Below are 43350 nucleotides of genomic sequence, written 5' to 3'. Positions count from 1 at the left end.
TCGCCCGCCCCGCCGTCGCCCGCCGGCCCACCCGCGCGGACGACCCCCCGCCCCGCCTCCCGCCCGCCCCGTTGTCCGCCCCCCCCGGTGTGTCGGCCAACTCCGGTGCTTTCGAAGCGAGTTCATGATCGTTCCGGCCGGCGATGGTGCCGGTCCCGTTCGGATGGGTCATCTCCGCACGCCCCCTGGGTGAGTGGTTCGCCGGGCTGAAACGCAACCCGCCGTGTCAAAATTGCACGACCGGTCGTACTATTTATCAAATCGGCGAAGCCTGTCAAGGCCCGAAGGCGCGCGCGACAGCGGGATAATCGACGCCGGTCGGCCGAGCAGGCGGCGGGCCGACCCGAGGGCCGGACCGGTCGAGCCGGCGGAGACAGGAGTGGTCATGAGCACGTCCGCGACCGACGGGCGGGTCCGCAAGGGCGATCGCACCCGGCAGGCGATCGTCCACCGCGCCGCCGACATCGCCTCGATGGAGGGCCTGGAGGGACTGTCCATCGGCCGACTGGCGAACGACCTGGAGATCAGCAAGAGCGGGGTGTTCGCCCACTTCGGTTCCAAGGAGGAACTGCAACTCGCCGCGATCGGCGCGGCGGTCGAGGTCTATGTGGACCACGTGGTGACCCCGGCGATGGAGGGGCCCGCCGGCCTGGTCCGGCTGTGGCGGCTGACCGAGCGCTGGATCGCCTACTCGCGCGACCGGGTCTTCCCCGGCGGCTGCTTCTTCTTCAACACCGCCGCCGAGTTCGACGCCCGCCCGGGCCGGGTCCGCGACGCACTGGCCGGCGCCTGGAGCGGCTGGCGGGCGCTGCTGACCGCCGAGGCCGAGGCGGCGAAAACCGGGGGCGAGGCCCATCCGGACCTGGATGTGGCCCAACTCGTCTTCGAGATCATCGCGTTCCTGGAAGCCGCCAACGGCATCAGCGTCCTGCACGACGACGAGAGCGCCTACACCCGGGCCGGCACCGCCATCCACGCCCGCCTGCTGACGGCCGCCACCGCCCCGGACGCGCTGCGGGCGCCGCCGACGCACTAGACGGGCCGGCCCGCGCCCGGTCGGAGCTCAGTCCGCCGCCAACCCCGCGTACCTCCGGCAGGCCGCCCGGTCGTCCGGCAGGTCGCGCGCCCGCAGCAGCTCGCGGAAGTTGAGCCACTTCCAGGTGTCCACATCCAGTTCGGCCAGGGTCTCCACGACCCGGCGCCGCGCCGCCGGTAAGTCGGCGAAGGCCGGTGCGGGCACACCCGGCGCCTCCGCGCCGAAGGCCAGGCGCAGCGCCGCGTCCGTGATGGCGAAGGCCGAGGGACCGGAGGTGCGGGACAGCCCTGCCAGGACCGATTCCAGTACGTCGACCGGGAGTTCGCCGGCTTCGAGGGCGACCAGGCTGCTCGACGCGTACGCCCGCAGGTCCCCGTCGAAGAACCCCATCGGGACCGCCTCGTCGTCGGCCGGCGGGTCCACCGTGCAGGCGGCGAGTTCGGCGATCACCTCGAGGTCGGCCGCGCCGAGGCGGGCCAGTGCGATCGCCGCCGCCCAGCGGGCCAGGGGTTCGTCGGTGCCCTGGTGGTACGCCCGCAGCGGGGCGATCTGGGCCGCGTCGCCGAGCAGGCCGATCGCCACGATCGCGTTCGCCGCGACACCCGGTACCGGTTCGGTCGCGGGCAGGTCGCGCAGCCGGGGCAGGATCCGCGGCGCCTCCTCGGGAAACCAGCCGACCGCGTAGGCCGCCGCCGCCCGCAGTCGCGGATCCGGGTCGGTCAGCACACCGCACAGCGTCGGCACACCGGCACGCACCGCGTCGTACGCGCGCAGTTCGTACTCGGCCTCCCGACACGACCGCTCGAAGTCGAAGGTGTCGCGCCGCCGCTCCCGGGCGCGCCGCTCGGCCTGCCCGTCGGCCTCCGCGATCCAAGGGTCGAACCTCCGCCGAGCCCCCTCCGCGCCCTCGGCGCGCGCCCGGCCCACCGCCGCGCGCCAGGCGGCGATCGCCACCCCGTCGGGGAGGTGTACCTCGTCGAAGCCGATCGCCAACGCCGCGAGCAGGTGCACCAGTTCGGCCCGATCGGGAGTACCCGGATCGGCGACGAGCGCGAGCAGGAACGGTACGGCGTGCGCCGTCGCCTCGTACCGGCTGCCCTGATGAAAGATGTTGCCGTAGAGCGCGTCGAGCGCCCGTCCCCGCTCCTCCACGTCCGCCGAGCGCAACGCGCGCAGCTGGTCGGGCACGTCCTCGGCCGAGCCGTACGCGTGTCCCGAACCCGCCCAGTCGATCCCGTCCAGCCCGGCCAGAGGCCCCCACTCCACCATGGTCGACAATCCTTCCCTCTTCGGCGCGTGGCGTCGACGGTCGGAAGCGATCAACCTTATTGGACTGACCATTACAAAACCTGCTAGCGTGCTCCGCATGGCCCGACCACGGAAGTTCGACGAGGAGCAGGCGGTCCAGGCCGCGCTCGACGCGTTCTGGCGAGCGGGCTACGAGGCCACCTCGACGCAGGACCTGTGCGACGCGACCGGACTCGGCCGCAGCAGCATCTACAACACGTTCAGCAGCAAGCGCGATCTGTTCCTGCGCGCGCTGCGGCGCTACATCGAGCACATGACGAGCGTCCAGGTCGCGAACCTGGAGAGCGATCGTCCCGTGCACGACAAGATCCGCGACCTGCTGACCTCGATCGTGGTCGACGAGACGGACACCCCCGGCGACCGGCGCGGCTGCCTGGTGGTCAACACCGCGATCGAACTGTCCGGCCGCGATGTCGAGGTGACCGCGCTGCTCGAACGCGACTACCGCCGCCGGCACGCGGCGATCAGGGCCGCGATCGACGCCGGACGGCTCGACGGCGACATCGACCGGGACAAGGACGCCGACGCCCTCGCGCACGCCGTGATCGGCGCGGTGTCGGGAATCCGACTCGCCGCCCGCAGCGGGGTCGACCGTGCGGGCCTGACGGCGATCGCGGAGACGACACTCGCGGCGCTGTAGCGACCCGCGCACGCCGAGCCGCGCACGCCGAGCCCGACACGGCACCCACCGCACCCGGGACCTCGCTCACGCACGCCCTCGTTTTGAACTACGCATTCCAAAACACGAACGCACACCGCACCACCGACTCGGGAGTACCCCCATGCCCCTGGCCGTCTACATCCTCGGACTCGGCATATTCGCGCAAGGCACCTCGGAGTTCATGCTCTCCGGACTGCTGGAGACAATGGCCGCCGACCTCGGCGTCTCCATCCCCGAGGCCGGGCTGCTGATCTCGGCCTTCGCCGTCGGCATGGTCGTCGGCGCGCCCCTGCTCGCCGTACTCACCCTGCACTGGCCCCGGCGTACCGCCCTGATCGCCTTCCAGGCCGTGTTCGTCCTGGGCCACGTGGTCGGCGCGCTCGCCCCCGGCTACTGGACGGTGCTCGCCACCCGCGTGGTCAGCGCCATCGCCTACGCCGGCTTCTGGGCGGTGGCGGCCGTCACCGCGATCGGTCTGGTCGCCCCGAACGCGCGAGCCAAGGCGATGGCGGTGGTCGCGGGCGGATTGTCCCTGGCCACCGTGGTCGGCCTCCCGCTCGGCACCATGATCGGCAACTGGGCCGGCTGGCGCGCGGCCTTTTGGGCGGTCGCCGCGCTCACCGCGCTGAGCACGGCCGCGGTGTACGCGGTCCTGCCCGGCGGGCACACCGCGAACGAGGCGCCGCGCTCGGTCCGGACCGAACTGCGCTCCATGCGCCGGCCGCGACTGTGGGTCGCCTACACCACGACGGCGGCCGGTTTCGGCGCCGTGGTCGCGGTGTTCGGCTACCTCGGCACGATGCTGACCAACACCACCGGGATCGGCGAGGCGTGGGTGCCGCTGGTGTTGTCCTGGTACGGGGTGGGCGCGGTGGTCGGGATCACGGTCGGCGGACGGCTGGCGGACGAGCACCCGTTCGGCACCCTGTACGGCAGCCTCGGCACGGTCGTGGTCGTGTCCCTGCTGCTCGCGCTGACCGCGCGCAACGTGCCGGCCACCCTCGTCCTGGTCTTCCTGCTCGGCGTGGGCGGCTTCGCGGCCAACCCGGCCGTCAACGCCCGGGTGTTCGCCATCGCGTCCGACGCCCCCACCCTCGCCGGTGCGACCAACACGGCGGCGTTCAACGTCGGCATCACCGTCGGCCCACTGCTCGGTGGCCGGGTGATCGCGGCCGGCTTCGACTACGCCGCCGTGGCGTGGGTCGGCGTCGCCCTGGGCCTGATCGCGCTGGCGAGCGCCTGGACGGACTCCCGCATGCACGGGCGTACATCCGCGCACGCCGCCCATCCGGCCGCCGAGCACTCGGCCCCCGAAGCGACCCGGGTGCCCGCCTGAGCAGCGCCCGGCGGTGGCCGCGTCGTGTCGACCTCGTGGCCGACGGTGACCACCCCGCCGCACCCTGCGACATTTGCCGCCCCATGCGCCTGACACAGCATCAGTTCCCTTGATTTTTCCGACCTCCGGGGCTGCCGGACGACTTGCCGAGGGGTCTAATCTGATCCCCTGCTTCAATGGTCCGTTTTCGGTCGAACGGGTAGAAATCACCCGTCTAGGACAGGACGGTTCGCCATGGTCTCCACCGACCCCGCAAGACCCTCCTCGCCCGAACCGCCCCTGCGTCGCGCAGCCGGCGAGAAGGGCCTCAAGACCGGCGCGCTGGGCCTCGCGTCCAGCGTCGTGATCGGGCTCGCCTCCACCGCACCGGCCTACAGCCTGGCCGCCACCCTCGGCATCATCGTCGCGGGCGTCGGCCTGCAATCGCCGATCGTGATGGTCCTGGCCTTCGTCCCGATGTTCCTGATCGCCTACGGCTACAAGGAACTCAACGAGGACAACCCCGACTGCGGCACCACCTTCACCTGGGGATCACGCACGTTCGGCCCGATGACCGGCTGGATGGGCGGTTGGGCCATCATCGTCGCGGACGTCATCGTGATGGCCAACCTCGCGCAGATCGCCGGCCAGTACGGCTTCCAGCTGGTCGGCGCCTACGGCCTGGCCGAGGACACGTTCTGGACCACCTTCGCGGGCGTCGTCTGGATCATCCTGATGACCTGGATCTGCTACGTCGGCATCGAACTGTCCGCCAACCTGCAGAAGGTACTGCTGACCATCGAGATCGTGGTCCTGGTCGCCCTCGGCCTCACCGCGCTCTGGAAGGTCTACCTCGGCAACGCCCCCGACGGCTCGGTTCACATCGCGGGGTCCTGGTTCAACCCGTTCGAGATCGACTCCGTCGACGCGCTGACGAAGGGCGTCCTGGCCGCGGTGTTCATCTACTGGGGCTGGGACACGGCCGTGTCGATCAACGAGGAGACCGCGGACTCCGCGCGCACCCCCGGCCGGGCCGCGGTGATCTCGACCGTCCTGCTCCTGCTGATCTACGTCCTGATCAGCACCTCGGCGCTGTCCTTCGCGGGCGCCGGCGACACCGGCAGCGGTCTGGCCAACCCGGACAACTCCGGAGACGTACTGTCCGGCCTCGGTTCGAGCGTCTTCGGCAGTGTCGGATTCGGCTGGTTCATGGCCAAGCTGCTGGTGTTCATGGTGCTGACCTCGTCGGCGGCGTCCACCCAGACCACCATCCTGCCGACCGCGCGCACCGCGCTGTCGATGGCCGCGCACCGGGCCATCCCGGAGAAGTTCGCGCGCGTGCACACCCGCAACCTGGTGCCGACCTGGTCCACGGTCGGCATGGGGATCGCGTCGGTGGCCTTCTACGTGGTGATCACCCGGGTCAGCACGAACGTACTGACCGACTCGATCGGTTCGATCGGCCTGGCCATCGCGTTCTATTACGGCATCACCGGCTTCGCCTGCGTCTGGTACCACCGACGCGTGCTCACCCGCAGCCGGCGCGACCTGATCACCAAGGGCATCATGCCGGGGCTCGGCGGCGTACTGCTGGCGTACTTCTTCATCGACGCCTGCTACGTCTACTCGGACAAGGACTACGGCACGACGTACTGGACCCTGCCGTTCGCGCCGCACTGGCAGCTCGGCGGAGTGTTCCTGACCGGGATCGGCGCGCTGTTGCTGGGCGCGGTGCTCATGCTCGGGTACCGGTTCGTCGCGCCGTCGTTCTTCCGCGGCGAGACACTGCCGCGCGCGGTGGCTTCGAGGGACGCCGTGGTCGAGTGGGTGGGGTCTCCGGGGTCTCCGGGGTCTCCGGGATCTCCGGGGCCTGCGGGGCCTGCGGGCTCGGCGGGGCCTGCGACAAACGAGGGGTCCACGGGATCCACCGCGCTCTGACCCGCGTGGGTGGGCCCACTCCGCTCGGTGGGCCCACCGCGCCATCGGTCAGTGTTCGCGGAACTGCTCCAGGAGGCGACGGTCGCGCTTGGTCGGGCGGCCCGTGCCACGGTCGCGCCGGGGAACCATCAGGATCTCGTCCCGAGGCGGACGCGGCGGGCTGTTGTCGGTCAGGCACTCGGCGGCCACCGGCGGTCCGACCCGCTTGCGCACGATGCGCTTGACCACGACGATCCGCTCGTAGCCGTCCACGCGCACCCGCACCTCGTCCCCGACCTTGACGGTCTGCGCGGGCTTGACCCTGTCCCCGTTGACCCGCACGTGCCCGGCCTTGCAGGCCGCGGCGGCAAGCGAGCGGGTCTTGGTCAGCCGCACCGACCAGATCCAACTGTCGACCCGAACGGCCGTCGCCTCGTCTGTTGCCATGCCCCGACTCTAACCCGGCAGGTTCGGTTCGCCCCACCTCCGCACACCGGGCTGCACCCCGGCCGGTTCGGGTGTCCGCACGGTCGTCGCGGCGCCCCGCCGGGCGGGACCCTCGGGGGATACCCGTGCGTCCCCGAGGAGTCGGCGTGTTCCCGAATACGATCCACCTGCCCGGCAATCCCACCGCCGTGACCCGTCGTCGCTGTTGCGTACTGGCCGTGACGCTGGCCGGGTCCGCCGCGGTCGCCACCACGCCCGCCGCCGCTGCCACCGGTTCGCCGCGGGCCCGGACCGGCGGTGCGCGACTGCGCCGGGAGGCGGAGTGGCTGCTGCGCGAGGGGGGCTACGTCAATGTCGCGATCCTGCTCCGGGACGGGTCCGAGCGGATCGAGGCGAGTGCCGGACCCGGCGAGGCGCGTACCGGGCAACCGATGCCGCACGGCGGCGCGTTGCGGGCCGGCAGTGCCACCAAGGCGTTCGTGGCCACCGTCGTCCTGCAACTGGTCGCCGAGCGACGATTGTCGCTCACCGACGCGGTGGACCGGTGGTTGCCGGGCGTGGTGGCCGGCAACGGCAACGACGGTCGCCGGGTGAGCGTGCACAACCTGCTGCGACACACCAGTGGGCTGCACAACTACTCCATCGAACTCGGGGACACCGCCGCCGACTTCGAACGACTGCGGTTCCGCCACACGGGGCCGGCCGAACTCGTCGCCGCCGCGCTGCGCTTCCCCCCGAGCTTCCCGCCCGCCGCGCCCGACGACCCGGCGCCGAACTGGGAGTACTCGAACACCAATTACATCCTGGCCGGAATGATCATCGAGCGGGTCACCGGCCGACACTGGGCCGAGGAGGTGCGTGCCCGCGTACTTCGCCCGCTGGGCCTCACCGGCACCCGCGCCCCCGGCGACGACCCGACCCTGCCCGCGCCGTACGCCCACTCGTACCACCGCTTCCCGGACCGCGACGAGTGGGTGGACACGACCGTACGCACCATGTCCTGGGCCGACGCCGCCGGCGAACTGGTGACCACCCACGCCGACTTGGAGCGCTTCTTCACCGCGCTGCTGCGCGGCCGACTGCTCCCGCCGGCGCAACTCGCGCTGATGCGCGAGACCGTGCCGATGCCGCCCGACTTCGAGCAGGTGATGCCGGGTGTCCGGTGCGGTCTGGGCCTGATGCGCCAACCGCTGCCGTGCGGCGGGTATCGCTGGGGCCACGGCGGGGACGTCGAGGGCTCCAAGATCCGCATGGGCGTCACCGAGCACGGCCGGCGCGGCGTGGTGATCGTGGCCAACGGCACCTACACGGACGACGAACACGGCCTGCGCGCCGAGGTGGCCGTGCAACAACTCACCGACCGCCTGCTCTGCCCCGAAGGGAGCGCGCCACGATGACCGCGCCGAACCGGATCCACGGAAGCCTGTTACGCCCGGCGGCCCTGGCCCTGGGCATCGCCCTGACCCTGACGGCGGCCGGCCCGGGCGCGGCGACGGCGAGCGCCGACACCCGTGCCTCCCGTCTCCAACGTGATGCCGACGCGGTCCACGCGGCCGGCGCGATCGGCGTCACCGTGCACTACACGGCTCGCCCGACGCCCGGCGGGCCGACCACCGTCCGTACCGCCCGCAGCGGTGAGGCCGAACTCCACACCGGCCGGCCGCTGCCCCCGAACGGCCACTACCGCACCGGCAGCACGACCAAGACCTTCGTCGCCACCGTCGCCCTCCAACTGGTCGCCGAGGGCCGGCTGCGGCTCGACTCCCCCATCGAGACCTGGCTTCCCGGTGTGGTGCGCGGCAACGGCAACGACGGCCGCCGGATCACCCTGCGCCAGCTGCTCCAGCACACCAGCGGCATCCCCGGCTACACCGCGCTGCCCGCCGCCGTACCGGCCCTGTACTCGGCGCGCGGCTACCTGGAGAACCGTTTCCGGCACTACCGGGCCGCGGATCTGGTCGCCGCCGCGCTGACCCTGCCGAGCCGCTTCGAGCCGGGAAGTTCGTGGGCGTACTCGAACACCAACTACCTGCTGGTGGGCCTGATCATCCGACAGGTCACCGGCCGCTCGTGGGGCGAGGAGGTACAGGAACGCGTCATCCGCCCGCTCGGCCTGCACGACACCCGCGTCCCGGGCGACGATCCGTATCTGCCGCGCCCGCACGCACAGGCGCAGCACACCTTCGCGGGCGACACCCGGCCGACCGACACCACCGTGCTCAACCACACCGTCGCCGACGCGTCGGGCGCCATCCACGCCACGCCGAGCGACATCGACCGGTTCTTCGTCGCGTTGTTGTCCGGCCGGCTGCTCGGCCCCGCCGAGCTGGCCGAAATGCAACGCACCCACCCGATCCCCGACGAGCCCGGACGCGGTTACGGTCTGGGCCTGGAGAGCACCGGGTTGAGCTGCGGCGGGCGGTACTGGCAACACGGCGGCGACGATCTGGGCTTCTCCAGCGAGAACGGCGTCACCGGCGACGGGAGCCGCGCGGTCGTGGTGGTGCGCAACGGCGTCGACGAGAACGACGAGGCGGGCGGCGCACGGGTGGACGCGGCGACCCGGGCGCTGATCGACCACGCCCTGTGCGCCCCGGATCCACGCCACCCGTGAACCGCGCGACTACGGCCTGGGTGACAGCAGCTCCGACCACCCCTCCAGTGTCGGCCGCTCCGCCAGGTCGGCGAAGTCCACGCTCACTCCGTGGTCGCGGGTCCAGCGCTCGACCAGCGCCATCACCCGCACCGAGTCCAGGCCGTAGTCGACCAGGTTCTCGTCGTCGGGGATGTCCGCCGGGTCCTCGCCGAGGATGTCGGCCACGTCGGTGCGGATCAGTTCGAGAGTCAGGGCCACGTCCGGTCTACTTTCCCGCGAAGAGTGATCGGGTATCGGTGACCACCGCGCAGTTCGCGGCGGCCCAGGACAGGGCCATGCGATGGTTGTCGGAGGTGAAGTCGGCCACCGCGTCGGCCACGACGAACGTCTGGATGTCCTGCATCCAGGCGTCGCACGCGGTGGTGGTCACGCCGATGTGCGCGTACACCCCGACGATGATCAGTTGGTCGCGCTCCAGGTCGCGCATCCAGCGGCGCAACTCGGTGCGGACGAAGGCGCTGTACTTCCACTTGGTGAGCACGGTGTCGGCGGGGCCGGGCGCGACCGGTGCGGCGACGGCCGCCGCGTGCAGGTCGTCGGGCAGGCCCGGGCCCCAGAAGTCCTGTTGCAGGCCACGCTGTTCGGCGGTCTGACCGCCGGGCTGGGCGGAGTAGACCACGGGTACGCCGAGTCGGTGGCAGTCGTCCTTGAGACGGGCGACGTTGGCGAGCAGTTCGGTGATCGGCGAGGCGTTCGGGGTGAACGCGGACAGGAAGTAGTTCTGGAGGTCGTGCACGAGGAGCGCGGCGCGGGTGGGGTCCACGGTCCAGTCCACCCGATTCGTCGGCAGGTCGGCCGAGTTCGGCATGGGATAGGGGGCGATCTTGGGGAGGGCCATCGGGGAGGCGGTCCTTCGGGAGGTGGATGTGTGTGGGGGTGGACGCGGGCTCAGCCGGCCCGGGCGGCCAGTCCGGCCGCGATCGCCGCGCGCAGGTCCTTCTTGCTGACCTTGCCGACGCCGGTATACGGGAACGTCTCGACGAACTCGACGTGGTCGGGCACCTTGTAGCCGGCCAGGCCGCGTTCGCGGACGAAGCGGCGGATGGCCACGGGCTTGAGCGGTTCGGCGCCGGCGCGCAGGATCACGTACGCGCAGGTGCGTTCGCCCAGGTAGGCGTCCGGTACGGCGACCACGGCCGCGTCGTGCACGGACGGGTGGGCCAGGATGTGGTTCTCCACCTCCTCCGCCGCCACCTTCTCGCCGCCGCGGTTGATCTGGTCCTTGGCCCGGCCCTCCACCACGAGGTGGCCGGAGGCGAGTTCGCGGACCACGTCGCCCGTGCGGTAGAAGCCGTCCTCGGTGAAGGATCTCGCGTTGTGCTCGGGGGCGTTCCAGTAGCCGCGGATGGTGTAGGGGCCGCGCGTGAGCAGGTGTCCGGTCTCGCCGTCGGGGACGGGGGCGTCGGCGTCGTCGACGATGCGGATCTCGTCGTCCGGGGAGATCGGCCGGCCCTGCGAGGTGACGATGATCTCGTCGGGGTCGTCCAGGCGGGTGTAGTTGACCAGGCCCTCGGCCATGCCGAACACCTGTTGCAGGGTGCAGCCGAGGGTCGGGGTGACCCGGCGGGCGGCCTCCTCGCTGAACTTGGCGCCGCCGACCAGGAGTACGCGCAGGCTGCTCAGGTCGAAGCCGCCGCGCTCGGCGGCCTCGGTCCAGGCCAGGGCGAGCGGCGGTACCACGCCGGTGATGGTCACCCGTTCGCGTTCGATCAGCGCGAAGGCGACGTCGGGGGTGGGCTTGGGGCACAACACCACGCGCGCGCCCGCGTACAGCGCGCCGAGCGTGCCGGGCGAGCTGAGCGGGAAGTTGTGGGCGGCGGGCAGCGCGCACAGGTACACGCTGTCCGCGTCCACCGCGCAGATCTCGTTGGAGCCGCGCAGCGAGTAGATGTAGTCGTCGTGGGTGCGCGGGATCAGCTTGGGCACGCCCGTACTGCCCCCGGACAGTTGCAGGAAGGCGAGATCGCCCGGGGCCGGGGGGTCGGTGATCTCGACCGGGTCGCGCTCGATGTCGACCAGCGCGGTGTGTTCGCCCGGGTCGCCGACCACCAGGACGTGCCGGAGCGTGGGCGTGACCGCCTGTACGGCGCTTGCCAGGGCGCGGTGGTCGAAGCCGTCGGACACGTCGGGGATCACGTAGGCGACGGCCTCGCTGAACGCGCAGAAGTGGCCGATCTCGGTCCGGCGGTGTGCGGGGAGCGCGAACACCGGCAGGGCGCCGATCCGGAACAGGGCGAAGATCACCGCGAAGAACTCGGCCACGTTGGGCAGTTGCACCACGACCCGGTCGCCCCTGGCGACGCCGAGCGCGAGCAGTCCGGCGGCGACGCGGTCGGCTCGCTCGTCCAGGTCGCGGTAGGTCCAGTGGCGTTCGCCGTCCACGATGGCGACCCGGTCCGGGTGCGCGGCGGCGCGGTCGCGCAGGACGCCGCCGAAGGTCTCGCCGCGCCACCAACCGGCCGCGCGGTAGCGCTCGGCGAACTCGGCGGGCCAGGTGGGCGCGAGCGGCCGGGGGTTCGGGGTGCTCGGGGTGTTCGGCGTGGTCGCGGTGCCCGGCGTCTTCGGGGTGCTCATCGTTCACCCGCCACGGCGTGCAGGAAGGTGCGGAACTTGGCCTCGGTCTCGGCGGTTTCCGCGTCCGGGGAGGACGCCGCGACGATCCCGGCACCGGCGTACAGGCGCAGCACGTCGCTCGCGGCCTCGGCGCAGCGGATGGTGACCACCCATTCGCCGTCGCCGTCCGCGTCGCCCCAGCCGACCATGCCGGTGTACAGGCCCCGGTCGAAGGGTTCGAGGTCGGCTATGGTCTGCCGCGCGGTGGTGGTCGGGGTGCCGCAGACGGCCGGTGTCGGGTGCAGTGCGCAGGCCAACTCCAGTGCGGAGGGCCGCTTTTCCGGGTCCACGGTGCCGGTGACGGTGGTGGACAGGTGCCACATCGCGGCGGTGCAGACCAGGGTCGGCCGTTCGGGGATCTCCAGCGTGGCGCAGTGTGGGGCGAGCGCGTCCCGCACGGCCGCCACCACGACGGCGTGTTCGTGCAGGTCCTTCTCGGATTCGAGCAGGGCCATCGCGCGGCGTACGTCCTCGGCCAGGTCGGTGCTGCGTCTGGCGGATCCGGCGAGCGGGTTGGCGACCACCCGGTCGCCGTGCCGGGAGACGAGCAGTTCGGGGCTGGCGCCGATCAGGGTGTGGTCGGGCCGGGTACCCGGGACCGCGAAGGTGTACCCCTGCGGGTCGCGGCGGGCCAGGCGCTGCAACAGGACGGGTATGTCCGGCGGATCGGCCGCGTGCAGTTCCAGGGTGCGGGCGAGCACGACCTTGTCGAACGCCCCGGCGCGCATGCGCCGTACGGCCTCGGCGACGCCCGCGCGGTAGGTCTCCGGCGCGGGTACCGGACGGATGTCCCAGTCGGTCGGCGGCGGCGCGGGCGCGGCCAGTGCGATCAGCGGGTCGGCGGTCAGCGGCGGCCCCCAGTCGATCGTGCCGGGCACCACGAGCGCGGCGGGGGCGCCCTGGTCGAACGGCACCGCGCCCAGCACGATCGGGGGTCGGCCGCCGACCGGGCTCGCGTCGGCCAGTGTCGCGGCCACGCGCGTCGGCAACGGGCGGGCGTCGTGCGCCACTTCGGCCTGCGTGCCGTGCGCGAGCAGGGTGCGGGTGGGGGATGCGAAGAAGCGTGTGTCGCCCGGACGATACGCCTCCAGCAGCGCGGTCGCCGCGCCCACTGTGGCCAGGCCGGTGGCTTCTGGGGTGGTCACCTGAGGCTCCTTTGATTCTCCGACGGGGTGGTACGGAGTCCGTGCGGCACCGACGACCGGCGGGTCGGCCGGTGGGCCGGGCGAGTGGGGCACGTCGAACCGGTGCGCGCGGTCCGCTTCCACGGTCTGCGGTACCGGTCGCCGCGCGCGGTGTTTGCGATGCGAGTGTGCGTGCGGGTACGGGTGCATGGCCGGTGCGCCGGGCGGCTCGTGGCCGAAGTCCCTCACGAGGAGCGCCCGTTCGTCACACGTGCAGCGTGGCGCCGCCGTCGACGTACATGTTGTGCATGGTGATCTGCCGAGCCCGGTCCGAGGCCAGGAACACGACCGCCTCGGCGATGTCGGCGGGGTCCGCGATCCGGCCGAGCGGAATCCCGGTGCGCCACGTCGCCGGATCGCCGTCGAGCACCCGCTTCGGCGCCTCGGGGTCGGTCCACAGGGCGCGTTGCATCGGGGTGTCGGTGGAACCCGGCGAGACCACGTTACAGCGCACACCGCTGCGTGCCAGCTCCAGTCCCAGACACATCGTGAACATCGTGGCGGCGGCCTTGGAAGCCGCGTAGGCCGCCATCCCGGTGCGTGGGATGCCGGCCGCGTTGGAGCCGACCGTGACGATGCTGCCGCGCCCGCGCGCGGCCATCGATCCGGCCACCGCCCGGCCGGTGTGGAACACCCCGGTGGTGTTGACCGCGAATGTGTCGGCCCAGTCCCGGTCGGTGAGTTCGGTCACCGGCGAGACGTGCAGCACGCCGGCCACGTTGACCAGGATGTCGATCGGCCCGAGGTGGTTCTCGATCGCGGCGATGGTGGCGTCGACCGCCGAGGCGTCGGTGACATCGAGCGGGTAGGCGATCACCGCGTCGGTGCCGTCGTCGGCCATCAGGTCTTCGACGCCGGTCGGATCGCGATCGGTGGCGGCGACGGTCGCACCGTGGTCGACGAGGGTCCGGACGACGGCGGCACCGATGCCCTGCGCGGCGCCGGTGACCACCGCGACGCGACCGGCGAGGTCTGATGGGTGCACGAAACTCCCCTTGGCAAGCACAACCCCGTTGATCGGGATTTAGGTTAGCCTAACCTAATATCGATCTCATGGTCGATCCCGGTGGGGCCCTCGTGCGGGCTCGAAGTCGGCGTGATGCGGCCTTCCAAGGGCGCTCGATGGTTAGGTTAGCCTCACTTTATGACTGTGCATCAGCCGATTCTGCAAAACCTGGGTGGCCCGCCGAGCATGTCCACCGACGCCACGCCCGGGGCGCATTCGGACGATCGCCGCGACGACCCCTCGGGGCGCGCGGCCGGTCGGCGTACGGTCCTGATCGCCGCGATCGCACTGACCGCGACGGTGGTGGTGCTGACCGGGATCTCGCTTTCGGTGGGCGCCGGCGAGGTCGGTGTCGGCGGCGCCTTCGACTACATATTCAACCGGCACGGCGCCCGCTCCGACAGTCATCTGACCCTGGTCATTCGCGACCTGCGGCTGCCGCGCACGCTGACCGCGCTGCTCACCGGCGCCGCGTTGGGCACGGCGGGCTGCCTGTTGCAGACCGTCACCCGCAACCCGCTGGCCGAGACCGGGCTGCTCGGGGTCAACGCGGGAGCCTCGCTGGGCGTCGTGCTCGGCATCACCCTGGTCGGCGTGCAGACCGGATACGGCTATCTGGTCTGGGCGTTCGCCGGCGCCGCCGTGGCCGGGCTGCTCGTCCTGGCCATCTCCGCCCGGCGCGGCGGGGGTTCGCCGATGCGGCTGGTGCTCGCGGGCGCCGCGCTGAGCGCCACCTTCGGCGGGATCACCAACATCCTGATCGTCAACTCCACCGAGGCGTACGACAACTTCCGCTTCTGGATCCTCGGTTCGCTGGCCGGCATCCAGGGCTTCGACTCGCTCGGCAGCCTCGCACCGGTGCTCGCCGGCGGGTTCGTGCTCGCCGTGCTGGTCTCGCGGTCGTTGTCGGCGCTGGTCCTGGGCGACGACCTGGCTCGCGGGCTCGGCCATCGCCCGGCGCTGACCCGGGCCCTGGTCGCGGTGTCGGTGACCCTGCTCACCGCGTCCTCGGTGGCCCTGGTCGGCCCGATCTCCTTCCTCGGGCTGCTCGCCGGTTTCCTCGCCCGGACCCTGGCCGGTCCGCGCATCCTCGCCCAGCTGTGCTTCTCCGCGCTGATCGGCGCGGCCGTACTGACCGCCGCCGACGTCGCGGCCCGGGTGGTGGCCCGGCCGTTCGAGGCGCCGGTCTCGGTGATCGTGGCGCTGATCGGCGCGCCGCTGTTGATCGGTGTGGTGCGGTCGCGGCGGCTGGGCGCGCTGGGGCTGACGGACGCGCCGGAGTCGGTGTCGGCGTCGGGCGGGGGTGTCGGCGGCGCGGCGCGGGTGCGGCGTCTGATCGGGGGCCGGTGCGCCGGGGCGGCGCGGGCGGGCGAGACGGCGCGGGCGGGCGAGGATGCGCCCGAGGACGAGGCGGCGCGGGCGGACGAGGACGCGCGTGCGGCGGCGCTCGGGCGGCGCGTTCGGCGGTTGCCCGAGCATCTGGTGTTGCGCCGGGGCCGGTTCTCCCTGCTGTTGCCCGGTCGGGCGGTGCTGGTCACCACGCTGCTCGCGGTCGCGCTGGCCGCGGCGATCGTGGTGTCGGTGTACTCCGGCCAGCGCGAACTGGGCCTGGTCCGTACCTTCGACGCGATCCTCGGCCGGGGCGACCACTTCGACGTGCTGCTGGTCCGCGAGTTCCGGCTGGGGCGGATCGTGGCCGGCGCGGCGGCGGGCGCCGCTCTGGGCGTCGCGGGCTGCCTGACCCAGACACTGGCCCGAAACCGGCTCGCCACCCCGGAGTTGCTCGGCGTCAACGACGGTGCCACCGCCGCCGTCCTGGTCTCGGTCAGCTTCAGCGCGAGCGGCTCGTTCGGTGCGTGGTGGGCCGGACCGATCGGCGCGCTCGTCGCCGCCGTGGTGGTCACCGCGGTCGCCGGCGGCCTGGGCCGACGCGGCTATCGGGTCCTGGTGGTCGGCCTGGCGCTGTCCGCGCTGGCGTCCGCGATCACGCAGGTGGTGCTCGCCCGGCGATCGCTCAACTCGGCGAGCGCGCTGTACGTATGGAGTTCGGGCAGCCTGAACGGGCGCGGATACGGCGTGGCATGGCCGGTACTGATCGGGCTCGCCGTGCTGGTCCCGCTCGCCCTCGCGCTCGGGCGCAAGCTGGACGTGTTGCGCTTCGACGACTCCACCGCCTCCTCGCTCGGCCTGGATCCGGGCCGGATCCGGCTGATCTGCCTGGTCGCGGCGGTGTGCCTGGCGGGTCTGGCGGTCGGGATCTGCGGGCCGGTGGGCTTCGTCGCGCTGGCCGCGCCGGTGATCGCCGGACGGCTGACCGGGCCGCTGCGGGTGCCGATCCTCGGCTCGATGCTGGTCGGCGCGATCCTGATCGTGCTGGCCGACATGCTGGGCCGAATCGTCCTGGACGGCGCGGAGATTCCGGTCGGCGTGGTGACCACGGTGCTGGGCGGTCCGTTCCTGCTGTGGGTGCTGCTGGGTCGGTCCGGCTCGGCACGCGCGTAGGGTGGGATCGAGGCCGGATCGTAATTATCCGCGGCGAAGGGGTGTACGCCGAAAGAGGCGGGGCAGTATGCCCGGACGTCGGAACAATGCACCGCGCCCACGCACCGTGTACGACAAGAGGGGAAGGCAGACGATGAACCCGAGCACGACGACCGCGACCACAGCCGCCGCGGAGATTGCTCACACGGCTCGTTCCGTCGCATTCCCGGCACTCGCGTCCTCGGCTCCGGATTCCTCGGTCGGCACGTCCGACGAGTTCGCCGACCGGGTCTTCGACACCTTGGCTTCGCCGGATCACGCGGAGCCGACCGCGAGCGACGCGCGAGCGATGTCCAAGGTCCTCTTCGACCGACTGAGGGTGTTGGAGGAGGGCACGCACGAGTACCAGTACGTGCGCAACACCCTGATCGAACTCAACCTCCCCCTGGTCCGGTTCGTGGCCGGCCGCTATCGCTCGCGGCACGAGTCGATCGAGGAGATGGTCCAGGTCGGCACCATCGGGCTGATCAAGGCGATCGACCGATTCGACGCCTCGTTCGGGACCGAGTTCCCCACCTTCGCGATACCCACCATCTCGGGTGAGATCAAGCGCTTCTTCCGGGACACCAGCTGGGCCGTGCACGTGCCGCGGCGCCTTCAGGAGCTGCGGCTCGAACTGGCTCGCGCGCGCGACGCGTTCACCGGTCGATTCGACCGTGAACCCACCCCCGCCGAGCTGGCCGAATACCTGGACCTCAGCATCGAGGAGGTCACCGAGGGGCTGACCGCGGCGGCCGGCTACTCCGCCTCCTCGCTGGACGCGCCCGCCTCGGAGGACGGTCCGGGCGACGGCTACTCCGGCCGCTCGTCCTACGTCGACCCCGGCTACGAGATCGCGGAGAACCTGCACGTACTGAAGCCGCTGCTGGCGGCGTTGCCGGAGCGCGACCGGGAGATCGTGTCGATGCGGTTCGGCCAGGAACTGACCCAGGCCCAGATCGGCGCCCGGCTCGGAATCTCGCAGATGCACGTGTCGCGCCTGCTCAGCCGCATCCTGACCCGGCTGCGCGCGGAACTGCTCGCGGACTGAGCACACTTCGCGCACTCTGGGCGGGACCGCGCGAACTCGCGGCCCCGCCCCATTCGTTCGCCCGGTGCGCTGTTTCAGGCCGCCGCGCGGCCGAGTAGCGCGTCCATCGCCTTCGGGAAGTCGGCCGTGATCGCCGGGCCCAGCTCCGGGCCCACCCGGTCGGCGTCCGGGCCGGTGATCTCCAGGCGGTGCACCACCCGAGTGCCGACGCCGTTCGCGAGCCGCTTCAGGGCGTGGCTGAAGCGCAGCCGCACGCCGCCGAACTCGGTTTCGTCCGCGTACAGTTCGTTCTCCTGGACGGCGACGATCACGGATCGGATCGGGTCCTGCCCGGTCGGCGTCATCGAGACGTGCGACCCGACCTCGAACGGCCCCTCCAGCACGACCGCCTCCATCGAGGTGTCCCAGCGCGCCCAGTTGTCCACGTCGGAAAGCACCTTCCAGATCGCCTCGGCGCCGACCTCGGTCTCGACCGTGTGCTCGTGAATCCACATGATGTGCCCGCCCCGCTCGCTCGACATTTAGCCTGTGCAGAGATTATCTGCGCGACGACTGAATCGCAAGGAATCCGGGCCGCCGCACCGGTCGCCGGCCGGATCCCGCCGGCCGGGGTCACCGATCGCGGGGTATGCGATCACGGACAGGGAATCCGGGTCACGAACAGGGAACAGCCGTGGACCTCGCTTCGTTGTCCGAACGGCCGCACCGACCGGATCCTCGGCGACGTGGGGCAGAGGTTGTGATGTGTGTGTCGGGTTGCGGGGGCGCGGTACGGAACGGGCGGGCGCGGGTGGGTACACCGCGCGTCGCCCGGCATTCGACCGACGTCGCCGTCGCCGCGGCCGCCGACGACAGGGGCGCCATCCGCCCCTTGGAAGTGGAGGCCCAGTGGGTTCGTCCGGTGCTCTCACCCGGTCCGTCCGTCGTTTCCTGGGCAAGCCCGGAAGCGTGACCCCGACGGGCCTGCGCCCCCTGGTCCGGCGTGCCGCCGAACGCGAGGCGGCGCTGCGCGAGCTGTCCGACGCCGAACTGCGTGCGGCGGCGCACACGCTACGGGTACGGGTCGGCGGCGCGGAGCCCGAGCCGGAGGCCGCCGTGCGTTCCGGCGGCCGGTTCGGTCGGGCCGGCCGGGCATCCGGGATCGCGGGCACGCCCTGGGACGACGACGCCATGGTCGAGTTGTGCGCGCTGGGGCGCGAGGCCGGCCGCCGGGCTCTGGGCGAGCGGGCCTACGACGTGCAACTCCTGGGCGTACTCAGCCTGTTGCGCGGCACGGTGGTGGAGATGGCCACCGGCGAGGGCAAGACCCTGGTCGGCGCGCTGGCCGCCGCCGGGTTCGCGCTCCAGGGCCGCCGGGTGCACGTGTTGTCGGTCAACGACTACCTGGCCCGCCGCGACGCCGAGTGGATGGGGCCCGTGTACGACCTGCTCGGCGTGCGGGTGGCGCACGTGACCCAGGAATCCACCCCGGCGGAGCGGCGGGCCGCCTACGGCCGCGACGTGGTGCACGTGCCCGTCACCGAGGTCGGCTTCGACACGCTGCGCGACCGGTTGCGTACGGATGTCGCCGAACTGGTGTTGCCCGCACCGGATGTGGCGATCGTCGACGAGGCCGACGCGGTGCTGATCGACGAGGCCCGGATCCCGCTCGTCCTGGCCGGCGGGACGGCCGCGGGGTCCGACGAGGCGGAGGCGGCCCGGGTGGTGGCGGACCTGGTCGAGGGCCGGCACTACGAGGCCGCGTCGGACGCGATGACCGTACAGCTCACCGACACGGGCGTGGCCGAGGTGGAGCGGGCGTTGGGCGTGGACAACCTGTACGCGCGGGGTATGGACGCGCGCCTGTCCCAGGTCAACGTCGCCCTGTACGCGCGGGCGCTGCTGCGCCGGGACGTGGACTACCTGGTGCGCGAGGGCGGCATCAAACTGGTCGACGCCAACCGGGGCCGGGTCGCCCAACGGCAGCGCTGGCCCGACGGGTTGCACGCGGCGGTGGAGGCCAAGGAGGGGCTGACCGCAGGGCCGCGCGGGGAGGTCCTGGACCAGCTGATCGTGCAGGACCTGATCGGGAGTTATCCGACGGTGGCCGGGATGACCGGCACCGCGGTGATCGTCGCCGAGCAACTGCGCGAGTTCTACCGGTTGGAGACGGGCGACCTGCCGCCGAACCTGCCCTGCGTGCGGGTGGACGAGCCGGATCGGCTCTACGACGACGAGGAGTCCCGGGACGCGGCGCTGATCGCGCTGGTCGGGCGCACCCACGCCACGGGCCGACCGATCCTGATCGGCACCCGCGACGTCGCCGCGTCGGAGCGGATCGGCGCCGCGCTGCGCGAGTCGGGCCTGCGGTGCGCGGTGCTCAACGCCCGGGACGACAGCCGCGAGGCGGCGATCATCGCGGAGGCCGGGGCGATCGGCGCGATCACGGTGTCCACCCAGATGGCCGGACGCGGTACGGACATCCGCCTCGGCGGCGCGGACGAGGCCGACCACGAACGGGTCGTCGAACTGGGCGGGTTGCTCGTGGTCGGAGTCGGCCGACACCACACCCGACGCCTGGACGACCAGTTGCGCGGCCGTGCCGGCCGTCAGGGCGACCCGGGCACCTCGGTCTTCCTGACCAGCCTCGACGACGAGTCCATCACCCGGCACACCACCGACCCCCCGCCCCGCGCGGCCCGGGTCGAGTCCGACGGCCGCATCCTCGACGCGGCCGTGCGCCGCTACGTCGAACAGGCCCAAAGAGTCGCCGAAGGCGCCCTGTTCGACACCCACCGCACCACGTGGATGTACAACCAACAACTCCACCTGCAACGCCAGGAGGTGTTGGCCCTGCGCCACGACGTCCTGCACGACGACGCGGCGGCCGTCATCCTGGCCGACCTCAACCCGGACCGTTGGGCGGAACTCCACGAAGAGGTGGGCGATTCCGTCCTGGCCGAGGCCGCCCGCCAACTCCTCCTCCACGCCCTCGACCGCGCCTGGACCGACCACCTGGCCCGCACCGCCGACCTCCGCGAGGGCATCCACCTACGCGCCCTGGCCCGCCAAAACCCCATCGACGCCTTCCACGCCGAAACCCAACGAGCCTTCGCCCCCCTGATCCAACGCGCCCGACGCACCGCCGCCGAATCCCTCGACACCGCCGAAATCACCAGGTCCGGCCTCGACAGGGAAGCCTCAAACCTCACCCGCCCCAGCACCACCTGGACCTACATGGTGGACGACCAACCCTTCCAAAGCCTCCGCGACCCCTTCCTCACCACAATCACCCGAAAACTCCTCCCCACCACACCCGGGAACGACTGAAAAGCACACCCTGGCCGGTCGGTTCGGTTCCCGGCGTTCGGGGTCGGGCGGCGGCGGGGTTTTGTCAGTGGTGAGGGGTGTTGTGGCGCAGGGTCGCGTAGTCGGCCGCGGTCCAGGCCATCGCTATCGCGGCGTCGAGGAGGGCCTGGTCGGCCTGTGGGGAGACGGCGGCTTCGGCGAAGGCCGGTTCGTGGGGGGCGCTCGTGCCGCCCGTGATGTCGAGGACCGGGTGGATCGTGGGGATGACGTGGGAGACGTTGCCCATGTCGGTGCAGGCGAAGGGTGGGCGCGTGGTGGGTTCCGGGCGGCCCAGCTCCCGGGCGTTGGCACGCCACAGGGCGATCAGGGTCGGGTCGGTGCGGAAGTCGAGGTAGTCCGGCTCGGGGCGGGTCAGCCGGACCTCGCAGCCGATGGCCAGCGCGCCCGCGCGGAAGCAGGCCTCGACCCGGGTGCGCAGTTCGGCCAGGTCGGCGGCGTCGGTGGTGCGCAGTTCGTACTCCGCCGTGGCCCGCTCCGGAACCACGTTGGGCGCGGTGCCCGCCGCCGTGGTGATCCCGTGCACCCTCCAGTCGGCGGGCAACTGCCGCCCCAGCAGCCCGAGGGCGACCTGAGCCACCGTCAGCGCGTCGGCGGCGCTGCGGCCCTCGTGCGGATTCAGGCTCGGGTGCGCCGCGGTGCCCAGGAACTCCACGGACAGCGTGCCGAGCGCGAAGGAGCGGAATTCGGCCACCTCGAACGGACACGGGTGCACCATCATCGCGGCGTCCACTCCGTCGAACGCGCCCGCCTCCAGCAACAGCGCCTTTCCCGCGCCGCGTTCCTCGGCGGGTGTGCCGATCACCCGCACGGTCAGGCCCAGTTGCCCGGCGACCGGAGCGAGCGCCAGGGCCGCGCCGACCCCCGCCGCCGCGATCAGGTTGTGTCCGCACGCGTGTCCCAGGCCCGGCAGCGCGTCGTATTCGCACGCGATGGCCACCGTCACCGGTCCCGTGCCGACGGTCGCGACGAAGGCCGTCTCCAGGCCGTGCGCGGGCGCGGTGACGGTGTAACCGTGCGCCCGCAGCAGTTCCGCGCACCAAGCGGAGGCCCGGTGTTCGGTGAACGCCGGCTCCGGGTAGGCATGGATGCGTCGACTCAGCGCGAGCAACTCGTCGCGGTTCGTCAGGACTCGATCGCGAATCGCGGCCCGGTCGGCGTCCGAGGCCGGTAGGTTCGCCACGTCGGCCACGCTCATGTTCCGCTCCAGTTCATGTTCTTCAGCGAGAGCTGCATCGAGGGCCGCTTCGAGAGCAGCGTCCGGAACCGCACCGAGAGCCCCGTCGCGGGCCGCACCGACAGCTCCTGCGCGAGCCGCGTCGCGCACGTCACCGAGAGCTCCGTCCCTTCGGGAGCTCCGCCTGATCGAGAGCTCCGCCTGATCGAGTTCCGCCGCTCCCGGGGGCGCCCCGTCGAGCATTCGAAAGATAGCTTAGGCTTACCTAACTTGGCGTGCCGGGGATCGGTACGCTCCGCCTGCCCTCGTCGCATTCCGGGAGTCCCCACACCATGCGTCACTACCCGGCCCAGCCCACGGTCACGGACGCCGACCCGAGTCGGGACGGCCCCGAAGTCCCCGAATCCGTACGGCTGCCCCTCCTCGCCGCCCAGGCCGGCATCCACTACGCGCAGGCCCTGGCCCCGGACGACCCCGAGTACAACACCGCCGACCGGATCGAGATCCGCGGCCCGCTGGACGCCGACCTGTTCGCGCGGGCCCTGCGCCAAGTGGGCGCCGAGGCCGAGACGCTGAACCTGCTGGTGTCGATCGGCCCGGACGCAACCCCGGTCCAGGGCGTACGATCCACCGCCGACAGCCGCGAGGACCCCCTGCACCGCATCGACGTGCGCACCGCCGCCGACCCGGAGGCGGCGGCCGAGGAGTGGCTGCGCGCCGACCTGGCCCGGCCGATCGATCCGACCACCGGTCCGTTGGTCACCCACACGCTGTTCCGGCTCGCCGACGACCGCCACTGGTGGTACCGGCGCGTCCACCACATCGCCGTGGACGCGTACGCACTCACCCTGATCGGCCGGCGCGTGGCCGAGCTGTACACCGCGTTCGCCACCCATGCCACGACCACCCCCAACCCCTTCGGCACCCTGCGCGAACTGGTCGCGGAGGAGGCCGACTACCGAGCGAGCGAAGCGTACGACACCGATCGCGCATTCTGGCTGGAACATCTCGCGGACCGACCCCGATCCGTGACCTTGGCCGAATCCCGACCCACGGCGCCGATCCCGCCGTCGCGGGCGGAAGCGGAGCAAGCGGAACCCGGGCACGCGGAACCGAAGCACGCGCAGCCCGCGCGGCCGGAACCGCCCTCCCCCGCCTCGCCGATCCTGCACCGCACCCTCGAACTCGACGCCGACCGCACCACCCGCCTCACCGAGGCCGCGACCACCGTCCGCGCCACCTGGGCCGAACTCCTGCTCGCCGCCACCGCCGGATACCTGCACCGCGTCACCGGGGCGCGGGAGATCACCCTCGGGCTGCCCCTGCTCAACCGGCGCAGCGTCACCGCCCTGCGCACGCCCGCGATGACGGTCAACATCCTGCCGATGCGCATCGCGGTACAACCTCGCGACACCGCACCCGAGTTGCTGCGCCGAGTCGTGCTCGAACTGCGCGCGGTGCGCCGCCACCAGCGCTTCCGCCAGGAAGACCTGCTGCGCGAGTTGGGCGCCGCCGGTCGCGAACAGCCGCTCTACGGGCCGATGGTCAACATCAAGACCTTCGAGGGCGACCTCGTCTTCGGCGACGCGGTCGGCCGGGTGCACAACCTCGCCGCCGGACCGATCGACGACCTGGCCCTGGGCGTGGTGCCGACCCCCGCCGGCGGCCTGCGCATCGACCTGGACGCGCACCGCGACCGCTACGACCCGACCTCCCTGGCCGAGCACGAACGCGGCCTGCTGCGCTACCTCGACGGCCTGGTCACGCTGCTCCACGAGGCGCCGGCGCTGCCGATCGGCCGGATCGACCTGCTCACCCCCGCCGAGGCGCACGCGGCGACCGAGGGCCGCGCCGAACCGCCGGTCGACGCGACGCTCCCCGAGTTGTACTCCCGCCGGGCCGCGCGCACCCCCGACACGGTCGCGGTCCGCGCCGGCGCCGACGCGCGTACGTTCGCCGAACTCGAGTCGGCCGCCAACCGGCTCGCGCACGAGTTGATCGCGACCGGCGTCACCGCCGAGGTCCCGGTCGCCGTCGCCCTGCACCGCGGCGCCGACACCGCCGTCGCGCTGCTCGCCGTGCTCAAGGCGGGCGGCGTCTGCCAGTTCCTCGATCTGGGCCACCCCGCCCGGCGGATCACCGACGTGTTGGCGGACACCCGGCCGGCGTGCCTGATCGGCACCGCCGAAACCCTCGCGGCCCTGCCCGCGCACCGCGTCCGCACACTGGTCCTCGACGACCCGGGCACCCGCGCCCGGCTCGCCGCGCATGCGGACCGGGCCCCGCGACCGCCGCGCCCCGAGCAGACCGCGTACGTGATCCACACCTCCGGCTCGACCGGCCGGCCCAAGGGCGTCGCGGTCACCCACGCCTCGCTCGCCAACCTGTACGCCGGGCACGGCACCGACCACATCGCGCCCGCCGTCGAGCGCACCGGCCGGGAGCGGCTGCGGATCGGCCACAGCGCGTCGTTCGCGTTCGACGCGTCGTGGGACCCGGTCCTGTGGATGGTGCACGGCCACGAACTGCACCTGCTCGACGACGCGACCTACCGCGACCCCGGCGCGCTGATCGCGTACGTGCGCGAACACCGCCTCGACTACCTGGACGTCACTCCCACCTACGCCGAAGTCCTGCTGGCCGACGGCCTGTTGGACCCCGACCGGCACCACCCGGCGATCCTGGTGGTGGGCGGCGAGAGTGTGCCCGAGCCGCTGTGGCGCCGCCTCGCGGCCTCCCCGGGCAGCCGGCCGCTGAACCTGTACGGGCCGACCGAGACCACCGTCGACGCCTACTTCTGGGACGCGGACGGCGTCGGCCGGCCCGTGCGCGGCTCGCGCGCCTACGTCCTGGACGGCGCGCTGCGGCCGACCCCGGTCGGCGTGACCGGCGAACTGCACATCGCGGGCGCCTGCCTGGCCCGCGGCTACCTGGGCCGGCCCGACCTGACCGCGGAGCGCTTCGTCGCCGACCCGTTCGGCGCCGCGCACGGCGACCCGGGCGCCCGGATGTACCGCACCGGCGACCTCGCCCGCCGCCGCGCCGACGGCACCCTCGAACTGCTCGGGCGCGCCGACGAGCAGGTCAAGATCCGCGGCTTCCGGATCGAACCCGGGGAGATCCAGGCGGTGCTGGCCACCCACCCCGACGTCGCCCAGGCCGTGGTGATCGCCCGCGAGGGCGCGCACGGCAAACGCCTGCTCGGCTACGCGGTGCCCGTCGCCGGCCGCTCCCCCGCGCCCGAGGCGCTGCGCGCGCACCTGGCCGACGCCCTGCCCGAGCACATGGTGCCGGCGGCGATCCAGGTGCTGCCCGCACTGCCGCGCACCGCCAACGACAAGATCGACCACCGTGCGCTGCCGGAGCCCGCGCCGACCGCGCCGGGCCTGCGCGAGGGCCCGCGCGGACTGCACGAGGAGATCCTGTGCGATCTGTTCGCGGACGTCCTGGCGCTGCCCGAACAACCCGACCGGGACGCGGACTTCTTCGAACTGGGCGGTCACTCGCTGCTCGCCGCGCGGTTGGCCGCCCGGGCCCGGGAGAGCTTCCGGTCCCCGATCGGCCTCGCCGACGTCTTCCGCCGGCCGACCCCGGCGGGCCTGGCCGAACTGGCTCGCGCCGGCGCCCGTCCCGAGCCGCGTCCCGCGCTCGCCCCAGTCCCGCGCGACACCGACCGGCTGCCGCTGTCCCCGGCGCAGCAGCGGTTGTGGTTCATGTACCGGCTCGAAGGACCCAGCCCCACCTACAACATCCCGCTGGTGCTGACCCTGACCGGACCGCTGGACCGCGCCGCGCTCGACCTCGCGCTGGCCGACCTGGTCGAGCGGCACGAGACGCTGCGCACCGTGCACCCGGCCGTCGAGGACACGCCGTACCAGCACATCCTGAGCCCCGATCGGGCCCGCCCCACCCTGCACATCGCGGCCTCCGCCGCCGAACTCGCCGCCGCCGTCCGCCACCCCTTCGACCTCGCCGTGGAAACACCGCTGCGCGCCACGCTGTTCACCGCCGACCGCACCACCCACACCCTGGTGCTGCTGCTGCACCACATAGCCGGCGACGGCGCCTCCACCACCCCGCTCGCCCGCGACCTGGCGGCCGGGTACACCGCGCGCGTGGCCGGCCGCGCGCCCGATCTCGCGCCGCTGCCGGTGTGCTTCTCGGACCATGTCGCGTGGCAGGCCCGGCTGCTCGGCGACCCCGGCGACCCGACCCCCCTCGCCCGGCGACAACTCGACTTCTGGCGCGCCACGTTGGCGGGGCTGCCCGACGAACTGGCGCTGCCCACCGACCGACCCCGGCCGCTGATCGCCTCGACGGCGGGCGACACCGTGCCGTTCCGGCTCGACGCCACCACGCACACCGGCCTGGTCGAATTGGCCAGGGCGAGCGGGACCAGCGTGTTCATGGCCGTCCAGGCCGCGTTCGCCGCGCTGCTCACCCGGCACGGCTGCGGTACCGACATCCCGCTCGGCACCCCGGTCGCGGGCCGCGACGACGACGCCACCGCCGACCTGGTCGGGTTCTTCGTCAACACCCTGGTCCTGCGCACGGACACCTCCGGCTCCCCCGACTTCCGCACCCTCCTCGACCGGGTCCGTACCACCACGCTGGCCGCCTACGACCACGCCGACCTGCCCTTCGACCGGGTCGTCGACGAACTCAATCCGGCCCGATCGTTGGCCCGCCACCCGCTGTTCCAGGTGATGATCGCGTGGCAGTCCCGCCCCGACGCCGAGTTCGCGCTCGGCCCGCTGCGCGCGCGCATGGTGGCCACGCCCACCGGCACCGCGAAGTTCGATCTGACCTTGAACGTGGGCGAGCAACCCGGCCCGGGTCTGGGCGGCTTCCTGGAGTTCCGCACCGATCTGTTCGACCGGACCACCGCGTTGGGCCTGTCCCGCCGACTCGCCGCGCTGCTGAGCGCCGCCGTCGCCGCACCCGACACCCCGATCGACCGACTGCCGCTGCTCGACGAGGCCGAACGACACCGCGCACTGGTCGAATGGAACGTCGGCCCCACCGCGACCGCCACCTCCTCCACCACCCTGGTCGCCCGCTACGAGCGCGTCGCGGCGGAGCACTTCGCGCGGACCGCGGTCGACTGCGAGGGCCTGTCGCTCAGTTACGCCGAACTCTCCTCCCGGGCCAACCGCCTGGCCCGGCTCCTGGTGGCGCGCGACATCGGCCCCGGCGACATCGTCGCGCTCGCCCTGCCGCGCTCGCTCGACCTGGTCGTCGCGCTGCTCGCGGTGGCCAAGGCGGGCGCCGCCTACCTGCCGCTGGACCCCGACTACCCGGCCGATCGGCTGGCCTACATGCTCGACGACGCCCGTCCCGCCGCGCTGCTCACCGACACCGCGACCGCTCCCCGGCTGCCCGCGCACGAGTTGCCCCGAATCCACGTGGACGGCCACGATGCCGACGCCCACCCGGGCTTCGACCTGACCCAGGCCCAGCGCAAACGTCCGCTGCGCCCGTCGGACCCGGCCTACGTCATCTACACCTCCGGATCCACCGGCCGGCCCAAGGGTGTGCCGGTCACCCACCACAACGTGGCCCGCCTGTTCACCGCGACCGACCACTGGTTCGGCTTCGGCCCGGACGACGTGTGGACCCTGTTCCACTCCTACGCGTTCGACTTCTCCGTCTGGGAGTTGTGGGGCGCGCTGCTGTTCGGCGGCCGGTTGGTGGTGGTGCCGCACACGATCAGCCGGGACCCGGCCGCCTTCCTGGACCTGCTCGCCCGCCAGCAGGTCACCGTGCTCAACCAGACGCCGTCCGCGTTCCATCAGGCGGTGGCCGCCGACCGGGAGCGTCCCGGCCGCGAACTGGCGCTGCGCTACGTGGTGTTCGGCGGCGAGGCGCTGGAGCCGGCCCGGCTCGCCGACTGGTACGAACGGCACGCCGACGACGCGCCGCGCCTGGTGAACATGTACGGGATCACCGAGACCACCGTGCACGTGTCCTACCACCCGCTGGACCGCGCCTCGGCCGCCGCCGGCACGGCGAGCACGATCGGGGTGAACATCCCCGACCTGCGCGTCTACGTCCTGGACCGGTACCTCCAGCCCGTGCCGCCCGGGGTGAGCGGTGAGATGTACGTCGCGGGCGAGGGCCTGGCCCGGGGCTACCTGGGTCGGCACGCGCTCACCGCCGAGCGTTTCGTCGCCGACCCGCACGCGGCCCGGTTCGGCGAGCGCGGCACCCGGATGTACCGCTCCGGCGACCTGGCCCGACGCCGCGCGGACGGCACGCTCGACTACCTCGGGCGCGCCGACCAGCAGGTGAAGATTCGCGGCTTCCGGGTCGAACTCGGCGAGATCGAGGCGGTGTTGGCCGCGCACCCGACGGTCGCCGACGCGGCGGTGATCCTGCGCGAGGACACCCCGGGGGACAAACGCCTGGTCGGCTACGTGGTCGCCGAACCCACCGCCGAACCGGCGCTCGCACCCGGCGCCGAGCCCGCCGCGAAGCCGGCCGCCGACGGACCCGCGCTGCGCGAACACGCCGCCGCGACGCTGCCCGTGCACATGGTCCCGTCGGCCGTGGTCGTACTCGACCGCCTGCCACTGACCGCGAACGGCAAACTCGACCGCAAGGCGCTGCCCCGCCCGGAGTACACCCCGACCACCACCACCGGGCGGGCGCCGCGCGGGCCGCGCGAGGAACTGCTCCGCACACTGCTCGCCGAGGTCCTGGGCGTACCCCGCGTCGGCGGCGACGACAACTTCTTCGACCTGGGCGGCCATTCGCTGCTCGCGGTACGACTGGCCGGTCGGATCAAGGCCGCGCTCGGCGTCGACATCGGCATCGGCACCGTCTTCCGGGCACCCACCGCCGCGGGCCTGGACGCCGCCCTGGAGGAGACCGACCGCACCGACGCGCTGGACGTCCTGCTGCCGCTGCGCCCGGCCGCTCCCGGCGATCGTACGCCGCTGTTCTGCGTACATCCGGCGGGCGGGCTGTCGTGGTGCTACACGGGCCTGATCCGGCACCTGCCGGCCGACGTGCCGATCCACGGCCTCCAGGCGCAGGGCGTCGGTGCGGCGACCGCCGACGCGCCGTTGCCCGCCACGCTGGAGGAGTTGGCCGCGCACTACGTGGACCGCCTGCGCGAGGTGGACCCGAGCGGCCCGTACCGACTCCTCGGCTGGTCCACCGGCGGGATCATCGCGCACGCGATGGCCACCCGGCTCCAGGACCTGGGCCTGCCGGTCGAGTTGCTCGCGATCCTGGACGCCTATCCGGCCGAGGGTTTTCGCGAACTGCCCGTCCCGGACCGGGCGGAGGCACTGGAGGCGCTGCTCACGATGGGCGGCTACGGACCGGAGAGCCTGGCCGGCGCACCACTCGAACTCGGCCCGGTGATCGAGGTGTTGCAGCGCGAGGGCAGTCCGCTGGCCGGTCTGGAACCGGCCACGATCGAGGCGTTGGGCGACATCTACCTGAACACCAATCACCTCGTCCGCGCCTTCGACCACCGTGTTTTCCGGGGCGACGTGCTCTTCTTCCGGGCCACCGTCGACACCATCGACGACACGCTGACCCCCGACACCTGGACCCCCTACGTGAGCGGTCGGATCGACAACACCGACGTGGCCTGCTCGCACAAGGACATGACCCTGCCCGGCCCGATCGCGCACATCGCCCGCGTGGTCGCCGACCGCCTGACGGCATTGGAGAGCAAGACCGATGAGCAGCCGTGATCGCGAGACCCCGACGAACCCGTTCGACGACGAGGACGGCGAGTTTCTGGTGCTGGTGAACGACGTCGGTCAGCACTCCCTGTGGCCGGACTTCGCCGCCGTGCCGGACGGTTGGGCCATCGCGCACGGGCCGTGCCCGCGCCCGGCCGCGCTGGAGTGGATCACCACGCACTGGACCGATCTCGGCCCGGTCGCGCGGTGAACCCGGAACACACCGAACAGGGCGCGACCCGGACCGCCACGCCCCGGGGTTCCGCCTGGATCGTGGTGCTCGTCTACACCGCCGCGATGTGCATGAACGGCCTGGACTCGACCATCGTCAACCCGGCGCTGCTCACCATCGCGGAGGACTTCGATCGCCCGGCGGTGGCGGCCAATACGGTCGAGATCGCCTTCCTGGTCGCGCTGGTGGCCGCGCTGCCGGTGGCCGGGCGGCTGAGCGACCGCCACGGCACCAAGCGGGTCTTCCTCGGCTCGCTCGCGGTGTTCACCGCCGCCTCGGCCGCGTGCGGGTTGTCGCAGAACCTGGTCTCGCTGGTCCTGGCCCGGGTGGTCCAGGGCCTGGCGGGCGGGCTGCTCACGCCGGTCGGGATGACCATCCTGTTCACGGCCTTCGCGCCGCACGAGCGCATGCGGCTGGCCAAGTGGCTGATCGTGCCGACCGCGCTGATGCCGGCCCTCGGCCCGCCGCTGGGCGGGTTCCTCACCGAACACCTCTCCTGGCACTGGCTGTTCCTGGTCAATGTGCCGATCGGCACGGCCGCGGTGCTGCTCGGCCTGTACGGGCTGCGCGAGCATCGGGCGGGTGCGGCAGGCCCGTTCGACCGCACCGGCTTCTGGCTCACCACGCCCACCCTCGGCCTGCTCACCTACGCGCTCGGGTTCGGCCCGTCGCGGGGGTGGACCACGCCCGCCATCGCCGTCTGCGGCCTGCTCGGCCTGATCCTGCTCGTGGTCGCGATCGCCCATCAACTGCGCGCCGCCGAGCCGCTGTTGCGCCTTCGCCTGGTGTCCGACCGGGCGTTCGGCGCGGCCACCGCACTCGCGCTGGTCACCTCGGCGGGGCTGATGGGCGTGCTGTTCGTCTTCCCGCTGCTCTACCAGGCGGCGCTGGGCGCCTCGGCGTTGGACGCCGGGCTCGGGGTGTTCCCGGAAGCGGTCGGGCTGATGTTCGCCTCGCAGGTGGTGGATCGCCTGCTGCCGCGACTGGGCCCGCGCCGGCTGACCACTCCCGCGCTGGTCCTGGCCGCTCTGGTGTTCGGCGCGCTCGCGCTGCCGGGGGTGGCCGATCACGCCTGGGCGGTAAGGGTGTTGATGTTCTGCGTCGGACTGGTGCTGGGCACGGCGGTGCTGACCGTACAGATCGCCGGGTTCGGCGGGATCGAACCGCCGGACATGGGCCACGCGATGGCCCTGTTCACCATCGTGCGCACGCTCGGCGGCTCGCTGGGCATCGCGGCCGGCGCGGCGGTGATCGAGGCGGGCGGCGCGGACGGACACGACGCGAGCGCGCCGGGGCCGTATCGGGCCGCGATCTGGGTCACGGCCGGACTGGTCGCCGTCGGCGCGCTGTTCGCCCTGCGGCTGCCGCGCGAGGCGCCGGAACCACCGCCGTTCGACGACGCGGAGCCGGGCGAGGACCGGGGGGTCGAGGGTGGAGGGAAAACCGGGGGCGAGGCCGCAGCCCAGGAGGCGCCGGCCGCACCCACCGGCGCGTCAGCCTCCGGCTGACAGCAGTCCGACGAGTCCGACGGCGAGCCCGCCGCGCCAGCAGGCGTAGTCGTGGCCGCCGTCGAACTCAACGTAGGTGAGCGGATATCCGCGCTCGCGCAGCACGTCGCGCAGCCGCCGGTTCTCGGCCACGAGCATCCATTCGAGCAGGCCCACCTCGACGTGGAACCGGATCGGCAGCCGCTCGGTCGCGGCGAACCGCCGGGTCAGCCATTCCGGCCCGTCGTTGGTCTCGTCCGGATCGGGCCACCAGAACGACCCGGACTGGGACAGCGCGTTGCCGAAGCGGTCCGGCCGATGGAACGCCCCGAACGCGGCGGTCAGCCCGCCCGCGCTCTGCCCGGCCAGCACGGTGTGCGCCGGATCCGCGCTCACGCCGTACCGTTCGCCCGCCCACGGCAACAACACGTCGGCCAGCCAGTCCACGAACGGTTCGCTACAGGTGAGATCGGCCATCCGCCGCTCCCGGCCCATCGTGTCCACGAGCAGCGCGACGGTCGGCGGGATGCGGCCGTCGGCGTGCAGGTTGTCGAGGGTGTCGCCGATCGCGAGCACCGACCCCCACACCTCCCCGTCCAGCAACACCACGACCCGGCAGGGTTGTCGTCCCATGGCGGGCGGGAGCAGCACGCTCACCCGCCGGCCGTCGACCGTGGTGTCCTCGCGCGGGCCGCGCGGGATCCCCGCTCGACGCCGCGCCCACGGCTGCGCGGGGGCGTCCGGCAGCGCCAGGACCGAGGAGGGGTTGCGGCCGTCCCGGGCGGCCAGGGTGGGTGCGTGGTTGTACGGATCGGGCACCGCGGCGTCCAACACGCCCAGCCAGGCCGCCCGATCCGTACGCAGCGTCTCGGCCCGCGAGCCGGTTCCGACGAAGAACTGGTACGACGCGCGCAGCCCGGCCGGCAGCCGGTGGGTGATCGCCCGTACATCCGTCCCCGGCACCGGACGCAGCAGATGCGGCGTCAGATCGCCCGCGTGCCGGTCCCGATCGGTGAAGGTGTGCAGCAGCGCCAGCACGTCGCCGGCGGGCCCGGCCGGGTCGTCCCGCCACACGAACGTGACCAGCCGCTGCCCGGGATCGTCCGGATCCGGCTCGACCAGCGGGGCGCCGACCGCCTCGACCCGGGCCCAGAACTCGGCGCAGGCGTCGGCGCGTTCGGCGTCGACCGCCCGGCTCAGCGCGTGCAGGATCGGAGTGTCCATGGTGCCGGTCGCCTTCCGCGGGTCGAGAACAGTCGAATCACGAACAGTCGGGCCGAAGCCGGTCGGGCCGGGATCCCGGCCCGGGTCCTCGGGCCCGAGATCACCGGGCCCGGCTCACCCGACCCGTGCTCAGGAAGTCGCCGACAGCGCCTTCGCGATGTCGCCGAGCACCACGTCGGCCGCCAGCGGCCCGCCGCGCGTGGACCACACCGAACCGTCCACCGTGACCACGTGGTTCTTCTGCACGGCGTTCAACTCCTTGTAGGCCGGCTTGCTCTGCACCTCCTTGAGCGCACTCGCGCCGTCCGCCGTGAGCGTGCCGAGGAAGAGCCAGTCGCCGTCGATCTCGGAGATCTTCTCCAGGCTCAGCGCGGGCGTGTGCGCGTTGCCGTCCTTGTCCTGCGCCTTCGGCCGGGTCAGGCCCATGTCCAGCGCCACCCCACTGGCGAACTGGCGCTTCTCCATCCAGCTCGGGCCGTTCGGGTTCCAGCGCACGATGCTCACCGCGGCGCCCTTGTTCGCGGTCAGGTCCTCACCGGTCTTCTTGGCCTTGGCCTCGTAGTCGGTGATCACCTTGTTCGCCTGCTCCAGCTTGTTGACCGCGTTGCCGACGCCGCGGAAGGACAACTTCCAGTCGTCGGTGGGCGCCATGGTCACCAGCGTCGCCGGGGTGATCTTGCGCAACTGGCCGAGCATCTGGGTGTCCTGCATGTCGCCGGCCAGGATCAGGTCGGGCTTGGCCGCGATCACCTTGTCCATCACCGGCTGGAGCAGGTTGCCGATCACCTCTATGCCCTTGACCTTGTCGGCCAGGTAGGCGGGCGGCTTGTCCAGGCCCTGGCCGTTGGTGATGCCGACCGGCTTGACGCCGAGCGCGAGCACCGCGTCCAGGTCCTCCTGGGTGAGCACCACGACGCGCTTGGGGTTGGCCGGCACCTGAACGGTGGTACCGGTGGCGTCCTTGACCGTCCGAGTGCCGCCGGCCGAGTCGCCGCCCCCGCTGCCGCCCTGGCTCGCGGCGGGCTTCGAGTCGGACTTCGAATCGGACTTGGAGTCGGAGTCGGATCCGCATCCGGTGAGCAGCAGACCGGCCGCCCCCGCCACGGCGAGCAACCGAACCGCGCGCCGCCGGGCGGTCACGAGCGGGCGAAGAGAAGTGGTCATGTGGGGCTCCGGGCACGAGAAAGGACGGGGGCGAACACGGCAGCACCCCCAGGACGTCACTTAGGTTAGCCTTACCTTGCGCATTCGGCGCAAGGTGGTCCGGGCCGGCGAACACATCCGCCCGCGCGGATCGACGCGCCACCGGAATGCGGAATCGCCCCATGCCCACGCTCGGATGCGGGCATGGGGCGCCCGATCGGGTGACCTCGGCGCGGATTCGCCGGCCCGAACCGGGCGTGATCCGTACGGTTTTCCGCATGAAGCGGACCACGCGGACCACACGAAGCACCGTGACGCGGTCGACGGGGGCGATGGCCGCGGCGGTCGTCCTCGTGCTCACCTCGCTCACCACCCCGGCCGGCGCCGACCCATCCGGCGCCGGTTGCCTGACCGCCCGGCTCGACCGACTGCGCGCACTGCAGGGCCGCCTCGACTCGCTCGCACTCGACGGCCGGGCGGGCGCCGGCCAGTACTGGTATGTCGACCACCGCCGCTGCACGCTGACCCTGGCCACCCTGCGCGGCGCCGCCGACCCCCTCACCGCCGGCTTCCTGGCCGCCGCCCGCCTGGTCCCCGCGCTGGTCGAGATCACCGAGGTGGACAGCCCGATGCGCCCGCGCGTGGCCCGGGCACCGGCGGGCGCGGCGACGCCGCGGTCGGCCGCCGGCTTCCACGGCGGCGGCACCCTGTACAGCGGCCTCACCGGCACGGTCTACATCTGCACCGCCGGCTTCAACGGTTTCCGCCCGAACACCACCACGACGGCGGGCCATTGCGCCCACGACGCGCCCACCTGGTACGACGGCGGCGGCACCCTCATCGGCACCGTCGGCGACTCCCGCTTCCCGGGCGCCGACTGGGCGGTCGTCCCCGGCGCGGACGGCGTCACCCTGGACCCCGACATCCTCGACGGCGACGCCACCACCACGATCACCGCCTTCGGCCGCCCCCGCCTCGACGACCGGGTCTGCGGCACCGGCGCGTCCAGCGGCACCCGCTGCGGCACCATCGACGCCCTCGACGTCACCGTCAACTATCCCGAGGGCCCGGTCACCGGCCTGGCCCGCAGCACCCAGTCCGGCGCCGCCGGCGACTCCGGCGGCCCGGTCCACACCGGCTCCACGGGAGTGGCCCTGATCAGCGGCGGGCCGACCGAGGGGGCACCGACCTTCGTGCAACCGCTGAACTTCTGAAGCCGAGCCCCACTCTCCGGCCCAACTCAGGCGTCGAGCGACTTCAGTTGGGCCGTCAGCGTGTCGACCCCGCGGTAGGTGAGACCGACCAGCGCCACGTGCTTCCAGCGCAGCACACCCCGGGCGTCCACGATGAACACCGCCCGGCGCAGCGCCTTGCCGCCCATGCCGATGCCGTAGGACTCGACGGCCCGATGCTCGGTGTCGGCGAGCAGCGGCATCCGCAGGCCGTGTTTGCGGGCGAAGCGCTCGTGGCTGTCGAGTCCCTGCGGGCTGATCCCCCAGACCACCGCGTCGAGATCGGTAAACTGTTCGAAACCCGAGGAGTACGAGCACAGTTGCTTCGTACACACCGCGGTGTCGTCGCCGGGATAGAAGGCGAGCACCACCGGCCGGCCGCGCTGCGCCGACAGGGTGAGCGGTTCGCGGATCGCCTCACCCGCGGTCAGGCGCACCGCGTCGAGGGTGAAGTCCGGTGCCGGGGCGCCGATGTCGGGGGTCTTGGACACGTGGGGGCTTCCTCGCAGGGGTCGGGCGTCCGGGCCGGAAAGCCGCCCGCGGGCGCGGAACGCGAAGCGTTCCGGGTGGTGACGTTACCCGCCCCGGTCAGGGCCGGGCGATCGTCGTGCGCCGCACGAGCCGGGCGAGCGCGGGCAGCGGGAACAGCAGCAGGAACAGGTTGGGCAACCACCACTCGATCGCGAAGTCGCCGCGCAGGGTCCAAAACGCCACCGCCTGGAGGCCGGCGACGGCGGTCAGCACCAGCGAGATCGGCAGCAGCGCGTGCACCCGGTCCGGTGCGATCCGTCGCCCCATGCGCAGCGCGGCGAGCCCGGTCACCGCGGCGGCGACGTCGAGCGGCACGAACGAGTAGTTCCAGTCGCTCATCACCGGATCGGCGTAGTCCTTGTACGCGTATTCGGCCGGGAGCAGCGCGAGCAGGGTGACCGTCCAGTAGAGCAGGAAGCCCACGTCGGCGACGGCCATCGAGACGCGGGTGAAGCACATCACGTCGACGGTCCGCACCCGGGAGACGGCACGGCTCGCGCCGCCCGGGAGCAGTTCGCGTACACACGCGCCCACCCCCGCGCTCACTCCGCGCCGCCTCGAGTCCGGACCAATTCGACCAGCAGCGCCCGCAGTTCGGTGTGCGCGTCGTCGTGCGGCACGCCCAGATCCAACAGCCGCGCGGCCCACCAGCCGTCCACGGCCATCCGAACCAGATCGGCCACGGCCGGCTCCAGACCGTCGTCGGCGAGCCGGAGTTGCCAGCGGGCGTAGCGGGCCCGCAGCGCGGCCAGTACGTCCGGCCCGCCCGCCGCGGCGAGCAACGCGAGCGGGACCTGGTCGGCGCCGCTGCGATCGCCGGTCGGCGACTCGGCCGGGATGCTCGCCCGCAACCAGGCCAGCGTGAACGCCCCGGGCGGCGCGCCGGCTTCGGGCAGCGCGGCCTCGAATCGATCGGCCAGCCGCTCGACCACCCCGCGCACCAGGTCCTGCTTGCTCGGAAAGTGGTGCAGCAGCCCGCCCTTGCTGACCCCGGCCTCCCGGGCCACCGCGTCCAGCCGCACCGACTCCACGCCGTCCCGAACCAATATCCGTTCCACCGCGTCCAACAGCCGATCACGCATCGGCACACCCCCGTCCCCGGGTGAAAACCCACTCGAACCCTCCGGACCGTCCGGACGGTCGGGAGCCACCGTAGCAGCCGCGGCGCCGAGCGCGGCCCCGATCCGCCGGTCGCTACACGGGAGTTGCCCTGGCACGACGGGCCTGCCGCAAGTCGTCAGGAGTCGAGCGATACGACCGGCACGGTGCGCACGACCGGCCCGAAGCCCGGCAGCGTGTAGTCGGTCGCCGTGACCCCCGTCGACGCGGACGCGGACTTCCTCGCGCGTCCACCGGCGCCGTGCCGATCACCCGGACCCGGGCCACGGTGAGCGGACCGTCCTCGTCGACCACCTCGGCCGGGGTGCGCGAGGGCACGTACTCCATCACGATCCACGGCACGCCGTCCTCGACCACCACGTCGTGCACGCCGACGATGTGCGGATGCTCGCGCAGCCGATACCGGCCCGCGACCGAGCGCCCCGAACCCCGCATGGCCATGGCAGGCCACCCCCGAAGGACGGTGTGCGCCGGGATCCGGTCATCGCGTCGGAAAACGGTCGTCCCCAATTCCGCCCCGGCGACGTCGGACCGCCCGTCCCGACGGCGTTAGGCCGTCCGTTCCACCGACCCGACTTGTTGTCCGGACCCGCGCGCGAGTCTCTGCCGTACCGCTCGTCGATCCGGCACCATGACCTAATGAGCCGTGTGGAGAAAGGCACGTCGACCGAACCGTTGCTGCCTGCCCCGGCCCCGCCCGCCCTGCCCCCGCTCGCCAGACGACCGATCGTGCTGATCATGGTCGCGGTATTCGCGCTGCAGGCGGCGGTGTCCGCGCGCTACGGATTCCACCGCGACGAGCTGTACTTCGTCGTGGCCGGTCGACATCTCGCCTGGGGCTACGTGGACCAGCCTCCACTGACCCCGCTGCTCGCCCGGGCGTCCGGCGAACTGTTCGGGGACGACCCGCAGGACCTGCGGATATTCGCCGCCCTCGCGTGCGCCGGGACGGTGCTCCTGGTCGCCCTGATCTCCCGGGAGTTCGGCAGCGGACGGGCCGGCCAACTGCTCGCGGCGGCCTGCGCGGCCACCTCCGGGATCGTGCTCGGCATCGGTCACCTGTGGTCCACCGCGACCCTGGACATCGTCGCCTGGCTGCTGATCGCGTGGTTCGTCCTGCGGCTGCTGCGCACCGGCGACGGGCGCTGGTGGCTCGCGGTGGGTGCCGCCGTCGGCTTCGCGATGCTGAACAAGTACCTGGTCGGCTATCTCGTGGTGGCCCTGCTCGCGGGCCTGTTCGCGGTCGGCCCCCGCGAGGTGTTGCGCAGCCGGTGGCTGATCGGCGGCGCGGCGATCGCGATCGCACTGAGCGCGCCGGGTCTGTGGTGGCAGGCCACCCACGACTGGCCGCAGTTCACCGTGGCGGGCGGGATCAGCACGGACGACGGCATCAAGAACCGGATCATGTTCGTCCCGCTGCAAATCGCCTACCTGTCACCACTGTTCGTGCCGATCTGGGTGGCCGGCGCTCACCGGCTGCTGCGCGCGCCGCAGATCGACTGGGCACGCTCGATAGTGCCGGGCTACGCGATGCTGTGCGTTCTCGTGATCGCCTCCGGCGGCAAGTCGTACTACGCGCTGCCGCTGCTCCTGGTGCTGGTCGCGGCGGGGTGCGAGCCGACCGTGCGGTGGGCCGCGAGCCGGCCCGGGCGGCGGGTGCCGGTGGGTTCGATGCTCCTGGTCGCCACCGTCACCAGCGCGGTCATCTCGCTGCCGCTGCTGCCGGCCGGACGGGTGAACGCGGTGATCGGGATCAACCCCGAGCAGGGCGAGCAGATCGGCTGGCCCGAGTTGGCCGACGCGGCGGCGGTGGCCTGGGGGCGGATCCCGCCGGACCAGCGCGGCCGGGCGGTGTTGTTCGCGGGCAACTACGGCGAGGCCGGCGCGCTGGACCGGTACGGCCCGGCCCGGGGGTTGCCGAAGCCGTACTCGGGCCACATGTCCTTCGCCGACTGGGGTCCGCCGCCGGACCGCGCCGACGGTCCCGTCGTGGTCGTGCGCGAGGGGGAAGTCACCGCGCGATATCGCGACTTCGTCGACTGCCGGCTGGTCACCCGGGTGGACAACGGCAAGGGGGTCGACAACGAGGAGCAGCACGCGGTGGTCGAGCTGTGCGCGGGCACCACGAAGCCCTGGTCCCGTATCTGGCCGGACCTGCGGCACTTCTACTGAGCACCGAACACCAAGCAGCGAGCACCGAGCCCGCACGGCACCGAATCGCACCACAGCGCGTCCCACCGCACCACCTCGCACCACATCGCACCCGACCGAGTCGTACCGATTCGTACCGAGTCCCGAGGAGTGTCATGGCGCAGGCGAGTCCGCCCGGGTACCGCACCGGTGGCGAGGGGCGACCGGGGTCGCTGACGGGATCGGCGTATCGGGAGATCCGACGCCGGGTGTTGTACCTGGAGCTGGCCCCGGGCTCGCGGTTCACCGAGAAGGCGGTGGCCGAGGAGCTGGGCATGAGCAAGACACCCGTGCACGAGGCGTTGGCGCTGCTGGCCGAGGACGGGTTCGTCGACGTGATCCCGCGCAGCGGCTACCGGGTCACCCGGGTCACGCTGCGCTCCGCGCGCGAGTTGTTCGACCTGCATCGGGTGCTCGCCCGGGACGCCTCGGCGGCGGTGGCCCGGCGCGCGGCGGAGGTCGGCTCGGCGCCGGCGCGCGAGGGCGCGTGGGTGCGTACGCCGACCCCGGTGGCCGGGCCGGACGCCTGGCTGGAGCGGTACACCCGGCTGCATCTGGTGATCGCCGATCTGGCGGGCAACCGGCATCTGCGGCGCGCGCTGGCCGGCACGCTGTACGCCCACCATCGGCTGCTGCGGTTGTGCGTCACCGCCGACGGGCCGCACCTGCGGGTGATCGCGGGGGACGACGGTCCGCTTCTCGACGCGCTGGCGGACGGCGACGCGGAGGCGGCCGGGCGGGCCGCGCACACCCGGCTGACCGGCTGTCGGGAGCGGGTGCTCGACACGTTGCTGGCCAACGACGCGCTGCTCGACGTGAACATCACCGGGCCGTCGCCTCGGCGGTGATCACCCCGCCCGGCCGCACGGCGACGGCGTTGGTGCCGTCGCCGTCGCCGTCGCCGTCGCGGAGCAGCGTGCCCAGGTCCAGGTCGAGCACCGCGTCGGGCGGCAGGCCCCCGGGCCCGCCGTCCGCGGGGCGGTTCAGGTACGCGGCCACCGCCGGCACCAGCGTCGCGAACAGCGCCGCGCCCAGGGCCCGGATCCCGTCCTCGACCACGGCCGCCGCGCCGTCCGGGTCGCCCGCGGCCAGCGCGGCCGGCAGCGCGGAGCGGTCGGGCGCGGGCCAGTGCGGGTCGCCCAGCGCGGTGGCCAGGTACAGGTGCCGCAGCTGGTGGCGCAGTACGTACCCCTCGACCTCGGCCGCCCGCGCGTTGCCGGCCCGTTCGGCCAGCGCGGCGCCATAGGCCAGACCCTGGACCGGCGTCGGCACCGCGTCCGTTCGATCCCCGTCGGTCGCCTGCCACCACGCGAGCGCCGCCGCGTCCAGGCCGGCCGTGTCCTCGCCCCGCGCGGCCACCAGGCGGGCCGGCAACGTCTCGACCGTCACCCGCAGTTCGAGCAGTTCCCGGACGTCGCGCAGGGTGACCGGCATGACCAGGTAGCCCGAATGCGGCGCGACCGCCACCAGGCTCTCGTGGGTGAGCAGGTTCAACGCCTCGCGCACCGGCGTCTTGCCCAGGTCCAGGGCGGCGGCCAGGTCGCCCTCGCTAAAGACCGTTCCGGGCGGCATCTCCAGGCGCAGGATGCGCCGCCGGATCACCTCGCGGGCAACGGCGGTCCGGCTCTTCGGGCGCGCCGGCGAGCTCGATGTCATGCCCGGATTCTCTCCGGATCCCGGCCGCGGTCGGGTCCGCACACACGAATCGGCGAAGACCGGCAAAGCCCGATCGATGCCCGGATCGGCTCGGCCGGGCGCCGCCGGCGCGCGATCCCGAGGCGGCCGGCACCTTCCCGGACCGGTGCGCCTAATATCTCAGACAGCAGGATCGGCGACATGGACGCGGGGGCGCGTCGCCCCCGGACATGGCCCGTCGTGGTGCCCGGCAGGTGAGGCCTTCGTCCTCCCCGGGGCCGGCTCCTGCGATGATCCTCGCGACGAGGAAGGTGGTTTCGGATGCTCGCCGGCGTGACCTGCGCGGCCCGTACGCCGCTCGGCGTCCGGCCCGGGGTACCTCCGCCCGCCGACCCCCCTCGTCCACGGCACGACCGGGCCTACCATCGAAACCGTGTCGAAGGCTCCACCGACCGCGTCCGCGAGCCGGAGCCGCACGCCACCCCCTCGGGACGAACGACCTTGGACATCGACATATGACCGCGTCGCAGCACACCCGATCCGCATCCCCCGTCACGCTCTTGCGCGAATGGCGCGAGCGCGCCGACGGGGCCGCCCTGCACGAGGCGCTGTTCCTCGGCCTCGGCGTCGACCTGCCCTTCCTGGAGCGGGTCGCCGTACCACTCGCCCGGGACCTGTCCGCCCGCGTCGCCATCCTCGGCGACGCCGCCCAGGAGGCGTACGACCCGAGCCGGGTGCGCGGCGCCGGTCGGGACTACCTCTACGCACCCACCGTGTGTCCCGGCTCGCTGCGCGCCAAGCTGGTCGTACTGATCGGCGAGCACGCCTGCCGGATCGCGATCGGCGGCGGGACCCCCGCACTGCCCGGCTGGGCCGGCGACGACGGCCTGTGGACGGTGGTCGAGACCGAGGACGACGCCTCCAACGCACTGCTCGCCGACGTCGCGGACTGGCTGGACAAGCTGCCGGACCTGGACGCGGTGGCGATGGCACCGTGGGCCGCCGAGCACCTGCGGGAGATCGCCGGGCTGCTGACCGAGCGGCACATCCTGGCGGACGAGTCCCCGGGTCCCGAGGCCCGGCTCCTGGACAACCTCGACCGTCCGCTGCTCGACCGGCTCCCGAACGGTCCGGTGGACGAGCTGCACCTGTACGCCCCCGCCGTGGACCCGGCCGGTGAGACGCTGCGCGAGCTGGTCGCCCGGCTGGCCCCCGCGCGGGTGGTGCTGGGCGTACACGAGAACTGGTCCGGCTACTCCGGCGCGGTGCTGCGCGCGGCCCTCGCGGGGCGGCCCGCCGAGGTGCGGGTGCTGCCCGAACAGCGGCTGACGCACGGCCGGTTCGCGCAGTGGCGGATCGGCGAGCAGTGGTCCGCGCTGACCGGCAACGCGGACCTGAGCCGGGCCGGCCTCGGCACCACCGCGGCGGCCGGCGGCGGTCTCGACCTCGCGGTACACACCGTCGGCGGCCCGGTCCTGCCGCTCGGCGAGGGCCGCACCGTCGCGCCCGCCGACCTGGACGCGCTGCGCGGCGTGGCGGCCACGCCCGAACTGGTCCTGCTCGGCGCCCGAGCGGACGGCGCGGGCTTGCACGTGGTGCTCGCCGGGCCCGCCCGCGAGCCGGTCACGATCGCCACGTCCGTCGACGGATCGGCGGGCTCCTGGCGGGAGTTGGGCATCGTCCCGGCCGGCGCGACGAGCGCGACCTTCCCGCCGGCGGCCGGTCAGGGCCCGGCGGTGCGGGGCAGCCTTGCGCGTGCCGACGGCGGCGTGACGCACTCCGGCGTGGTCTTCGCGTACAGCCCGGCCACGGCCGCACGGCCGAGCGAGCGGCGGGTGACACCGCGAGCCGAGCCGACGCCGACGCCGGCCGCGCCGACCCCGGCTCCCGTTCCCGCCGCGCCCAAGGCCCCCGAGCCGCCCCGGGCGCCGGCGGCACCCGTGAGCCCGCCGCCGCGTCCGGTCGAGGTCGCCGCGCCCGCTCCGACTCCGCCGCCGCTCTACGTCGCCTCCGGGACCGAGTTCGAGTCGGCCGGCACCACCACGTTCGCCCCCGCGCCGGAGGACAGCCCGTACGCCGAGGCCATCGAGGAATTCGCCGCGCACGGCTGGGTGGCCGGCATCGAGGACGGGATCTGGCGGATCACCGGCTCGTTCGGCAACCCGGTCCCGATCGCGGCGGTGGCCGCGACCCGGCTCGCGCAGTACGGCGAGCCGGTGCTGATCCAGGCCGGCAACGAGCGCCGCTGGGCGTTCATGGCCTGGGAGGCGCCCGACCTGACGCTGCTGAACTGGCCCGCCCGGAACTGGCGCAGCTACCAGATACGCCCGCCGGCCGACCCCGAGTCGCGCTTCCGCGGCGGCGACCTGGCGAGCGTCCCTGGCCGGGTCGGCCCGCTCAACCGGCAGATCGGCGACCCGCCGCCGGCCCTGCTCCGGGTGCTGGACGAGGTGGGCATCGGCTTCGCCGAACTGGTCAAGACCCTGCAGGAGATCGGCGACTGACCCCGGCGCGGCCCCCCCCCCCGGGCCGGGGGCGCGGCCCGGGGACGGCTAAAGGGAGCCACCCAGCGGAGGGTAAAAAAACCCCCCAACCAAAACAAGAGGACCCGCCACGCCCGC

At 72.8% G+C, this 43350-nt stretch carries 33 protein-coding genes; 16 read left to right on the top strand and 17 right to left on the bottom strand.

Annotation, left to right across the window (positions count from 1 at the left end; genetic code table 11):
• The first annotated feature begins 385 nt into the window (after positions 1-385).
• Positions 386-1036 (top strand): TetR/AcrR family transcriptional regulator, encoded by a 651-nt coding sequence (locus ACFRCG_RS25580; protein WP_380035314.1) that lies wholly within the window; start codon positions 386-388, stop codon positions 1034-1036.
• Positions 1037-1063: 27 nt separating this feature from the next.
• On the opposite strand, the gene ACFRCG_RS25575 is transcribed toward ACFRCG_RS25580, so the two are convergent.
• Positions 1064-2305, bottom strand: a complete 1242-nt coding sequence (locus tag ACFRCG_RS25575; protein ID WP_380035311.1) for a HEAT repeat domain-containing protein — start codon at positions 2303-2305, stop codon at positions 1064-1066.
• Positions 2306-2402: 97 nt separating this feature from the next.
• On the opposite strand from ACFRCG_RS25575, the gene ACFRCG_RS25570 reads away from it, so the two are divergent.
• The 3 genes from ACFRCG_RS25570 to ACFRCG_RS25560 all read left to right on the top strand — a co-directional run bounded on the left by ACFRCG_RS25570 (position 2403) and on the right by ACFRCG_RS25560 (position 6258).
• The gene (locus ACFRCG_RS25570; protein ID WP_380035308.1) at positions 2403-2984 is read left to right on the top strand and encodes a TetR/AcrR family transcriptional regulator; all 582 of its coding nucleotides are present in this window, start codon (positions 2403-2405) and stop codon (positions 2982-2984) included.
• A 142-nt stretch (positions 2985-3126) separates the two neighbouring features.
• A complete protein-coding gene (locus tag ACFRCG_RS25565; protein ID WP_380035305.1) occupies positions 3127-4341 on the top strand; it encodes a Cmx/CmrA family chloramphenicol efflux MFS transporter in 1215 nt (404 codons plus the stop codon).
• Positions 4342-4575: 234 nt separating this feature from the next.
• The gene (locus tag ACFRCG_RS25560) at positions 4576-6258 is read left to right on the top strand and encodes an APC family permease (RefSeq protein ID WP_380035302.1); all 1683 of its coding nucleotides are present in this window, start codon (positions 4576-4578) and stop codon (positions 6256-6258) included.
• A gap of 48 nt (positions 6259-6306) precedes the next feature.
• On the opposite strand, the gene ACFRCG_RS25555 is transcribed toward ACFRCG_RS25560, so the two are convergent.
• Complete coding sequence (locus ACFRCG_RS25555; protein ID WP_380035299.1) at positions 6307-6684, bottom strand: RNA-binding S4 domain-containing protein; 378 nt, start codon at positions 6682-6684, stop codon at positions 6307-6309.
• Positions 6685-6830: 146 nt separating this feature from the next.
• Here ACFRCG_RS25555 and ACFRCG_RS25550 point away from each other — a divergent pair, with 146 nt between their 5' ends.
• A complete protein-coding gene (locus tag ACFRCG_RS25550) occupies positions 6831-8081 on the top strand; it encodes a serine hydrolase domain-containing protein (RefSeq protein WP_380035296.1) in 1251 nt (416 codons plus the stop codon).
• Positions 8078-9298 carry a serine hydrolase domain-containing protein gene (locus tag ACFRCG_RS25545; RefSeq protein WP_380035293.1) on the top strand — a complete coding sequence of 407 codons (1221 nt, stop codon included), beginning with the start codon at positions 8078-8080 and terminating at the stop codon, positions 9296-9298. Before ACFRCG_RS25550 ends, ACFRCG_RS25545 begins: the two co-directional genes overlap by 4 nt.
• A gap of 9 nt (positions 9299-9307) precedes the next feature.
• Here ACFRCG_RS25545 and ACFRCG_RS25540 read toward each other — a convergent pair whose 3' ends face one another.
• The 5 genes from ACFRCG_RS25540 to ACFRCG_RS25520 all read right to left on the bottom strand — a co-directional run bounded on the left by ACFRCG_RS25540 (position 9308) and on the right by ACFRCG_RS25520 (position 14122).
• The gene (locus tag ACFRCG_RS25540) at positions 9308-9538 is read right to left on the bottom strand and encodes a phosphopantetheine-binding protein (RefSeq protein WP_380035290.1); all 231 of its coding nucleotides are present in this window, start codon (positions 9536-9538) and stop codon (positions 9308-9310) included.
• A gap of 7 nt (positions 9539-9545) precedes the next feature.
• Positions 9546-10178: an isochorismatase family protein gene (locus ACFRCG_RS25535; RefSeq protein ID WP_380035287.1), complete on the bottom strand. Its 633-nt coding sequence runs from the start codon at positions 10176-10178 to the stop codon at positions 9546-9548.
• 50 nt (positions 10179-10228) lie between these two features.
• Positions 10229-11914, bottom strand: a complete 1686-nt coding sequence (locus tag ACFRCG_RS25530) for a (2,3-dihydroxybenzoyl)adenylate synthase (protein WP_380035284.1) — start codon at positions 11912-11914, stop codon at positions 10229-10231.
• The gene (locus ACFRCG_RS25525; RefSeq protein WP_380035281.1) at positions 11911-13098 is read right to left on the bottom strand and encodes an isochorismate synthase; all 1188 of its coding nucleotides are present in this window, start codon (positions 13096-13098) and stop codon (positions 11911-11913) included. Before ACFRCG_RS25525 ends, ACFRCG_RS25530 begins: the two co-directional genes overlap by 4 nt.
• A 244-nt stretch (positions 13099-13342) precedes the next feature.
• Positions 13343-14122, bottom strand: coding sequence for a 2,3-dihydro-2,3-dihydroxybenzoate dehydrogenase (locus ACFRCG_RS25520; RefSeq protein ID WP_380035278.1), 780 nt, complete (start codon positions 14120-14122; stop codon positions 13343-13345).
• 159 nt (positions 14123-14281) lie between these two features.
• On the opposite strand from ACFRCG_RS25520, the gene fhuB reads away from it, so the two are divergent.
• Positions 14282-16645 (top strand): Fe(3+)-hydroxamate ABC transporter permease FhuB, encoded by a 2364-nt coding sequence (gene fhuB, locus ACFRCG_RS25515; RefSeq protein WP_380035275.1) that lies wholly within the window; start codon positions 14282-14284, stop codon positions 16643-16645.
• A gap of 133 nt (positions 16646-16778) precedes the next feature.
• The gene (locus ACFRCG_RS25510; protein WP_380035273.1) at positions 16779-17714 is read left to right on the top strand and encodes an RNA polymerase sigma factor SigF; all 936 of its coding nucleotides are present in this window, start codon (positions 16779-16781) and stop codon (positions 17712-17714) included.
• Between the two features lie 74 nt (positions 17715-17788).
• Here the strand turns inward: ACFRCG_RS25510 and ACFRCG_RS25505 are convergent, their stop codons facing one another.
• Positions 17789-18235 carry an SRPBCC family protein gene (locus ACFRCG_RS25505; RefSeq protein ID WP_380035270.1) on the bottom strand — a complete coding sequence of 149 codons (447 nt, stop codon included), beginning with the start codon at positions 18233-18235 and terminating at the stop codon, positions 17789-17791.
• Positions 18236-18242: 7 nt separating this feature from the next.
• On the opposite strand from ACFRCG_RS25505, the gene secA2 reads away from it, so the two are divergent.
• Complete coding sequence (gene secA2, locus ACFRCG_RS25500; protein WP_380035267.1) at positions 18243-21023, top strand: accessory Sec system translocase SecA2; 2781 nt, start codon at positions 18243-18245, stop codon at positions 21021-21023.
• Positions 21024-21087: 64 nt separating this feature from the next.
• Here the strand turns inward: secA2 and ACFRCG_RS25495 are convergent, their stop codons facing one another.
• On the bottom strand, positions 21088-22257 hold the full coding sequence (locus ACFRCG_RS25495; RefSeq protein ID WP_380035264.1) for a M20 family metallopeptidase: 1170 nt from the start codon (positions 22255-22257) through the stop codon (positions 21088-21090).
• Positions 22254-22391 carry a hypothetical protein gene (locus ACFRCG_RS25490; RefSeq protein WP_380035262.1) on the bottom strand — a complete coding sequence of 46 codons (138 nt, stop codon included), beginning with the start codon at positions 22389-22391 and terminating at the stop codon, positions 22254-22256. The genes ACFRCG_RS25495 and ACFRCG_RS25490 overlap by 4 nt, the downstream gene beginning before the upstream one ends.
• A 177-nt stretch (positions 22392-22568) precedes the next feature.
• On the opposite strand from ACFRCG_RS25490, the gene ACFRCG_RS25485 reads away from it, so the two are divergent.
• From ACFRCG_RS25485 to ACFRCG_RS25475, 3 genes are all read left to right on the top strand, one after another.
• Positions 22569-29945, top strand: coding sequence for an amino acid adenylation domain-containing protein (locus tag ACFRCG_RS25485; protein ID WP_380035259.1), 7377 nt, complete (start codon positions 22569-22571; stop codon positions 29943-29945).
• Positions 29932-30147 (top strand): MbtH family protein, encoded by a 216-nt coding sequence (locus ACFRCG_RS25480; RefSeq protein ID WP_380035256.1) that lies wholly within the window; start codon positions 29932-29934, stop codon positions 30145-30147. Before ACFRCG_RS25485 ends, ACFRCG_RS25480 begins: the two co-directional genes overlap by 14 nt.
• Before the next feature lie 62 nt (positions 30148-30209).
• Positions 30210-31676, top strand: coding sequence for a DHA2 family efflux MFS transporter permease subunit (locus ACFRCG_RS25475; RefSeq protein WP_380035445.1), 1467 nt, complete (start codon positions 30210-30212; stop codon positions 31674-31676).
• Here the strand turns inward: ACFRCG_RS25475 and fes are convergent.
• Both fes and ACFRCG_RS25465 read right to left on the bottom strand, forming a co-directional pair.
• Positions 31662-32879, bottom strand: coding sequence for an enterochelin esterase (gene fes / locus ACFRCG_RS25470; RefSeq protein ID WP_380035253.1), 1218 nt, complete (start codon positions 32877-32879; stop codon positions 31662-31664). The two genes, ACFRCG_RS25475 and fes, sit on opposite strands and share 15 nt — an antisense overlap.
• A 129-nt stretch (positions 32880-33008) precedes the next feature.
• Positions 33009-34043 (bottom strand): ABC transporter substrate-binding protein, encoded by a 1035-nt coding sequence (locus ACFRCG_RS25465; protein ID WP_380035250.1) that lies wholly within the window; start codon positions 34041-34043, stop codon positions 33009-33011.
• A gap of 257 nt (positions 34044-34300) precedes the next feature.
• Here ACFRCG_RS25465 and ACFRCG_RS25460 point away from each other — a divergent pair, with 257 nt between their 5' ends.
• Positions 34301-35236 (top strand): S1 family peptidase, encoded by a 936-nt coding sequence (locus ACFRCG_RS25460; RefSeq protein ID WP_380035247.1) that lies wholly within the window; start codon positions 34301-34303, stop codon positions 35234-35236.
• A 26-nt stretch (positions 35237-35262) separates the two neighbouring features.
• Here the strand turns inward: ACFRCG_RS25460 and ACFRCG_RS25455 are convergent, their stop codons facing one another.
• The 4 genes from ACFRCG_RS25455 to ACFRCG_RS25440 all read right to left on the bottom strand — a co-directional run bounded on the left by ACFRCG_RS25455 (position 35263) and on the right by ACFRCG_RS25440 (position 37345).
• A complete protein-coding gene (locus ACFRCG_RS25455; protein ID WP_380035244.1) occupies positions 35263-35745 on the bottom strand; it encodes a peroxiredoxin in 483 nt (160 codons plus the stop codon).
• A gap of 97 nt (positions 35746-35842) precedes the next feature.
• On the bottom strand, positions 35843-36331 hold the full coding sequence (locus ACFRCG_RS25450) for a DUF5360 family protein (protein ID WP_380035241.1): 489 nt from the start codon (positions 36329-36331) through the stop codon (positions 35843-35845).
• The gene (locus ACFRCG_RS25445; protein WP_380035238.1) at positions 36328-36867 is read right to left on the bottom strand and encodes a TetR/AcrR family transcriptional regulator; all 540 of its coding nucleotides are present in this window, start codon (positions 36865-36867) and stop codon (positions 36328-36330) included. The genes ACFRCG_RS25450 and ACFRCG_RS25445 overlap by 4 nt, the downstream gene beginning before the upstream one ends.
• Positions 36868-36979: 112 nt before the next feature.
• Positions 36980-37345, bottom strand: coding sequence for a hypothetical protein (locus tag ACFRCG_RS25440; protein WP_380035235.1), 366 nt, complete (start codon positions 37343-37345; stop codon positions 36980-36982).
• A gap of 198 nt (positions 37346-37543) precedes the next feature.
• On the opposite strand from ACFRCG_RS25440, the gene ACFRCG_RS25435 reads away from it, so the two are divergent.
• On the top strand, positions 37544-39076 hold the full coding sequence (locus tag ACFRCG_RS25435; protein ID WP_380035232.1) for an ArnT family glycosyltransferase: 1533 nt from the start codon (positions 37544-37546) through the stop codon (positions 39074-39076).
• A 134-nt stretch (positions 39077-39210) separates the two neighbouring features.
• Positions 39211-39942, top strand: a complete 732-nt coding sequence (locus ACFRCG_RS25430; protein ID WP_379998041.1) for a GntR family transcriptional regulator — start codon at positions 39211-39213, stop codon at positions 39940-39942.
• Here the strand turns inward: ACFRCG_RS25430 and ACFRCG_RS25425 are convergent.
• Entirely contained in the window at positions 39917-40750 is an 834-nt protein-coding gene (locus ACFRCG_RS25425) for a GntR family transcriptional regulator (RefSeq protein ID WP_380035230.1), read from the bottom strand. The two genes, ACFRCG_RS25430 and ACFRCG_RS25425, sit on opposite strands and share 26 nt — an antisense overlap.
• A 494-nt stretch (positions 40751-41244) precedes the next feature.
• Between ACFRCG_RS25425 and ACFRCG_RS25420 the strand changes: the two genes are divergently transcribed.
• Positions 41245-43233: a hypothetical protein gene (locus ACFRCG_RS25420; protein WP_380035227.1), complete on the top strand. Its 1989-nt coding sequence runs from the start codon at positions 41245-41247 to the stop codon at positions 43231-43233.
• Positions 43234-43350: the final 117 nt, after the last annotated feature.

The sequence above is a fragment of the Embleya sp. NPDC056575 genome (assembly GCF_042793325.1).
Taxonomy (GTDB): Bacteria; Actinomycetota; Actinomycetes; order Streptomycetales; family Streptomycetaceae; genus Embleya.
The sequence above is the reverse complement of the archived record's forward strand: the minus strand, read 5'-3'. Positions and strand labels throughout refer to the sequence as shown.

Excerpts from the sequence above, each read along its gene's own strand:
- ACFRCG_RS25580 (WP_380035314.1), top strand. The coding sequence starts at position 386 with ATGAGCACGTCCGCGACCGACGGGCGGGTCCGCAAGGGCGATCGCACC.
- ACFRCG_RS25575 (WP_380035311.1), bottom strand. The coding sequence starts at position 2,305 with ATGGTGGAGTGGGGGCCTCTGGCCGGGCTGGACGGGATCGACTGGGCG.
- ACFRCG_RS25570 (WP_380035308.1), top strand. The coding sequence starts at position 2,403 with ATGGCCCGACCACGGAAGTTCGACGAGGAGCAGGCGGTCCAGGCCGCG.
- ACFRCG_RS25565 (WP_380035305.1), top strand. The coding sequence starts at position 3,127 with ATGCCCCTGGCCGTCTACATCCTCGGACTCGGCATATTCGCGCAAGGC.
- ACFRCG_RS25560 (WP_380035302.1), top strand. The coding sequence starts at position 4,576 with ATGGTCTCCACCGACCCCGCAAGACCCTCCTCGCCCGAACCGCCCCTG.
- ACFRCG_RS25555 (WP_380035299.1), bottom strand. The coding sequence starts at position 6,684 with ATGGCAACAGACGAGGCGACGGCCGTTCGGGTCGACAGTTGGATCTGG.
- ACFRCG_RS25545 (WP_380035293.1), top strand. The coding sequence starts at position 8,078 with ATGACCGCGCCGAACCGGATCCACGGAAGCCTGTTACGCCCGGCGGCC.
- ACFRCG_RS25535 (WP_380035287.1), bottom strand. The coding sequence starts at position 10,178 with ATGGCCCTCCCCAAGATCGCCCCCTATCCCATGCCGAACTCGGCCGAC.
- ACFRCG_RS25530 (WP_380035284.1), bottom strand. The coding sequence starts at position 11,914 with ATGAGCACCCCGAAGACGCCGGGCACCGCGACCACGCCGAACACCCCG.
- fhuB (WP_380035275.1), top strand. The coding sequence starts at position 14,282 with ATGACTGTGCATCAGCCGATTCTGCAAAACCTGGGTGGCCCGCCGAGC.
- ACFRCG_RS25510 (WP_380035273.1), top strand. The coding sequence starts at position 16,779 with ATGAACCCGAGCACGACGACCGCGACCACAGCCGCCGCGGAGATTGCT.
- ACFRCG_RS25505 (WP_380035270.1), bottom strand. The coding sequence starts at position 18,235 with ATGTCGAGCGAGCGGGGCGGGCACATCATGTGGATTCACGAGCACACG.
- ACFRCG_RS25495 (WP_380035264.1), bottom strand. The coding sequence starts at position 22,257 with ATGAGCGTGGCCGACGTGGCGAACCTACCGGCCTCGGACGCCGACCGG.
- ACFRCG_RS25485 (WP_380035259.1), top strand. The coding sequence starts at position 22,569 with ATGCGTCACTACCCGGCCCAGCCCACGGTCACGGACGCCGACCCGAGT.
- ACFRCG_RS25480 (WP_380035256.1), top strand. The coding sequence starts at position 29,932 with ATGAGCAGCCGTGATCGCGAGACCCCGACGAACCCGTTCGACGACGAG.
- fes (WP_380035253.1), bottom strand. The coding sequence starts at position 32,879 with ATGGACACTCCGATCCTGCACGCGCTGAGCCGGGCGGTCGACGCCGAA.
- ACFRCG_RS25465 (WP_380035250.1), bottom strand. The coding sequence starts at position 34,043 with ATGACCACTTCTCTTCGCCCGCTCGTGACCGCCCGGCGGCGCGCGGTT.
- ACFRCG_RS25460 (WP_380035247.1), top strand. The coding sequence starts at position 34,301 with ATGAAGCGGACCACGCGGACCACACGAAGCACCGTGACGCGGTCGACG.
- ACFRCG_RS25445 (WP_380035238.1), bottom strand. The coding sequence starts at position 36,867 with ATGCGTGATCGGCTGTTGGACGCGGTGGAACGGATATTGGTTCGGGAC.
- ACFRCG_RS25440 (WP_380035235.1), bottom strand. The coding sequence starts at position 37,345 with ATGGCCATGCGGGGTTCGGGGCGCTCGGTCGCGGGCCGGTATCGGCTG.
- ACFRCG_RS25435 (WP_380035232.1), top strand. The coding sequence starts at position 37,544 with ATGAGCCGTGTGGAGAAAGGCACGTCGACCGAACCGTTGCTGCCTGCC.
- ACFRCG_RS25430 (WP_379998041.1), top strand. The coding sequence starts at position 39,211 with ATGGCGCAGGCGAGTCCGCCCGGGTACCGCACCGGTGGCGAGGGGCGA.
- ACFRCG_RS25425 (WP_380035230.1), bottom strand. The coding sequence starts at position 40,750 with ATGACATCGAGCTCGCCGGCGCGCCCGAAGAGCCGGACCGCCGTTGCC.
- ACFRCG_RS25420 (WP_380035227.1), top strand. The coding sequence starts at position 41,245 with ATGACCGCGTCGCAGCACACCCGATCCGCATCCCCCGTCACGCTCTTG.